The 55,615-nt window shown below is 70.9% G+C and carries 57 protein-coding genes and 1 tRNA gene (2 of these 58 only partly in view); 35 read left to right on the forward strand and 23 right to left on the reverse strand.

Annotated features, from left to right (window positions below; all coding sequences use genetic code 11):
- The 5 genes from ITJ64_RS06965 to ITJ64_RS06985 all read right to left on the reverse strand — a co-directional run.
- Positions 1–14, reverse strand: the 5' end (the start) of a protein-coding gene (locus ITJ64_RS06965) for a PLP-dependent aminotransferase family protein (RefSeq protein WP_194679967.1). Its footprint begins 1,339 nt before the window's first position; 14 of the gene's 1,353 nt are visible here — the first part of the coding sequence; its start codon is at positions 12–14; the stop codon falls past the left edge of the window.
- 90 nt (positions 15–104) lie between these two features.
- Positions 105–428: a thioredoxin gene (gene trxA, locus ITJ64_RS06970; RefSeq protein ID WP_173182105.1), complete on the reverse strand. Its 324-nt coding sequence runs from the start codon at positions 426–428 to the stop codon at positions 105–107.
- A 70-nt stretch (positions 429–498) separates the two neighbouring features.
- A complete protein-coding gene (gene trxB / locus ITJ64_RS06975) occupies positions 499–1,461 on the reverse strand; it encodes a thioredoxin-disulfide reductase (RefSeq protein WP_194679968.1) in 963 nt (320 codons plus the stop codon).
- A gap of 167 nt (positions 1,462–1,628) precedes the next feature.
- Positions 1,629–3,251, reverse strand: a complete 1,623-nt coding sequence (murJ, locus tag ITJ64_RS06980) for a murein biosynthesis integral membrane protein MurJ (RefSeq protein WP_370545071.1) — start codon at positions 3,249–3,251, stop codon at positions 1,629–1,631.
- Positions 3,248–5,395, reverse strand: a complete 2,148-nt coding sequence (locus ITJ64_RS06985; protein WP_194679969.1) for a DUF6049 family protein — start codon at positions 5,393–5,395, stop codon at positions 3,248–3,250. The genes murJ and ITJ64_RS06985 overlap by 4 nt, the downstream gene beginning before the upstream one ends.
- Positions 5,396–5,512: 117 nt before the next feature.
- On the opposite strand from ITJ64_RS06985, the gene ITJ64_RS06990 reads away from it, so the two are divergent.
- Complete coding sequence (locus tag ITJ64_RS06990) at positions 5,513–6,979, forward strand: CCA tRNA nucleotidyltransferase (protein ID WP_194679970.1); 1,467 nt, start codon at positions 5,513–5,515, stop codon at positions 6,977–6,979.
- A 21-nt stretch (positions 6,980–7,000) separates the two neighbouring features.
- Here the strand turns inward: ITJ64_RS06990 and ITJ64_RS06995 are convergent, their stop codons facing one another.
- Together ITJ64_RS06995 and ITJ64_RS07000 are read right to left on the reverse strand one after the other, a co-directional pair.
- Positions 7,001–8,080 carry an inositol-3-phosphate synthase gene (locus ITJ64_RS06995; protein ID WP_194679971.1) on the reverse strand — a complete coding sequence of 360 codons (1,080 nt, stop codon included), beginning with the start codon at positions 8,078–8,080 and terminating at the stop codon, positions 7,001–7,003.
- Between the two features lie 99 nt (positions 8,081–8,179).
- The gene (locus ITJ64_RS07000) at positions 8,180–10,081 is read right to left on the reverse strand and encodes a glycosyltransferase (RefSeq protein ID WP_194679972.1); all 1,902 of its coding nucleotides are present in this window, start codon (positions 10,079–10,081) and stop codon (positions 8,180–8,182) included.
- Positions 10,082–10,260: 179 nt separating this feature from the next.
- On the opposite strand from ITJ64_RS07000, the gene rpsF reads away from it, so the two are divergent.
- From rpsF to dnaB, 5 genes are all read left to right on the forward strand, one after another.
- A complete protein-coding gene (gene rpsF / locus ITJ64_RS07005; RefSeq protein ID WP_216851677.1) occupies positions 10,261–10,632 on the forward strand; it encodes a 30S ribosomal protein S6 in 372 nt (123 codons plus the stop codon).
- Between the two features lie 6 nt (positions 10,633–10,638).
- Positions 10,639–11,172: a single-stranded DNA-binding protein gene (locus ITJ64_RS07010; RefSeq protein WP_194679973.1), complete on the forward strand. Its 534-nt coding sequence runs from the start codon at positions 10,639–10,641 to the stop codon at positions 11,170–11,172.
- Between the two features lie 30 nt (positions 11,173–11,202).
- Entirely contained in the window at positions 11,203–11,466 is a 264-nt protein-coding gene (rpsR, locus tag ITJ64_RS07015; RefSeq protein WP_022895757.1) for a 30S ribosomal protein S18, read from the forward strand.
- A gap of 11 nt (positions 11,467–11,477) precedes the next feature.
- Complete coding sequence (gene rplI / locus ITJ64_RS07020) at positions 11,478–11,930, forward strand: 50S ribosomal protein L9 (RefSeq protein WP_173182113.1); 453 nt, start codon at positions 11,478–11,480, stop codon at positions 11,928–11,930.
- A gap of 394 nt (positions 11,931–12,324) precedes the next feature.
- Positions 12,325–13,698, forward strand: coding sequence for a replicative DNA helicase (gene dnaB, locus ITJ64_RS07025; protein ID WP_194679974.1), 1,374 nt, complete (start codon positions 12,325–12,327; stop codon positions 13,696–13,698).
- A 19-nt stretch (positions 13,699–13,717) separates the two neighbouring features.
- Here dnaB and ITJ64_RS07030 read toward each other — a convergent pair whose 3' ends face one another.
- Both ITJ64_RS07030 and ITJ64_RS07035 read right to left on the reverse strand, forming a co-directional pair.
- Complete coding sequence (locus tag ITJ64_RS07030; RefSeq protein ID WP_194679975.1) at positions 13,718–14,164, reverse strand: hypothetical protein; 447 nt, start codon at positions 14,162–14,164, stop codon at positions 13,718–13,720.
- Positions 14,165–14,251: 87 nt separating this feature from the next.
- Complete coding sequence (locus ITJ64_RS07035) at positions 14,252–14,755, reverse strand: MarR family winged helix-turn-helix transcriptional regulator (RefSeq protein WP_228507724.1); 504 nt, start codon at positions 14,753–14,755, stop codon at positions 14,252–14,254.
- A 74-nt stretch (positions 14,756–14,829) separates the two neighbouring features.
- On the opposite strand from ITJ64_RS07035, the gene ITJ64_RS07040 reads away from it, so the two are divergent.
- From ITJ64_RS07040 to ITJ64_RS07050, 3 genes are read left to right on the forward strand one after another with little or no spacing between them, the layout of a single operon-like run.
- Entirely contained in the window at positions 14,830–16,956 is a 2,127-nt protein-coding gene (locus ITJ64_RS07040) for an MMPL family transporter (protein WP_194679976.1), read from the forward strand.
- Between the two features lie 38 nt (positions 16,957–16,994).
- Positions 16,995–17,585: an HdeD family acid-resistance protein gene (locus ITJ64_RS07045; RefSeq protein ID WP_194679977.1), complete on the forward strand. Its 591-nt coding sequence runs from the start codon at positions 16,995–16,997 to the stop codon at positions 17,583–17,585.
- Positions 17,582–17,833: a hypothetical protein gene (locus ITJ64_RS07050; protein WP_179546883.1), complete on the forward strand. Its 252-nt coding sequence runs from the start codon at positions 17,582–17,584 to the stop codon at positions 17,831–17,833. The genes ITJ64_RS07045 and ITJ64_RS07050 overlap by 4 nt, the downstream gene beginning before the upstream one ends.
- 28 nt (positions 17,834–17,861) lie before the next feature.
- Here the strand turns inward: ITJ64_RS07050 and purB are convergent, their stop codons facing one another.
- The 3 genes from purB to ITJ64_RS07065 are packed head-to-tail and all read right to left on the reverse strand — an operon-like array spanning position 17,862 to position 20,227.
- A complete protein-coding gene (purB, locus tag ITJ64_RS07055) occupies positions 17,862–19,247 on the reverse strand; it encodes an adenylosuccinate lyase (RefSeq protein ID WP_194679978.1) in 1,386 nt (461 codons plus the stop codon).
- Between the two features lie 35 nt (positions 19,248–19,282).
- A complete protein-coding gene (locus tag ITJ64_RS07060) occupies positions 19,283–19,810 on the reverse strand; it encodes a low molecular weight protein-tyrosine-phosphatase (protein ID WP_194679979.1) in 528 nt (175 codons plus the stop codon).
- 12 nt (positions 19,811–19,822) lie between these two features.
- Positions 19,823–20,227, reverse strand: coding sequence for a phage holin family protein (locus ITJ64_RS07065; RefSeq protein WP_194679980.1), 405 nt, complete (start codon positions 20,225–20,227; stop codon positions 19,823–19,825).
- A 61-nt stretch (positions 20,228–20,288) separates the two neighbouring features.
- Here ITJ64_RS07065 and ITJ64_RS07070 point away from each other — a divergent pair, with 61 nt between their 5' ends.
- The 14 genes from ITJ64_RS07070 to ITJ64_RS07135 all read left to right on the forward strand — a co-directional run bounded on the left by ITJ64_RS07070 (position 20,289) and on the right by ITJ64_RS07135 (position 32,092).
- Entirely contained in the window at positions 20,289–20,894 is a 606-nt protein-coding gene (locus tag ITJ64_RS07070) for a GNAT family N-acetyltransferase (protein ID WP_194679981.1), read from the forward strand.
- 22 nt (positions 20,895–20,916) lie between these two features.
- On the forward strand, positions 20,917–22,011 hold the full coding sequence (locus tag ITJ64_RS07075; RefSeq protein WP_194679982.1) for a histidinol-phosphate transaminase: 1,095 nt from the start codon (positions 20,917–20,919) through the stop codon (positions 22,009–22,011).
- Entirely contained in the window at positions 22,008–23,129 is a 1,122-nt protein-coding gene (locus ITJ64_RS07080) for a thiamine pyrophosphate-dependent dehydrogenase E1 component subunit alpha (protein ID WP_194679983.1), read from the forward strand. Before ITJ64_RS07075 ends, ITJ64_RS07080 begins: the two co-directional genes overlap by 4 nt.
- Entirely contained in the window at positions 23,126–24,151 is a 1,026-nt protein-coding gene (locus ITJ64_RS07085) for an alpha-ketoacid dehydrogenase subunit beta (RefSeq protein WP_194679984.1), read from the forward strand. Before ITJ64_RS07080 ends, ITJ64_RS07085 begins: the two co-directional genes overlap by 4 nt.
- A gap of 36 nt (positions 24,152–24,187) precedes the next feature.
- Positions 24,188–25,597, forward strand: a complete 1,410-nt coding sequence (locus ITJ64_RS07090) for a dihydrolipoamide acetyltransferase family protein (RefSeq protein ID WP_194679985.1) — start codon at positions 24,188–24,190, stop codon at positions 25,595–25,597.
- Positions 25,598–25,670: 73 nt separating this feature from the next.
- The gene (locus ITJ64_RS07095; protein WP_194679986.1) at positions 25,671–26,588 is read left to right on the forward strand and encodes a metal ABC transporter solute-binding protein, Zn/Mn family; all 918 of its coding nucleotides are present in this window, start codon (positions 25,671–25,673) and stop codon (positions 26,586–26,588) included.
- Positions 26,589–26,618: 30 nt separating this feature from the next.
- Complete coding sequence (locus ITJ64_RS07100; protein ID WP_370545072.1) at positions 26,619–27,473, forward strand: metal ABC transporter ATP-binding protein; 855 nt, start codon at positions 26,619–26,621, stop codon at positions 27,471–27,473.
- Positions 27,470–28,357, forward strand: coding sequence for a metal ABC transporter permease (locus ITJ64_RS07105; RefSeq protein WP_194679987.1), 888 nt, complete (start codon positions 27,470–27,472; stop codon positions 28,355–28,357). The genes ITJ64_RS07100 and ITJ64_RS07105 overlap by 4 nt, the downstream gene beginning before the upstream one ends.
- Positions 28,354–28,740, forward strand: a complete 387-nt coding sequence (locus ITJ64_RS07110; protein WP_194679988.1) for a transcriptional repressor — start codon at positions 28,354–28,356, stop codon at positions 28,738–28,740. Before ITJ64_RS07105 ends, ITJ64_RS07110 begins: the two co-directional genes overlap by 4 nt.
- A 146-nt stretch (positions 28,741–28,886) precedes the next feature.
- A complete protein-coding gene (gene rpmB, locus ITJ64_RS07115) occupies positions 28,887–29,123 on the forward strand; it encodes a 50S ribosomal protein L28 (RefSeq protein WP_173182131.1) in 237 nt (78 codons plus the stop codon).
- Positions 29,123–29,290 (forward strand): 50S ribosomal protein L33, encoded by a 168-nt coding sequence (gene rpmG, locus ITJ64_RS07120; protein ID WP_022897487.1) that lies wholly within the window; start codon positions 29,123–29,125, stop codon positions 29,288–29,290. Before rpmB ends, rpmG begins: the two co-directional genes overlap by 1 nt.
- Positions 29,291–29,294: 4 nt before the next feature.
- Positions 29,295–29,600: a 30S ribosomal protein S14 gene (gene rpsN / locus ITJ64_RS07125; RefSeq protein ID WP_173182132.1), complete on the forward strand. Its 306-nt coding sequence runs from the start codon at positions 29,295–29,297 to the stop codon at positions 29,598–29,600.
- A gap of 103 nt (positions 29,601–29,703) precedes the next feature.
- Positions 29,704–29,991: an HU family DNA-binding protein gene (locus tag ITJ64_RS07130; RefSeq protein WP_022897485.1), complete on the forward strand. Its 288-nt coding sequence runs from the start codon at positions 29,704–29,706 to the stop codon at positions 29,989–29,991.
- 133 nt (positions 29,992–30,124) lie between these two features.
- Positions 30,125–32,092: a cytochrome c oxidase assembly protein gene (locus tag ITJ64_RS07135; protein ID WP_370545073.1), complete on the forward strand. Its 1,968-nt coding sequence runs from the start codon at positions 30,125–30,127 to the stop codon at positions 32,090–32,092.
- 24 nt (positions 32,093–32,116) lie between these two features.
- Here ITJ64_RS07135 and ITJ64_RS07140 read toward each other — a convergent pair whose 3' ends face one another.
- Positions 32,117–33,148 carry a hypothetical protein gene (locus ITJ64_RS07140; RefSeq protein ID WP_194679989.1) on the reverse strand — a complete coding sequence of 344 codons (1,032 nt, stop codon included), beginning with the start codon at positions 33,146–33,148 and terminating at the stop codon, positions 32,117–32,119.
- 57 nt (positions 33,149–33,205) lie between these two features.
- Here ITJ64_RS07140 and ITJ64_RS07145 point away from each other — a divergent pair, with 57 nt between their 5' ends.
- The 3 genes from ITJ64_RS07145 (at position 33,206) to ITJ64_RS07155 (ending at position 39,562) form a co-directional block, all read left to right on the forward strand.
- Entirely contained in the window at positions 33,206–34,495 is a 1,290-nt protein-coding gene (locus tag ITJ64_RS07145) for an ATP-dependent RecD-like DNA helicase (protein ID WP_194679990.1), read from the forward strand.
- 79 nt (positions 34,496–34,574) lie between these two features.
- Entirely contained in the window at positions 34,575–37,523 is a 2,949-nt protein-coding gene (locus ITJ64_RS07150) for an MMPL family transporter (RefSeq protein WP_194679991.1), read from the forward strand.
- Entirely contained in the window at positions 37,520–39,562 is a 2,043-nt protein-coding gene (locus tag ITJ64_RS07155) for a YhgE/Pip domain-containing protein (RefSeq protein ID WP_194679992.1), read from the forward strand. Before ITJ64_RS07150 ends, ITJ64_RS07155 begins: the two co-directional genes overlap by 4 nt.
- On the opposite strand, the gene ITJ64_RS18855 is transcribed toward ITJ64_RS07155, so the two are convergent.
- From ITJ64_RS18855 to ITJ64_RS07185, 7 genes are all read right to left on the reverse strand, one after another.
- Positions 39,559–40,212 (reverse strand): heme oxygenase (biliverdin-producing), encoded by a 654-nt coding sequence (locus ITJ64_RS18855; RefSeq protein WP_228507726.1) that lies wholly within the window; start codon positions 40,210–40,212, stop codon positions 39,559–39,561. The genes ITJ64_RS07155 and ITJ64_RS18855 overlap by 4 nt on opposite strands.
- Before the next feature lie 75 nt (positions 40,213–40,287).
- Positions 40,288–40,590: a DUF2470 domain-containing protein gene (locus tag ITJ64_RS18860; RefSeq protein WP_228507728.1), complete on the reverse strand. Its 303-nt coding sequence runs from the start codon at positions 40,588–40,590 to the stop codon at positions 40,288–40,290.
- Positions 40,591–40,601: 11 nt separating this feature from the next.
- Positions 40,602–41,282 carry a dienelactone hydrolase family protein gene (locus ITJ64_RS07165; protein WP_194679993.1) on the reverse strand — a complete coding sequence of 227 codons (681 nt, stop codon included), beginning with the start codon at positions 41,280–41,282 and terminating at the stop codon, positions 40,602–40,604.
- A complete protein-coding gene (locus ITJ64_RS07170; protein ID WP_194679994.1) occupies positions 41,282–42,343 on the reverse strand; it encodes an MBL fold metallo-hydrolase in 1,062 nt (353 codons plus the stop codon). Before ITJ64_RS07170 ends, ITJ64_RS07165 begins: the two co-directional genes overlap by 1 nt.
- Complete coding sequence (locus tag ITJ64_RS07175) at positions 42,340–43,308, reverse strand: nucleoside hydrolase (protein WP_370545074.1); 969 nt, start codon at positions 43,306–43,308, stop codon at positions 42,340–42,342. The genes ITJ64_RS07170 and ITJ64_RS07175 overlap by 4 nt, the downstream gene beginning before the upstream one ends.
- Positions 43,309–43,317: 9 nt before the next feature.
- Positions 43,318–43,704: a hypothetical protein gene (locus ITJ64_RS07180; RefSeq protein ID WP_194679995.1), complete on the reverse strand. Its 387-nt coding sequence runs from the start codon at positions 43,702–43,704 to the stop codon at positions 43,318–43,320.
- Positions 43,705–43,726: 22 nt separating this feature from the next.
- Positions 43,727–43,797 (reverse strand) — tRNA-Gly (locus ITJ64_RS07185).
- Positions 43,798–43,843: 46 nt separating this feature from the next.
- Between ITJ64_RS07185 and dcd the strand changes: the two genes are divergently transcribed.
- Entirely contained in the window at positions 43,844–44,449 is a 606-nt protein-coding gene (dcd, locus tag ITJ64_RS07190) for a dCTP deaminase (RefSeq protein WP_194679996.1), read from the forward strand.
- 4 nt (positions 44,450–44,453) lie between these two features.
- On the opposite strand, the gene ITJ64_RS07195 is transcribed toward dcd, so the two are convergent.
- Both ITJ64_RS07195 and idi read right to left on the reverse strand, forming a co-directional pair.
- A complete protein-coding gene (locus tag ITJ64_RS07195; protein ID WP_194679997.1) occupies positions 44,454–45,884 on the reverse strand; it encodes an alanine--tRNA ligase-related protein in 1,431 nt (476 codons plus the stop codon).
- A 65-nt stretch (positions 45,885–45,949) separates the two neighbouring features.
- Positions 45,950–46,483 carry an isopentenyl-diphosphate Delta-isomerase gene (gene idi / locus ITJ64_RS07200; protein ID WP_194679998.1) on the reverse strand — a complete coding sequence of 178 codons (534 nt, stop codon included), beginning with the start codon at positions 46,481–46,483 and terminating at the stop codon, positions 45,950–45,952.
- Positions 46,484–46,528: 45 nt separating this feature from the next.
- Between idi and ITJ64_RS07205 the strand changes: the two genes are divergently transcribed.
- The 8 genes from ITJ64_RS07205 to ITJ64_RS07245 are packed head-to-tail and all read left to right on the forward strand — an operon-like array spanning position 46,529 to position 54,471.
- Entirely contained in the window at positions 46,529–47,599 is a 1,071-nt protein-coding gene (locus ITJ64_RS07205) for a polyprenyl synthetase family protein (protein ID WP_370545076.1), read from the forward strand.
- A gap of 4 nt (positions 47,600–47,603) precedes the next feature.
- Positions 47,604–48,521, forward strand: coding sequence for a squalene/phytoene synthase family protein (locus ITJ64_RS07210; RefSeq protein ID WP_194679999.1), 918 nt, complete (start codon positions 47,604–47,606; stop codon positions 48,519–48,521).
- Positions 48,518–50,254, forward strand: a complete 1,737-nt coding sequence (crtI, locus tag ITJ64_RS18865; protein WP_370545077.1) for a phytoene desaturase family protein — start codon at positions 48,518–48,520, stop codon at positions 50,252–50,254. The genes ITJ64_RS07210 and crtI overlap by 4 nt, the downstream gene beginning before the upstream one ends.
- Positions 50,255–50,266: 12 nt before the next feature.
- Positions 50,267–50,590 (forward strand): lycopene cyclase domain-containing protein, encoded by a 324-nt coding sequence (locus tag ITJ64_RS07225; protein ID WP_194680000.1) that lies wholly within the window; start codon positions 50,267–50,269, stop codon positions 50,588–50,590.
- A complete protein-coding gene (locus tag ITJ64_RS07230) occupies positions 50,587–50,910 on the forward strand; it encodes a lycopene cyclase domain-containing protein (RefSeq protein ID WP_194680001.1) in 324 nt (107 codons plus the stop codon). The genes ITJ64_RS07225 and ITJ64_RS07230 overlap by 4 nt, the downstream gene beginning before the upstream one ends.
- Complete coding sequence (locus tag ITJ64_RS07235; RefSeq protein WP_194680002.1) at positions 50,907–51,767, forward strand: prenyltransferase; 861 nt, start codon at positions 50,907–50,909, stop codon at positions 51,765–51,767. Before ITJ64_RS07230 ends, ITJ64_RS07235 begins: the two co-directional genes overlap by 4 nt.
- A gap of 30 nt (positions 51,768–51,797) precedes the next feature.
- The gene (locus ITJ64_RS07240; protein WP_194680003.1) at positions 51,798–53,114 is read left to right on the forward strand and encodes an SGNH/GDSL hydrolase family protein; all 1,317 of its coding nucleotides are present in this window, start codon (positions 51,798–51,800) and stop codon (positions 53,112–53,114) included.
- 58 nt (positions 53,115–53,172) lie between these two features.
- A complete protein-coding gene (locus ITJ64_RS07245) occupies positions 53,173–54,471 on the forward strand; it encodes an APC family permease (RefSeq protein WP_194680004.1) in 1,299 nt (432 codons plus the stop codon).
- Here the strand turns inward: ITJ64_RS07245 and ITJ64_RS07250 are convergent.
- On the reverse strand, positions 54,431–55,615 hold the end of the coding sequence (locus ITJ64_RS07250) for an excinuclease ABC subunit UvrA (RefSeq protein WP_194680005.1). It continues 1,425 nt past the right edge of the window; the window shows 1,185 of its 2,610 coding nt (coding positions 1,426–2,610); its start codon lies beyond the right edge, outside the window — the gene reads right to left on this strand; the stop codon is at positions 54,431–54,433. The genes ITJ64_RS07245 and ITJ64_RS07250 overlap by 41 nt on opposite strands.

The raw sequence follows: 55,615 nt of genomic DNA on the forward strand, positions 1-55,615 counted from the left end.
GACCGAATTCCCATCGTATGACATGCAAAAGTGGCCCGTCGCGTGAATGCGACGGGCCACTCGGCTGGGACTGGCTACAGCCCGCCCCAGTAAGGGGGACGCGATCAGATGAACGCGGCCAGGTCGGCCTCGAGGGCCGCCTTCGGCTTGGCGCCGATGATGGTCTTGACGACCTCGCCGCCCTTGTAGACCTTGAGCGCCGGGATCGAGGTGATCTGGTACTTCATCGCGGTCTGGGGGTTGTCGTCGACGTTCAGCTTGACGATCTCGATCTTGTCGCCGTGCTCCGCGGCGATCTGGTCGAGGATCGGGGCGACGGCGCGACAGGGGCCGCACCACTCGGCCCAGAAGTCGACGAGGATCGTCTTCTCGGAGTTGATGACGTCGGCCTCGAAGCTGGCGTCGGAGACGGCCTTGGCGTTGGACATGGTTCCTTCTTTCGTGAGGTTCGGATGTGAGGGGTGCGGGCCGCGGTGGGCAGCGAGCACGGATCGGATGCTAGGAGGCGGTGACGAGGTCGCTCGCCTCGGCCTCGGCCTGGTCGAGGGCGGCGAGGAACGCCTCGGCGTCGAGCGCCGCCACGGTTCCGGACGCCGCCGCGGTGACCGCCTGGCGGTAGTGCGGGTCGATGACGTCTCCGGCGGCGAACACGCCGGGCAGGTTGGTCTTCGACGAGCGGCCCTCGACGGCGATGGTTCCCTCGTCGGTCAGGTCGAGCTGGCCGTGCACGAGGTGCACGCGCGGGTCGTTGCCGATCGCGACGAACAGGCCCTGCACCGGCAGCTCCGACGTGGAGCCGTCGACCGTGTTGCGCAGCTGCAGGCCGTCGACGGCGTTCTCACCGGAGATGCCGACGACCTCGGAGTTCCAGACGAACTCGATCTTGTCGTTCGTGAAGGCGCGCTCCTGCATGATCTTCGAGGCGCGCAGCGAGTCCTTGCGGTGCACCACGTAGACCTTCTCGGCGAAGCGGGTGAGGAAGGTCGCCTCCTCCATGGCCGAGTCTCCGCCACCGACGACCGCGATCGTCTTGGTCTTGAAGAAGAAGCCATCGCAGGTGGCGCACCACGAGACGCCGCGGCCGGACAGCCGCTCCTCGTCGTGCAGCCCGAGCTTGCGGTACGCGGATCCGGTCGCGAAGATCAGCGAGCGCGCCTCGAAGGTTCCGCTGTAGCCGGTCTCGACCGACTTGACGTCACCCGTGAGGTGCACGGCGGTGACGTCGTCGAGAACGACCTCGGTGCCGAACTTCTCGGCCTGCTCCTGCAGCTTCAGCATGAGCTCGGGGCCCTGGATGCCCTCGGGGAAGCCGGGGAAGTTCTCGACCTCGGTGGTGTTCATCAGCTCGCCGCCGGCCTCGACGCTCGAGGCGAGGAGGAGGGGCTTGAGGCCCGCTCGGGCGGCGTAGATCGCTGCCGTGAATCCGGCGGGGCCGGAGCCGATGATGATGATCTCGCGCATGTGGTCTGTCTCCTCGGAGGGTGGTCGCGGGCACACCGGAGCGTGCGGCGCTGACCGGTACAACACATCCTATCCGCGCGGTATTCCGCGGGTGCGGGGCGCTGAGCGGGCTCTCAGCAGGGGTGCCTCGTGCGGCCGCAGAAGGGGCAGACAGGGCGAGTGCGCGGTCAGCGCGAGCGCGTCAGCCGCGCCCGCACGGGGCCCAGCGCATCCGCCAGCTCGGGCGATCGCACGAGGGCCAGGGCCCCGAGGTAGACCGCGGGCATGACGACGCCGATCACCGCCATCGAGACGAGCGGGGTGACGTAGCCCGAGGTGAGGAACTCGACCCCGAGGAGCGACTGGATGCCGAGGTAGACGAGCACGCCGGCCCCGGCCGCCGGGATCGCCGCCACGAGGAAGCGAGCGAAGCTGCGGGCGATGCGCCCTCCCCCGGTGCCTCCGAGCCGGCGCCGGATGATCACGGCGGCGGCGATGACCTGCACGCCGGTGGCCAGGGAGAGGGAGACGGCGATGCCGACCGCCACCAGACCGTCCGGCAGCAGCAGGCAGGAGAGCACGAGCACCACGAAGATCGACGCCTGCAGCACCTGCAGGAAGAACGGGGTCTTCGTGTCGCTGAGCGAGTAGAACACCCGCTGCAGCACGAAGAGCACGCTGAACGGCACCAGACCGACGAGGAATCCGATCAGCACGTCGCCCATCGCGACCGCTTGGGCATAGGTCTCGGTGAATATGCTCGCAAAGGGATATGCCGCGACGATCAGCACGATGGTGCCCAGCACCATGAACAGCAGGGTGATGCGCAGCGCCGAGGAGACGTCCCGCCGGAGGTCGGCCGTCTCGCCGCGGTTCGCGTGCCCGCTCATCTTCGTGAAGTAGGCGGTGACGAGCGACACCGTGATCAGCGAGTGCGGCAGCATGAAGATCAGCCAGGCGTTCTGCAGGGCGAACACCGAGGCCCCGTCGCCCGAGGCGGTGGCGGCGACGGCGGTCTCGACCAGCCCGGCGGCCTGGCTGACGAGCAGCATGCCGAAGGTCCAGCCCGCCAGCTTGCCGGCCGCGCCGAGACCGACGCCGCGCCAGGCGAAGTCGGGGCGGTAGCGGATGCCCGCCCGCCGCCAGAACAGGAACAGCACCAGCGCCTGGGCCGCCACGGCGGCGGTGGTCGACCCGCCGAGCAGCGCGATCTTGTCGGGCCCCCAGTCGGTGACGAGCCGCTCGCCCTCGGGGTCGAGCCCGAAGAGCAGCATGAAGGCGACGAGCCCCAGGATCGAGACGATGTTGTTGACCACGGGCGCCCAGGTGAACGGGCCGAAGACGCCCTTGGCGTTCAGCACCTCGCCGAGCACGGTGTAGAGCCCGTAGAAGAAGATCTGCGGCAGGCACCAGTAGGCGAAGGCGATGCCGAGGGCCCGCTGCTCGCCGCTCCAGGTCGGCGCCGAGATGGTCACCAGCACCGGCGCGAGAATGGTCGCGGCCAGGGTGGTGCCGGCGAGGATGACCATCGAGATCGTGAGCAGCTTGTTGATGTAGCCGCGGCCGCCGTCCTGGTGCAGCATCGCCCGCACGATCTGCGGAACCAGCACGGCCGAGAGCGTGCCGCCCGCGATGATCGCGTAGATGTTGTTCGGCAGCTGGTTGGCGATCGCGAAGGCGTCACCGCTCGCACTGTTCACCACGCCGATGGTCTGAGCCAGGATGATCGCCCGGACGAAGCCCATGATGCGGGAGACGATCGTGCCCGACGCGAGGAACGCGCTGGCGCGGCCGATGCTGGTCGGGCTCACGAGGTCCCCTCCGCTGAAGCCCGCCGCTCCTTGCGCCGCCGCAGGATGTTCCGCGCCAGCCCGCCGCCGAACAGCAGCACCAGCGCCACCACGAAGATCACGGTGCCCCAGGTCTCCCAGTCGGCGCTCACGTTCACCGCGACCGGCGACGGGTTCGCGATCAGCACCCCGCTCGCGCTTGTGAGCTGGAAGCTCAGCACGACCGAGCCGTTCGCGACGGCGGTCACCGGGATCTGGGCGCTCTTCCGCGAGTTCGCCTCCACGACCACGCCGACGTCGTTCTGGTCGATCAGCAGGCGTCCGTTCGACGCCGTGACGTGCACGATGACCGATACGGGGTAGGGCAGCTCGTTGCTGATGGTCAAGGGCAGCGGCGCCGAGCTCGACAGCAGGTTGATGTCGGAGCCCTCGACGATCTGCACGCCCTTCAGCGTGGTCGCGGTCTCCTCGTTGAAGGCGTCGGTCGCCACGCTCCAGCCGCCCTCGTTCGCGACCCAGGCGTTCGACAGCAGCGTGAGCAGGTCGGCGCGGTGCCGGCCCGAGAGCAGCTGGGGGTTCGACAGCACCGAGGAGTAGGAGTCGATCTGCTGGCCACCGAGCAGGAGATTGGCGATGCGGGTGACACGCTCGTCGGGCTGAGGGGCGTCGACGAGCGACACCGTCTGGGTGGGGGTGCGCTGCACGAGTTCCGAGAACGACCCCGGGGCACTCCACGGCAGCGCCTGCACGGTCGAGACGACCTGGTCGATGCTGTTCAGGTTCATCGCGGCCCGATCGAGCACCGCCAGCACGGGAGTGGGGTCCTCCGGGGTGCCGCCCCCGGTCTCGGCCGCCAGGGCGAGGGCCGCCGCGAGCTCGCCGACCGCCTGCCCGCGTGCGGTGTCGGTCGACGCGGCCACCGCATCCTGAACAGCCTGCGAGACGGCGTGGTCGGCGGCGAACACCGTCTGCGACCCCGTCGTCGCCACCGCCTGCAGGGCTTCGCCCGCGTCGCCCGAGGCGGGGGTCAGCTGCTGCGAGTCGATGATGCTGGCCGAGTAGCCGGAGGCGGAGAGGAAGGGCAGGTCGGCCGCGGTCACCGAGCCGGCGCGCGGCCAGGCGATGGTCGTCGAGGCGTAGTCCCAGTCGGTGAGCTGCTCGAGCGTCGGCACCGTGGGCGCTGCCGGCGTGGGCGAGGCGCTCGGGGTCGGCGCAGGAGAGGTCGGTGTGGCGGTCGGCTCGATCAGCGGGTCGACGTCGGTGAAGTCGGCCGGATCGAGCGCGTAGTCGAACGAGGTGGGCTGCAGGGCCGAGGTGGCGCCGGCCTGGCGCTCGCCCGAGAGGTCGGAGTCGCCGTAGCTGAGCGGGATGACCGGGTTCGACGCCGACTCGAGCCGCTCGAGCCAGGCGACGGCCGACTCGGGAGCGGTGGAGCCGAGCGCTCGGATGGAGACGATGATGCGCGGGTCGACGGCGATCGTCACCGGCCGGCCGATCACCGAGTCGAGCTCGCGGGTGAGCACGCCGGTGTCGTTCGTGAAGGCGTCCAGCGCGGCGGGCTGGATGAGGCCGGTCGAGCTGGCGACCGAGGTGATCGGGGCGATCACCGTGACGTCGGCGCGCGCCGAGATGCCGTCGTCGACGACCACCGTGCCGCGCGCCGAGACCGCGTCGCCGCCGGCACCGTCGAGGGTGGCCACCAGACCGTGGGCTCCACCGAGTCCCCCGGGCAGCTGGGCGGCGGGCACCGTGATCGACACCGTTCCGCCACCGCTCGGCGCCGGTGCGGTGGCCAGGGCGACGAGCGATCCGGCCTCGCCGCCGTCGAGCCAGCTGCTGAGCGAGGAGGAGCTGCGCAGGGCGCTGTCGTCGAGGGCGAGCGAGATCGTGCCGCCCGAGGAGGGACCGCTCACCTCGACGGTCACCGTGAGGTCGGCTCCCGGGGCTACGACACCGCTGCCCGAGGCGGCGAGGGCGAGCGTCACCGGCGACGCGGAGTCGTCCGAGGTCGTCGTCGGCACCGGTGCGGGGGCGCTGGAGGAGGGGGTGGGCGGAGGCGTTGTGGCGGCCGCTCCGAACGGGGTCGCGAACACGGCACCGGCGATCAGCGCGCTGGCTGCGATCGCGGGCGCAACTCGTTTCAGTCGACGCGCAGGTGATGTCATAGGCCGTGACGGGCGCGCTCGGTGGCACCCGCATCCGTAGACCCGATTCTAGGAGGATCGGCCTGGGAGATCGGGGAACCGCCGGGGTCGGGCGGGGCGCGCGGCTAAAATGGCTCGGTGCAGTCCGTTCAGCAGTCCCTGGAATTCCTCGCGACGCTCGCGGGCGAGGGCCCCGTGGCGAAGCTCGCCGCCGCCTTCAGTGCCGCCGGGCACGAGCTCGCCCTCGTCGGAGGGCCGGTTCGCGACGCGTTCCTCGGCCGGCCGATCACCGACCTCGACTTCACGACGGATGCGCGTCCCGACGAGATCCTCGCGATCGTGACCCCCATCTCGCAGGCCCAGTGGGACGTCGGTCGCGCCTTCGGCACCATCGCCGCCCGGATCGACGGTGAGAGCGTCGAGATCACCACCTACCGCTCCGACGAGTACGACCACACGACCCGCAAGCCCGCCGTGGAGTTCGGCGACTCGCTCGAGGGCGATCTGCTGCGCCGCGACTTCACGGTGAACGCCATGGCGCTCCGGCTGCCGTCGCTCACCCTGATCGACCCCTCGGGCGGCATGGAGGACCTGATCGCGGGAGTGCTGCGCACGCCGGGGGCCCCCGAGGTCTCGTTCGGCGACGACCCGCTGCGCATGCTGCGCGCCATCCGCTTCACCGCCCAGCTCGGCTTCACGGTGGCCGTCGACACGGCCGTGGCGATCACCGAGATGAAGGACTCGATCGGCATCGTCTCGATCGAGCGGGTCAACGACGAGCTCTCGAAGCTGCTGAAGACGGATGCGCCCCGGCGTGGCGTCGAGCTGCTGGTCGAGAGCGGCCTCGCCGAGATCGTGCTCCCCGAGGTGCCGGCGCTCCAGCTCGAGAGCGACGAGCACCACCACCACAAGGACGTCTACCAGCACAGCCTCACCGTGCTCGACCAGGCCATCGACCTCGAGAAGTCGCGCGGGAAGCTCTCCTCCCCCGACCTCGTCGTGCGCCTCGCGGCGCTGCTGCACGACATCGGCAAGCCGGCGACGAAGCGCAACGAGCCGGGCGGGCAGGTGTCGTTCCACCACCACGACGTGGTCGGGGCGAAGCTCGCGCGCAAGCGGCTGCGGGCGCTGCGCTTCGACAACGACACCATCGCCGCGGTGTCGCGCCTGATCGAGCTGCACCTGCGCTTCTTCGGCTACACCGACGGGGCGTGGACCGACTCCGCCGTGCGCCGCTACGTGCGGGATGCGGGCGACCAGCTCGAGCGCCTGCACATCCTGACCCGCGCCGACGTGACCACGCGCAACCGCCGCAAGGCCGACCAGCTGGCCTTCGCCTACGACGACCTCGAGGACCGCATCGCGACGCTCGCCGCGCAGGAGGAGATCGACTCGGTGCGACCGGATCTCGACGGGGAGCAGATCATGCGCATCCTGAACCTGAAGCCGGGGCGCGAGGTGGGCGAGGCTCGGGCGTTCCTGCTCGAGCTGCGGCTCGACGAGGGCCCCCTCGGTGAGGAGGAGGCCACCCGTCGGTTGCAGACGTGGTGGCACGCTGGAGCTAGGGGGATTGCATCGCAATCCCGCGACGCCAGTGCTGACTGAGCTGCGCTCAGTCAGTTCCGGCTAGGCGGCAGGCGTGTTCTTCGCGATGAACGCCTCGAGCTCGGTGCGCGCCACGTCGTCGGGCATCTGCACCGGCGGCGACTTCATGAAGTAGGCGGCGGCGGGCTCGACCGGGCCGCCGAGGCCGGCGTCGAGCGCCACCTTCGCGGCGCGCACGGCGTCGATGATGACGCCGGCCGAGTTGGGCGAGTCCCACACCTCGAGCTTGTACTCCAGGCTCATGGGGGCGCCGCCGAACCCGTGGCCCTCGAGGCGCACGAAAGCGAACTTGCGGTCGTCGAGCCACGGCACGTGGTCGCTCGGGCCGATGTGCACGTCACCGGCGGGCAGGTCGATGTCGATGTTCGAGGTGACCGACTGCGTCTTCGAGATCTTCTTCGAGTTCAGGCGTCGGCGCTCGAGCATGTTCTTGAAGTCCATGTTGCCGCCGACGTTCAGCTGGTACGTGTGGTCGAGCTGGATGCCCCGGCTCTCCAGCAGGCGGGCGAGCACGCGGTGCGTGATGGTCGCGCCGACCTGGCTCTTGATGTCGTCGCCGACGATCGGCAGCCCGGCCTCGACGAACTTCGCGGCCCACTCGGGGTCGGAGGCGATGAACACGGGGATGGCGTTCACGAAGCCCACCCCGGCGTCGAGAGCGGCCTGCGCGTAGAACTTCGCGGCCTCCTCCGAGCCCACGGGCAGGTAGCAGACGAGCACGTCGGCGCCCGATTCGCGCAGGGCGCCCACGACGTCGACGGGCGTGGCTTCCGACTCGTCGATCATCTCGACGTAGTACTCGCCGAGCCCGTCGAGGGTCGGGCCGCGCTGCACGGTCACGCCGGTGGGTGCGACGTCGGCGAACTTCAGCGTGTTGTTCTCGCTCGCCCAGATGGCGTCGGCCAGATCGGCGCCCACCTTGGCCGCGTCGACGTCGAAGGCCGCCACGAACTCGATGTCGCCCACGTGGTACTGGCCGAACCGCACGTGCATCAGGCCGGGCACCGACTCGGTCTCGTCAGCGTCCTTGTAGTACGTCACCCCCTGGATCAGAGAGTTCGCGCAGTTACCGACGCCCGCGATCGCGACCTTGATGCTCATTCCGTCAGCCCTTTTCCGTTGTGTCAAAACTCCACGATCCTATGCCTGATCAGCTGAGTGACGGATGCGCGGGGCCCGGCAGCGCACCGGGGCCGCCCTTCAGCCGGCGAACCGGTACCGCTCCACGTCGGCGACGTCGTGGGTCTGAGCGCCGCTCAGCGTGAAGCGCGGCGGATCCCCGGCGACGGTGAGCTGCGTCGCGTGGGCGGCCATCGCGGCCACCTTGCGGCGGAGCGGCTCGCCCTGCAGCGGGACGACGACGTCGGCGACCACCGACCCGTCCACCCGGGGTTCGACGATCGCGAAGAACGGCACCCCGTAGTGGCGCGCGATCTCGCGTGCGGCGTCGTGCATGCGCACATGGTCCGGATGCCCGTACCCGCCCAGCCCGTCGTAGCTGACGACGCTCGTCGGCGCTCCCCCGGCCAGTCGTTCGACGCCGCCGATCACGGCGCCGACGACCGTCTCGAGCGGGGCCAGGCTCAGCGCCGCAGCGGGAGCGTCGTCGGCGGCCCGGGCGAAGCCGTCGTCGCCCCACTCCATGCCCGAATCGGAATACGCGCCGAGGAAGCTCTGCGGCACTCCCCCGAGCTCGTGCAGCGCGCGCGCCAGTTCCTGCTCGCGGTGCGGAGCCAGCTCCGGTGTGCCCTCGAGATGGTGCAGCTCGCCCGGCACGACCTCACCGCGCTCGCCGCGGGTGCCGGTGAGGATCACCGGGTGCCGGCCGGCGGCGACGAGGGCGGCGAGGGTGCCTCCGGTCGAGATGGACTCGTCGTCGGGGTGCGCGTGCAGGAAGACGGGGCGCTCGCCGAAGACGGCGGTCGGGTCGGGCTCGAGCGCGGCGACCTCGGCAAGCAGCTCGGTGGCGGCAGCCTCCCAGTCCCGTGCCCGGCCGTGCTGCAGCGCTGTCGCCCCGAGCCTCTCGAGCCCCGCCTCGTCCGCCAGCAGTCGCCCCAGCACCTCGGCCCAGTCCTCGGGCCGCCGGCTGCCGACGTGCACACCGCTGACGCCGTCGGGCACCGACTCGGCCAGTCCGCCCGTCCCCGAGGTCACCACCGGCGTTCCGCTCGCCGCGGCCTCCAGCGCGACCAGCCCGAAGGTCTCGGAGTGGGAGGGGACGAGCAGGAGGGTCGCCTCGCGCAGCAGCGCCGCCGCCTCTGCTCGGGTCTGAGGAGGAAGGAACTGCACGTCGTCGTCGAGCCCGAGCTCGTGCACCCGACGGTGCAGCGCGGCGGCGTAGTCGTCGTGACCGGGGCTCGTGCCGCCCGCGATCACGAGGCGCGGGCGGGGCTCCGGGAGCAGCGCGAGCGCCTCCACCGCCAGATCGACGCCCTTCAGCGGCTGGATGCGCGCCAGCACGAGCAGGGTGGGGCGGGCGGCGGGGGCCGCTGCCGCGGGGTGGAAGAGGGCGGTGTCCGCACCCGGCGCGAGCACGCGCACCCGCTCGCCGGGTGGGGCGTACGCGTCGAGCACGGCCGCGCGCTCGGCGGCGCTCAGGGCGAGGGTGAGCTCGGAGGCGTGCACGAGCATCCGCTCTGCTGCCACGCGCGACGCGGGCTCGGGTCGATCGCCGGGCGCGAGATGCGCGTTCTTCAGCGCCGCGACGGTGTGCAGGCTCTGCACGTGCGGCACGCCCCACTCCTCGGCGACAGGCAGCGCCGCGGCGCCCGAGAGCCAGTAGTGGGAGTGCACGAGGTCGAAGGGCTCGAGCTCGCGCATCCGCTCGCCGAACTCGCCGAGGTGCGCCGGCAGCTCGCCCTTGGCGACGGATGCGCGGGGCCCCGCCTCGAGGAAGCGCACGAGCGTGCCCCCCACCGTTCTGCCCTCGGTCTCGTCGGCCGAGCGGGCCCGGGTGAGCAGCTCGACGTCGTGGCCGGCGGCGGTCAGGGCGTCGGCGAGGCCCACCAGCACCACGTTCATGCCGCCCGCGTCGCCCGTGCCCGGGGCGTCGAGCGGGGAGGTGTGCAGGGAGACGAGGGCGATGCGGCGGGGTTCAGGCACGCTTCGACCCTGACACAGGAGCGCTCGGAAGGGTGCTTCTGGTAGGATGTGGAAGTTGTCCTGTGCCCAGTGGAACTCTCCACGCGGGTGCGAGACAGATGCATAACCCTCCTGTCACAGAGATTCTGTGGCCGTTCTAGTCCGAAGGAGGTGGGTTTGTGACGCATCAGTACGAACTCATGGTCATCCTCGATCCCGAGATCGACGAGCGCACCGTGGCACCGAGCCTCGACAAGTTCCTCAACGTCATCCGCACGGATGGTGGCACCGTGGACAAGGTCGACATCTGGGGCCGCCGTCGCCTGGCCTACGAGATCAACAAGAAGTCCGAAGGCATCTACGCCGTCGTCAACCTGACCGCGTCGGCCGACGCGACCAAGGAGCTCGACCGTCAGCTGAAGCTGTCCGAGGCCGTCATGCGCACCAAGGTGCTGCGGGCCGAAGAGGGCATGGCCCAGGTCGCCGCCGCGTCGAAGCTGGCCGCAGAGAAGGCCGCCCGCAAGGCTGCCGCTCCCGCGAAGCCCGCCGTCAAGGCCGAGGCCGGCGAGTAGTCCGTCATGGCCGGCGAAACCGTCATCACCGTGGTGGGCAACCTCACCGCCGATCCTGAGCTGCGCTACACGCAGAACGGGCTCGCGGTCGCGAACTTCACGATCGCCTCGACGCCTCGCACCTTCGACCGCGCGTCGAACGACTGGAAGGACGGCGAAGCGCTGTTCCTCCGCGCGTCGGTCTGGCGTGAGTTCGCCGAGCACGTCGCCGGGTCGCTCACGAAGGGCAGCCGTGTCGTCGCGACCGGTCGTCTGCGTCAGCGCTCCTACGAGACGAAAGAGGGCGAGAAGCGCACCTCGATCGAGCTCGAGGTCGACGAGATCGGTCCCTCGCTCCGCTACGCCACCGCCCAGGTGACCCGTGCCTCCAGCGGCGGTGCCGGTGGCGGCGGCGGGAGCTTCAACGGCGGCGGTCAGCGCGGCGGCCAGTCGGCCGTCGAGGAGCCCTGGGCGGCCAGTGCCCCCGCGTCCGGCAACGGCGGCGGCGGCAACGACGTCTGGAACACTCCCGGCAGCTACGCCGACGACACCCCCTTCTAAACTTCTCTTCTTTCAGAACAGGAAACAACCATGGCTGGAAAGTCAAGCGGCGATCGCCGCAAGCCGCTCCGCGGCGCCAAGGGCGCGAAGAACGCGGCCCCGGCGAAGTCCATCCGCGTCGGAGTCATCGACTACAAGGACGTCGCGACCCTTCGCAAGTTCATCTCGGAGCGTGGAAAGATCCGCGCCCGCCGTATCACGGGTGTCTCCGTCCAGGAGCAGCGCCTCATCGCCCGTGCCGTCAAGAACGCCCGCGAGATGGCACTTCTGCCCTACGCCGGCTCAGGCCGTTAAGGAGCAGCAGCATGTCGAAACTCATTCTCACCCACGAGGTGACCGGACTCGGTTCGGCCGGCGACGTCGTCGAGGTCAAGAACGGCTTCGCCCGTAACTACCTCATCCCCAAGGGCTTCGCGGTGTCGTGGAGCCGTGGCGGCGAGAAGCAGGTCGAGCAGATCAAGGCTGCCCGCTCCGCTCGCGAGCTCGCCACCATCGAAGAGGCGCAGCACCTCAAGCAGTCGCTCGAGAACGCCGTCGTCAAGCTCACCGTCAAGGCGGGCCAGGGCGGACGTCTGTTCGGCTCGGTGAAGACCTCCGACATCGCCGACGCGGTGCAGGAGGCCGGCATCGGCTCGCTCGACAAGCGCAAGATCGAGATCCCGAACGCCATCAAGGCGACCGGAAACCACGAGGCGACCGTGCGTCTGCGCGACGACCTCTCGGCGACGATCTCGCTCCAGGTGGTCGCGGCCAAGTAGCCGTCCCCTGAAGGGGTGTCAGGTGCCGAAAGGCTCTGGCACCCCTTTTCCATGCCCGGATTCTCCCCACATCTGTACACAGGAACAGGCCCTCAGGCCAAGGTTCAACCGGTGGTCGAGGGATGTGCGGACCCACACTCTGTGGAATCTACAAATACCTGGTCAGAGTCACTTTTGATCTCAGGATGCACAATCTCTCCACAGGAGAGTGCACACCTTCTGCACACGAGCGTCGGCGTTTCGCGCAGATCCTCCACAGAGTTATCCACAGGCCGGTTTGATTGTGGACAGTGCCCGTTCGTAGTCTGGGCCGGCGCCCCTCACCACCGCCGATGTCGGTGGCGGGCGCTAGAAGTGAACAGAGCCGCCCCCGGCGGCAGAAGCGGAGCAGACCTTGTCGATCGCCCATCTCGGTCTCGCGGGTGAAGAGCGCCAGGGCGCACCCCGTGCCGGCGACCGCACCCCGCCCCACGACCTGCTCGCCGAGCAGAGCGCGCTCGGCGGAATGCTGCTGTCCAAGGACGCGGTGGCCGACGTGGTCGAGGTCATGCGTGCCGTCGACTTCTACATCCCCAAGCACGAGGTCATCTTCGAGGCGATCCTCAACCTCTACTCGCACGGCGAGCCCACCGACGTCATCGCGGTCACCGACGAGCTCACGAAGAGCGGCGAGCTGAGCCGGGCCGGTGGCGCCGACTACCTACACACGCTCACCGGTCTGGTGCCCACGGCCGCGAACGCCGGCTACTACGCCCAGATCGTCTCCGAGAAGGCCGTGCTGCGCCGGCTCGTCGAGGCGGGCACCCGCATCGTGCAGATGGGCTACGCCAGCGAGGGCGAGGTCACCGACCTGGTCAACAACGCCCAGGCCGAGGTCTACGCGGTCAACGGCGGTGTCGAGGCCGAAGACTACGTGCCGCTCACCGTCGCGGTCACGGCGGCCATCGACGAGATCGAGGCGGCCGCGGGCAAAGACGGCTCGATGACCGGTGTGCCCACCGGCTTCGCCGACCTCGACAACCTCACCAACGGCTTCCACCCCGGCCAGATGATCATCGTCGCGGCCCGCCCCGCGCTCGGAAAGTCGACGCTCGCGCTCGACTTCTGCCGGGCCGCCTCGATCAAGAACGACATGCCGTCGATCTTCTTCTCGCTCGAGATGGGTCGCTCCGAGATCGCCATGCGTCTGCTCTCGGCCGAGGCCTCGGTGCCCCTGCAGAGCATGCGCAAGGGCCGCATCGAGGGCCGGGACTGGACTACTCTGGCCTCCACCCGCGGTCGCATCAACGACGCGCCGTTCTACATCGACGACAGCCCGAACATGACCCTCGTCGAGATCCGCGCCAAGTGCCGGCGCCTCAAGCAGAAGGTGGGCCTCAAGCTGGTCGTCATCGACTACCTGCAGCTGATGACGAGCGGCAAGAAGGTCGAGAGCCGCCAGCAGGAGGTCTCGGAGTTCTCCCGTGCCCTCAAGCTGATGGCCAAGGAGCTCCAGGTGCCGGTCATCGCGCTCTCCCAGCTCAACCGTGGCCCCGAGCAGCGCGCCGACAAGAAGCCGGCCATCTCCGACCTCCGCGAATCCGGCTCGCTGGAGCAGGACGCCGACATGGTGATCCTCCTGCACCGCGAGGGCGCCTACGAAAAAGACAACCCCCGCGCCGGCGAGGCCGACTTCATCGTCGCCAAGCACCGCAACGGCCCCACCGCCACCATCACGGTCGGCTTCCACGGCCACTTCTCCCGTTTCGCGGACATGCCCCCCGCCTAGCCGATCGGCGCTCGGCCGGTCAGGCCGAGAAGGGGAGCTGCTGGGTCTGCGAGATGAGGGTGGGGTAGCCGGGGACGGTCGCCGCGATGCGGACGGCCGAGTAGTTCTGGGTGATGCCCGAGGGGATGGTCGAGGAGAAGGTGCCGTCGGCGCGGGTCGAGGGGCGGAAGACCGCGACCCAGGCGTCGGTGCCACGCGGAATGCCCTCGATGTCGAACGACTGCTGCAGCGGCGTGCCGTCGGGGCCGAGGAGTTCGACGAAGACGTAGCCCGAGTCACCGGATCCGGTGAAGGAGACGTAGAGCGTCGGCTTCGGGTCGGGCGTCGAGGCGGCGGCCGCGGGGGCCGCGACGGCGGCGAGCACCACGGGGGCCGCCCAGGCGCTGTGCAGCACGGCGCGGCGGGAAGGGCCTGCGGGAGTGGGGCCCGGCGAGGGGGTGGGCGGGTTCGGGTCGGTTCGGGTCACCTGTCCACGCTAGACAGGCTCGAAGGGTGAGCAGGTGCCCCGACGACGCCCGGTAGCGGACATGTCCGCAAGAGGGCGCCGGGCGGCCTACGGGGCGGCGACGGCCGCGCGGTAGACGGACGCGACGCGGTCGAGGAAGGTCGAGACGACCGCGCGGTCCTCCTCCGACATGTCCTCGACGATGGCGGCGACGCCGAGGATGACGGGCAGCAGCTCCTGCACCGTGCGATCGACGGAGGCTCGCGCGGGCACCACGACGATCTTGCGCCGGTCGCGCTCGTGCGGGTGCCGCTCAGCGTGCCCGAGGGCCACCAGGCGGTCGACCACGAGGGTGGACGCCGCGGTCGAGACCTTCAGGCGCGTGGCGAGCTCGCTCGGCGTGAGGGGCCCGTCCTGGATGAGGTGCTCCATCGCGGTGAGGTCGGTCTGGTTCACCGTGAGCACGCTGCCCAGCCGCCGCTCGAAGGCCCGCGAGAGGGCGTCGACGTCGCGCAGCTGCTGGGAGATCGGGGAGACGACGGGCATCCCGCTGTCGGGCAGCTCGTCGCGCGACCACGGCATGGCGCTCGAGGAGTTGCGGGCATCAGTCATGACTGACATGCTAATCCCATATGTAGCTAAGCTGCTTAGCAATAAAGGATCTTTCAGGTCGAAGAGGAGACATCATGCGCGGCATCGCCCGATTCGTCAGCGGCCGGGGCACGGCCTGGGTCACGCTGGCCCTGACCGCGATCGCCGTGGCGCTGCTGTTCGCGCTGCTCCCCCAGGGCGAGAGCGATGCGTTCCCGCCCTCCGGCCTCCCCGACTCGAGCGAGGCCGCCCAGGTGTCGGCGCTGCTCGAGCAGTTCCCCGACGCCGACACCACTGCCGGCATCGTCGTCTACTCGCGGGGCGGCGACGCGCTCACCGACGTCGACCGCACCGCGATCACCGAGGCGGCCGGCCGGCTCGCCGAGGGCTCCCTCGCCCCGCAGGCGGTCGTGCCCCAGTTCAGCGACGACGGCACCGCCGCGCTCGTGGCCGTTCCCCTCGAAGCGGATGCCGACGCCGACGTCGGGGCGATCGCCGACGAGCTCCGCGCCGACGCCGACCCGGGTGTCGACGGCCTCACCGCCCTGCTCACGGGCCCCGTCGGCTTCCAGGCCGACATCTCCAACGCGTTCGCCGGAGCCGACTTCCGCCTGCTGCTCGTCACCGTGCTGGTGGTCGCATTCCTGCTCATCGTCACCTACCGCAGCCCCGTGCTCTGGATCGTGCCGCTCGCGGTCGTGGGCCTCGCCGACGGGCTCGCCCGGGTCGTCGTGACCGCCCTGGCCGAGCCCCTGGGCATCACCATCGACGCGTCGATCGGGGGCATCCTCTCAGTGCTGGTGTTCGGCGCCGGCACGAACTACGCCCTGCTGCTCGTCGCCCGCTACCGGGAGGAGCTCACCCGGGTCGAGAACCGGCACGCCGCGATGCTGACCGCCTGGCGGAGCGCGGGCCCCGCCATCGCGGCGAGCGGCGGAACCGTGGCGCTCAGCCTGCTCACCCTGCTGCTGGCGCAGCTCTCGGGCAACCGCGCCCTGGGCTTCGCCTGCGCGGTCGGCGTGGCCATCGCGATCCTGTTCGCCCTGCTCGTGCTGCCGGCGGCCCTCGTCGTCTGCGGCCGCGGCCTGTTCTGGCCGTTCGTGCCCCGCGTGCAGAGCGAGGCCGACGCGGCGGCCCATCCGCGGAAGCCCGGCGTCTGGATGCGCCTCGGCCGCGGCGTCGCGAAGCGCCCCGCCGTCGTGGCGATCGTCGCCGTGCTCGGCATCGGCGTGCTCTCGCTCGGCCTGATCGGGGTGCAGGTCGGACTCTCCCAGACCGACCAGCTGATCGGCGAGCCCGACTCGGTGAAGGCCCAGACCGTGATCGACGAGTCGTTCAACGCGGGCCTGACCGGGCAGACGGTCGTGCTGACCCCGGATGCGGTGGTCACCGACGCGAGCGAGCTCGCCGAGGGCGTGGCCGGAGTCGAGTCGGTGCGCCCCGGCGAGAGCGCCGCCGGCGTGACCCGGCTCGACGTGACCCTCGACGCCGAGCCGGAGAGCGACGCGGCCTTCGCCACGATCAGCGCGCTCCGCAGCGCCTATGCCGACGCCGGAGGCGAGCTGGCCGACACCCTCGTGGGCGGCAACGACGCCACGGCGCTCGACACGAACACGGCCTCGGAGGCCGACCAGGCGCTGATCATCCCGCTGATCCTGGCGATCGTCTTCGTCATCCTCGCCCTGCTGCTGCGCTCGCTGGTGGCTCCCGTGCTCCTGATCGCCAGCGTGCTGGCCACGTTCTTCGCGAGCCTCGGCGCCTCGAACGTGCTGTTCCAGAACCTGCTCGGGTTCCCGGCGTTCGACTCCAACGTGGTGCTGTTCGCGTTCCTCTTCCTGGTGGCGCTCGGCGTGGACTACAACATCTTCCTCACCACGCGGGCCCGGGAGGAGGCCGGGCAGCACGGCACCCGCGAGGGGATGATCCGGGCGCTCAGCAGCACCGGCGGCGTGATCACCAGTGCGGGCATCCTGCTCGCCGCCGTCTTCGCCGTGCTGGGGGTGCTGCCCGTGGTCGCGTTGACCCAGATCGGAGTGATCGTCTGCATCGGCGTGCTGCTGGACACCCTCGTGGTGCGCACGGTGCTCGTGCCGGCGCTCGTCTTCCTGACCGGCGACCGGTTCTGGTGGCCCTCGAAGCCGGCAGCGGCGGTCGCGCAGGCTCGGCACGTCGGGCAGGAGCGGCACGCCGGGCACGACCGGCACTCAGCCGCGGCGAAATAGACTGGGGTCATCCCTACCGTCGAAACGAGGCATCCGGAGTGACCGAGACCCGCCGCAGCACCGAGCGATCGCCCTACTGGGGCGTTCCGGTGGCCCGGGCGATCCCGTTCATCGTGACCGCCCTCGTCATCACCTTCAGCCCGAACCACTCGGCGCAGGTCGGGCTCCTCGCCTACGGGGTGCTGGCCGTCGTCACGGGGCTCATCGTCGCCGTGCTGTCGTGGCGCACCATCGAGGTGAAGTCGACCCGGGTGGTCTTCCTCGTGCAGGGTGTCGCGAGCGTGCTGTTCGGCGCTCTGGCGCTCGGCTTCAACGCCGGCGGCCTCGGCTTCCTGCTGTTCTGCGCCACGATGAACTCCGCCATCGGCGGCTTCCTCGAGCTCTACGCGGGCCTGAAGGCGGGCAAGAACCCGGCCGGCCGCGACTGGGCGGTCGTCGGCGGGCTCACCGTGGTGTTCGCGCTCGTGCTGATCTTCTTCCCCACCGACCCGGTCTTCGCGGTCGGGATGCTCGGGGCCTACTCCGCCGTCATCGGCCTGTTCCTCGTGATCGGCGGTCTGTCGCTGCGCTGGGGAACCCACGCCTCCGTCACCGCCACCGGGCCTGAACCCACCAGAAGGGCATCGTGAACCAACCAACGAGGCGCGACCGGCTGAAGCCGGCCGAGCTGATCGTCCTGTCCGCCATCCTCTCGGCCTTCGTCGGGCTGGTGGTGCTGATGGTCTCGCGCGAGTTCCTGCTGGCGGGCATCTTCTTCGGTGTCGCCTTCATCGTCGTGCTCGTGGTGATGGCGATGCTGTCGCTCTCGATCAAGCCGAACGACCGCGAGCAGCACGAGATCGACGGCGACGAGCCGCAGGGCCCGGCCGGCCACTAGGCACGACCGGGCATCCGCGAGCCGTGCCCTAGTCGAGGATGTGGTCGACCAGCGCCGACGCGAGCCCCGTGTAGCCCGCCGGGGTCAGCGCCACGAGCCGCGCCTTGGCCTCGGCCTCGATGTCGAGGCCCTCGACGAACGCCACCAGCTCGGCCTGGCCGATGCGGCGCCCACGGGTGAGCTCCTTCAGCAGCGCGTAGGGGTCGCTGATCTGCGACCGTCCCTCGGTGATCTCGGCGCGCACGACGGTCTGGATCGCCTCGCCGAGCACCTCCCAGTTCTCGTCGAGGTCGCGGGCCAGCGCATCCCGGTTCAGCGAGATCTGGCCGAGGCCGCCGAGGATGTTGTCGAGCGCGAGCAACGAGTGCCCGAGGGCCACGCCGATGTTGCGCTGGGTGGTGCTGTCGGTGAGGTCGCGCTGCAGCCGCGAGGTGACGAGGGTCGCCGCGAGCGAGTCGAGCAGCGCGCTGGAGAGCTCGAGGTTCGCCTCGGCGTTCTCGAAGCGGATCGGGTTCACCTTGTGCGGCATGGTCGAGGAGCCCGTGGCGCCCGCGACCGGGATCTGGGTGAAGTAGCCGATGGAGATGTAGGTCCAGACATCGGTGCACAGGTTGTGCAGGATGCGGTTGGCGTGGCTGATGCGGTTGTAGAGCTCGGCCTGCCAGTCGTGCGACTCGATCTGGGTGGTCAGCGGGTTCCAGACGAGGCCGAGCGAGGTGACGAACTCGCGTGAGATGCGCTGCCAGTCGGCGGAGGGATCGGCGACCAGGTCGGCGGCGAAGGTACCGGTGGCGCCGCTGAACTTGCCGAGGAACTCGGTGTCCTCGATCTGCGCCTTCACCCGCTCGAGGCGGTGCACGGTGACGGCGAGCTCCTTGCCCATGGTGGTGGGCGTCGCGGGCTGGCCGTGGGTGTGCGCCAGCATCGGCTCGTCGCGGTAGAGCACCGCCTGGCGGCGCAGCTCGGCGATCACGCGCTCGAAGGCCGGCAGCCAGACGCCCTCGACGGCGTCGCGGATGGTCAGGGCGTAGCTGAGGTTGTTGATGTCCTCGCTGGTGCAGCCGAAGTGGGTGAGCTCGGCGATGTCGTTCAGCTCGAGCTCGGCGAGCTTCTCGCGCACGAAGTACTCGACCGCCTTGACGTCGTGCCGCGTCGTCGCCTCGAGCTCGGCGATGCGGTCGATGTCGGCCTGGCCGAAGTCGTCGACGACGGCGCGCAGCTCGGTGACGAGCTGCGGCTCGAGGGGGGTGGCCCCGAACATCCGGTGCTCGGTGAGGAAGAGCAGCCAGTCGATCTCGACCCGCACGCGGGCGCGGTTGAGGCCGGCTTCGGAGAGGAACTCGCCGAGCTCGGTGACGGCGGGGCGGTAGCGGCCGTCGAGCGGGCTGATCGGCTGAGGGGGCAGAGGGGGCATGGCGGGGCGGGGGCTTTCCGTGAGGAGGGCGGGGTTCAGGATGCGGCCGGCTGGCGGAACGCGGGCTCGAGCTGCCGGAACAGCGCCCGGTCGGCGTGCTCGATCATCGCGAGCACCGAGTCGAACATGGCGGCGTCGGAGTAGTAGGGGTCGGGCACGTCGGTGCGGCCGGCGTAGTCGGCGTCGAAGGAGAGCAGCAGCCGAACCTTCTGGCGGTCCTCCTCGGTGCGGGCCCAGGAGCGCAGCACGCGCTCGTGGCTGCGGTCGAGCGCGACGACGAGGTCGTGCGAGTCGAACCAGGCGGGGTCGAACTGGCGGGCGCGGTGCGTGCTGCCGTCGTAGCCGCGGCTCTTCAGCGAGGCGACCGTGCGGGGGTCGGCGTGCTCACCGACGTGCCACTCCCCCGTTCCGGCCGAGGTGACGACGACGCGGCCGGAGAGCCCGGCCTTCTCGACCAGGTCGCGCAGCACGATCTCGGCCATCGGGGAGCGGCAGATGTTGCCGGTGCAGACCATGCAGATGCGGAAGGCGGCCTCGGGGGGATCTTCGGGCTCGCGCGACATGCCCTTAGTCTCTCATCGGCGGTCGCGGCGGCCCGCGAGGGGCCGGAGGATCGCGCCGATGATCGCGGACAGGATGGCCAGCACCAGGGCGCCGAGCACGGTCCACCAGAAGCCGGCCAGGGTGAGGCCGAAGCCGAACAGGCCGGTGAACACCGAGGTGAGCCAGAGCAGCAGCGCGTTCACGAAGAACGAGATGATGCCGAGCGTGAGGATGTAGAGCGGGAAGGCCACGACCCGGATGATGCTGCCGATGATGCCGTTCACGATGCCGAACACCAGCGCCACCAGCAGGTAGCTGATGATGGTCTCGACGGTTCCGCCGTCGCCGATCGGGTCGATCTTCACCCCGGCGACGATCAGGGTGGTGAGCCACAGGGCGATCGCGTTGACGACCAGGGAGACCAGGAATCTGCGCATGACCCCCACTATCCCAGAACGGCCCGTCGCGCGGAACGGCTGCGTGGTGCAGAGTCGAGGCATGGTGAACCTGCCCTGGCAGCCGGCCCACCCGATCCTGACCGGCCGCCTCGCCCTGCGCCCCCATCGCGCGGGCGACCTCGACGACCTCCTGCGCTACCACTCCGACCCCGAGGTGGTGCGCTACATCCCCTGGCCCGTGCGCACACGCGAGCAGACCGAGGCGGCGCTCGACTCGCGCACCCGCCAGGGCGCGGTGACCGAGGAGGGGCAGTGGCTGGTGCTCGCGATCCAGCTGCGCGACGACGTCGGGCTGAGCGAGGGCGGCCGGGTGATCGGCGAGGTGCTCCTGAAGTTCGACAGCGAGGCGGATGCCCGGGGCGAGCTCGGCTACGCCATCGCCCGTGACGCCGAGGGGCACGGCTATGCCACCGAGGCCGCCCGGGCCGTTCTCGACCTGGCCTTCACCGGCTTCGGCCTGCACCGCGTGATCGCCCGCCTCGATGCCCGGAACCGGGCATCCGCCGCCCTGCTGGAGCGGCTCGGGATGCGTCGGGAGGCCCTCTTCATCGAGGACGAGCACTTCAAAGGGGAGTGGACAGACACCCTCGTCTACGCGCTGCTGGAGCATGAGTACCGCCCGGAGCATATTCCCGAGGCGGGATGAGCCCGCGAACTACACTGGACGGATGACCTCCGGCTCCGAAGCAGCCCCCGCCGTTCCGGTGAGGATGCGCCCCGAGATCCTCGCGCTGCCCGCGTACCGCCAGGGCCAGGCCGCGCCGACCGGGTTCAAGCTGTCGTCGAACGAGAACCCGTACGACCCGCTGCCCGGTGTGCTCGAGGCCGTCGACCGCGCCACCCGGCAGCTGCACCGCTACCCGAACGCCGCCGCCCCCGAGATCACGGCCCGCCTGGCCGAGGAGTGGGGCGTCGAACCCGACGAGGTGATCGTGGCGGCCGGATCGGTGGCGCTGCTGATGCAGTTCACGATGGCGGCCGCCGGCCACGGCGACGAGGTCGTCTTCTCCTGGCGCTCGTTCGAGGTCTACCCGTGGATGACGGTGCTGCCCGGCGCCACTGCGGTGCCGGTGCCGAACACCCCCGACCACCGTCACGACCTCGTCGCGATGGCCGCCGCGATCACCGACCGCACGCGGCTCGTGCTGGTCTGCAGCCCGAACAACCCGACCTCCAGCGCCGTCACGAAGGCCGAGTTCGAGGCCTTCATGGCGTCGGTGCCCGCCGACCTGCTGGTCATCCTCGACGAGGCCTACGCGGAGTTCGTCACCGACCCCGAGGCGGTGAACGGCCGGGCGCTGGTGCGCCGCTACCCGAACCTCGTCGTGCTGCGCACCTTCTCCAAGGCCTACGGCCTGGCCGGCCTCCGCATCGGCTACGGCATCGGCCGGCCCGAGGTGCTGGCTCCGGCCCGCACGACGATCGTGCCGCTGAGTCTCACCGACCACGCCCAGGTGGCCGCCCTCGCCTCGCTCGACCGCGGCGACGAGCTGCGCGAGCGGGTCGCGAACATCGCGGTGCGACGGGACGCCGTGTACGAGGCCCTGCTCGAGCAGGGCTGGACGGGCATCCCGAAGCCGCACGGCAACTTCGTCTGGTTCCCGGTGGGCGAGCGCACCCCCGAGGTGCTCGAGGTGTTCCGCCGGCACGGCATCATCGCCCGTGGCTACTTGCCCGACGGCGTCCGACTGACGATCGGCGAGGAGGAGAGCGTGCAGAACGTGCTCTCCGCCGCCGACGAGATAGCGAGGATCCTCCGATGACCGAGACCCCGACGGTGCAGTTCCTCTCGGTCGAGGGCGAGTTCGCCCCGACCGAGTCGGCCGAGGAGTACCGCTCCTACCTCGATCGCCTGAGCGAGACCGACCTGCAGGAGTTCTACCGGAAGATGGTGGTGGTGCGCCGCTTCGACGGCGAGGCCACGAACCTGCAGCGGCAGGGCCAGATGGCGCTCTGGGTGCCGAGCCACGGCCAGGAGGGCGCCCAGGTCGGCTCCGCCTACGCCGCCCGCCCGCACGACCACCTCTTCCCGAGTTACCGCGAGCACGCGGTCGGCCTGGTGCGCGGCATCGACATGCTTGCGATCGTCGAGCTGCTGCGCGGCAACACGCACGGCGGCTGGGACCCGGCCGACCCGACGAACGGCAACTTCCACGGCTACTGCCTGGTGATCGGCTCGCACTCGCTGCACGCCACCGGCTACGCCATGGGCCTCCAGCGCGACGGTCTGGTGGGCACGGGCGACCCCGAGGTCGACGCGGCCGTGCTCTGCTACTTCGGCGACGGCGCCACCTCGCAGGGCGACGTGAGCGAGGCCTTCGTGTTCTCGGCCTCGAGCCAGACGCCGAACGTGTTCTTCCTGCAGAACAACCAGTGGGCCATCTCGGTGCCGGTGAGCGTGCAGTCGCGCGTGCCGCTGTACCTGCGCTCCCGCGGCTTCGGTGTGCCGAGCGTGCAGATCGACGGCAACGACGTGCTCGCGAGCTACGCGGTGACCGCGAAGGCGCTCGACGACGCCCGCGGCGGCGGCGGCCCCCAGTTCATCGAGGCGCTGACCTACCGCATCGGGGCGCACACCACCTCCGACGACCCCACGAAGTACCGCGAGAACGCCGAGCAGGAGTTCTGGGTGAAGCGCGACCCGATCGTGCGCTTCGAGAAGTACCTCCGCTCGCTCGGCGAGGGCGACGCCTTCTTCGACGGCGTGAAGGCCGAGGCCGACGACTTCGCGGCCGACATCCGGGCCCGCACGCTGGTGCTCGAGGCCCCGCCGATCGGCACCATGTTCGACCACGTGTACTCGGAGCCGCATCCGGTGATGACCGAGCAGAAGCTGTGGCTCGAGCGCTACGAGTCGTCGTTCCAGGAGGAGCAGGCATGACCACCGTGAACCCGTCGAACCCCACGACCGCAGCCGCCGCCCCCGAGGTGCAGGAGCTGCCGATGGCGAAGGCGCTGAACCTCGGCCTCGCCAAGGCGCTCGCCGACGATCCCAAGGTGCTGCTGATGGGCGAGGACATCGGCCGTCTCGGCGGCGTCTTCCGCGTCACCGAGGGCCTGCAGGCGCAGTTCGGCGCCGATCGCGTCGTCGACACCCCGCTGGCCGAGTCGGGCATCATCGGCACGGCCATCGGCCTCGCCATGCGCGGCTACCGGCCGGTCTGCGAGATCCAGTTCGACGGCTTCATCTGGCCGGGCTTCGACCAGATCACCAGCCAGCTCGCCAAGCTGACCAACCGCGGCGGCGGCGCCTTCTCGATGCCCGTGGTCATCCGGGTGCCCTACGGCGGGCACATCGGTGCCGTCGAGCACCACCAGGAGAGCCCCGAGGCGTACTTCGCGCACACCGCCGGCCTCCGCGTGGTCAGCCCGTCGACGCCGAACGACGCCTACTGGATGATGCAGGAGGCGATCCGCTCGAACGACCCGGTGATGTTCTTCGAGCCCAAGAGCCGCTACTGGCCCAAGGGCCCGGTCGACTTCACCGGATCGGCCGCCCCGCTGCACGCCAGCCGGGTCGTGCGCGTCGGCACCGACGTGACCGTGCTCGCCCACGGCGCCATGGTCAGCGTGCTGATGCAGGCCGCCGAGATCGCCGACGCCGAGGGCATCAGCCTCGAGGTCATCGACCTGCGCTCGATCAGCCCGATCGACTACGGGCCCATCGTCGACTCGGTCACCAAGACCGGCCGCCTCGTGGTGGCGCAGGAGGCCTCGGGCTTCGTCAGCGTCGGCTCCGAGATCGCCGCGACCGTCGCCGAGCGCGCCTTCTACTCGCTGCAGGCCCCGGTGCTGCGGGTGGCGGGCTTCGACACCCCCTTCCCGCCCGCGAAGCTCGAGACCGTCTTCCTGCCCGACGCCGACCGCGTCATGGAAGCCGTCGACCGCGTGATGGCCTACTAGGCCACCCGCATCCGACCAGGTACGTCAGGAGAACCCATGTCGTCGCAGTTCAACCTCCCCGATGTCGGCGAGGGCCTCACCGAGGCCGAGATCGTCTCGTGGAAGGTCGCCCCGGGCGACACCGTCACGGTGAACCAGGTGATCGTCGAGATCGAGACCGCCAAGTCGCTCGTCGAGCTCCCCTCGCCGTTCGCGGGCACCGTCGAGAGCGTGCTGGTCGAGGAGGGCACGACCGTCGAGGTCGGCACGCCCATCATCACGGTGTCGTCGGGGGCAACGCCCCCGTCGGGCTCGGCGGCGCCGGTTCAGGATGCTCCGGCAGCCCCCATCCGCGTCGTTCCCGCGGCCGACCTCACCGAGACCGAGTCGATGGTGGCCACCGCCGAGCGCACCGCCACGGCCGAGCGCACCGCCTCCGCGGAGGAGAAGCCCGGAGCCGTGCTCGTCGGCTACGGCATCAAGGGCCACGTCGCCAGCCGCCGCTCCTCGCGCCGCAGCACGAGCGCCATCCCGGCGATCGGCGAGACCCCCGAGGGCGCCCGGCCCACCGAGCGGGTCGCCCGCGTGCAGCAGCCGATCCCGGGGCTCCCCGTGATCGCGAAGCCGCCCATCCGCAAGCTCGCGAAAGACCTCGGCGTCGACCTCAACGAGGTCACGCCCACCGGGCTGATCGGCGACATCACGCGCGACGACGTCGTGCGGCACGCCGAGCAGGCGAAGGTGTTCCACAACATCGAGACGCCGCAGTGGGCGCCCGAGCGGGAGGAGCGCATCCCCGTGAAGGGCATGCGCAAGCAGATCGCGAAGGCGATGGTGGCGAGCGCGTTCACGGCGCCGCACGTGAGCCTGTTCGTCGACGTCGACGCCACCCGCACGATGGACTACGTCAAGCGGCTGAAGGCCTCCGCCGACTTCACGGGCGTCAAGATCTCGCCCCTCCTGATCATGGCGAAGGCCATCATCTGGGCGGTGCAGCGCAACCCGATGGTCAACTCGGCGTTCACCGAGAAGGAGATCATCGTGCGCAACTACGTGAACCTCGGCATCGCCGCGGCCACGCCGCGCGGCCTGATCGTGCCGAACATCAAGGACGCGCAGGACATGTCGATGCGCACCCTCGCCGAGTCGCTCGAGCAGCTCACGCTGACCGCCCGCGAGGGGCGCACCTCCCCCGCCGACATGGCCGACGGCACCATCACCATCACGAACATCGGCGTCTTCGGCATGGACACGGGCACCCCCATCCTGAACCCGGGCGAGGTCGGGATCGTGGCCCTCGGCACCATCAAGCAGCGCCCCTGGGTCGTCGACGGCGAGGTGCGCCCGCGCTTCGTCACCACCGTGGGTGCGAGCTTCGACCACCGCGTGGTCGACGGCGACGTGGCCAGCCGTTTCGTGGCCGACGTGGCCTCGATCCTCGAGGAGCCGGCGCTGCTGCTCGACTGACCCGGTGCGCTGCGCCGCCTGCTGCACCGCGTGCTGATTTGCTATTGATAATCACTATCAATAGTCTGGTCGCGTGACCTCCCGACTCCTTCCTGTCCTCGCGTCCTCCGCGGTGCTCGCCCTCGGCCTGGCCGGATGCTCGTCCGGCTCGTCGGCCGACACCACCGCCGCACCCTCCGACGGCATCAGCATCGTCGCCTCCACCAACGTCTACGGCAGCATCGCCGAGGCCGTGGCCGGCGACGCCGCCACGGTGACGTCGATCATCGACAGCCCCGACAAAGACCCGCACGAGTACCAGGCCGACGGCCAGAACCAGCTCTCGCTCTCGAAGGCGCAGCTCGTGATCGAGAACGGCGGCGGCTACGACGACTTCATCGACACGATGCTCTCGGCCGCCGACAACTCCGGCGCCACGGTGCTGAACGTCACCGACATCTCGGGCTACGACACCGAGCCGGCGGAGGGCGAGTTCAACGAGCACCTCTGGTACGACTTCCCCACGATGCAGAAGCTGGTCGATCAGCTGGTCACCGAGCTGAGCGCGCTCGACGAGGGAAGCGCATCCGACTTCTCGGCCAACGGCGAGAAGCTCAAGGATCAGCTGACGACCCTCGAAAGCGGCGAGGCCGAGCTCGCCTCGGCCCATCAGGGCGCCGGGGTGGCGATCACCGAGCCCGTGCCGCTGTACCTGCTCGACGCCGCCGGGCTCGACAACAAGACGCCCGACGAGTTCAGCGAGGCCATCGAGGAGGACACCGACGTGCCGCCCCTGGTGCTGAACGAGACCCTCGCACTGTTCGACGACAAGAGCGTCGACGTGCTGGTCTACAACGCGCAGACCGGCGGCCCGCAGACCGATGCGGTGCTCGAGGCCGCGGAGAAGAACGGCATCCCCGCGGTGCCGGTCACCGAGACCCTCCCCGACGGTGTCGACTACGTCGAGTGGATGACGGCGAACCTGAAGGCGGTGTCCGACGCCCTCGGCTAGGCCCCGCGCCCGCGGCAGTAGGGTGTCAAGGTGACCGACCCGGTGCTGACCCTGCGCGACGCGAGCCTCGCGTTCGGGCCCCGCACCCTCTGGTCGGGGCTCGATCTCGACGTGCAGCCGGGCGAGTTCATCGCGGTGCTCGGCTCGAACGGTTCGGGCAAGTCCAGCCTGCTCAAGGTCATCCTCGGACAGCAGCGGCTGAGCGGTGGCTCGGTGTCGTTCCTCGGGGCACCCGGCAAGCGCGGCGACCGCCGAATCGGCTACGTGCCGCAGCAGAAGCTCGCCGACGACGGCACCCCGCTGCGCGCCCGCGACCTCGTGGCCCTCGGGCTGTCGGGACACCGCTGGGGCGTGCCGCTGCCCTCGGCCGCCCGTCGCCGCGAGGTGGACGCCCTGCTGGAGGCCGTCGGGGCCACGGACTACGCGAACGTCGGCGTCGGCACCCTCTCGGGCGGCGAGCAGCAGCGCGTGCGGATCGGCCAGGCGCTCGCCGGGGAGCCCCGGCTGCTGCTCTGCGACGAGCCACTGCTCTCGCTCGACCTCACGCACCAGCGCGCGGTCAGCGAGCTGATCGATCGGCAGCGGCGCGAGCGCGACTTCGGGGTGCTCTTCGTCACCCACGACATCAACCCGATCCTCGACATGGTCGACCGGGTGCTGTACCTGGCCGGCGGCGGCTTCCGGATCGGGACGCCGGAGGAGGTGCTGCGCTCGGAGGTGCTGAGCGAGCTCTACGGCTCGCGGGTCGACGTGATCCGCACGCACGGACGGGTGATCGTCGTCGGTACGCCCGACGGGGCCCACGGGCATCCGGACGACCAGCTCGCCCACCACGACGACCACGACCACCGGCCCTCCCCCGGGCTGCTGGGAGGGCTGCCGTGAACGGCGACATCTGGTCGGAGGTCTTCAACTTCGCGAACTACGGCGAGCTCGTGGTGCTGCTGCGCAACTCGATCATCGCGGGCGCCGTGCTCGGGATCGTGGGCGGCCTGATCGGCGTCTTCGTGATGTCGCGCGACATGGCGTTCGCCGTGCACGGCATCAGCGAGCTCTCGTTCGCCGGAGCCGCGGCGGGGCTGCTGTTCGGCATTGGGGTCGTGGAGGGCTCGATCATCGGGTCGCTGATCGCCTCGCTGATCATCGGGCTGCTCGGCTCACGGGCTCGCGACCGCAACTCGATCATCGCGGTTCTGATGCCGTTCGGGCTGGGGCTCGGCATCCTCTGCCTCTCGCTCTACCCCGGCAGGTCGGCGAACAAGTTCGGGCTGCTCACCGGGCAGATCGTGGCGGTCGACGACCCGCGGCTGAACTCGCTGATCGCCATCTCGATCGTGGTCGTGCTCGGGCTGCTGCTCGTCTGGCGACCGCTCACCTTCGCCAGCGCCGACGCCGACGTGGCCTCGGCGCGGGGCGTGCCGGTGCGCGGGCTGTCGATCGTCTTCATGCTGCTGCTCGGGCTCGCCGTCGCGGTCTCGGTGCAGATCGTCGGCTCGCTGCTGGTGCTCTCGATCCTCGTCACACCGGCCGCCGCCGCGCTGCGGCTGTCGTCGTCGCCCGTCGTGGTGCCGCTGCTCAGCACCCTGTTCGCCGTGCTCTCGCTGGTGGGCGGGATCATGCTCGCACTCGGCGCCTCCGTGCCGATCAGCCCCTACGTCACGACGATCTCGTTCACGATCTACCTGATCTGCCGCCTGGTGTCCTGGCGGCGCCGACGTCGGGGCCTGTCGGGGCGGGTACCGTTGACGACGAGGACGGTGATGCAGTGAAGAGGAACACCTGGCAGCGCGAAGCGGTGCGCAGCGCCCTGGGAACCCAGATGGGCTTCGTCAGCGCGCAGAGCCTGCACTCCTCGTTGAAGAACTCGGGCTCGCAGATCGGTCTTGCGACCGTCTACCGGGCGCTCTCCGATCTCGCCCAGGAGGGCGAGGCCGACTCGCTGCAGTCGCCCGAGGGCGAGGCGCTCTACCGCGCCTGCTCGCTGGCGCACCACCACCACCTGATCTGCCGCAGCTGCGGTCTCACGGTCGAGATCGAGGCCGACGAGGTCGAGTCGTGGGCGCAGCGCACGGCGACCCTGCACGGCTTCAGCCGGCCCGAGCACGTCGTCGACATCTTCGGCTTCTGCTCGGCCTGCGTGCCCACCCCCTGACCGCTTCCCGCGCCCGGCGGGCGATGGTGTAAGCTAGCGAGGTTGGGTGGAATCCTCCGCCCTCTGCGGGCCCGTCATGAGTCGGGCCTGTCGACAAGTCATCTTGGGTGAGACGCTCGTCTCACGGTAACCAAATGGAGGAAGCAATGGCAGCAGTCTGCCAGGTGACAGGAGCCGTTCCCGGCTTCGGTCACAACATCTCGCACTCGCACCGGCGAACGAATCGCCGCTTCGACCCGAACGTGCAGAAGAAGAAGTACTACGTGCCCTCGCTTCGCCGTAACGTCACGCTGACCCTGTCGGCGAAGGGCATCAAGGTCATCGATGCTCGTGGAATCGAGTCGGTCGTCAAGGACCTCCTCGCTCGTGGGGAGAAGATCTAATGGCAAAGCAGCAGGACGTCCGTCCCATCATCAAGCTCCGCTCGACGGCGGGCACCGGTTACACCTACGTGACCAAGAAGAACCGTCGCAACGACCCCGACCGTCTCGTGCTGAAGAAGTACGACCCGGTCATCCGTAAGCACGTCGACTTCCGAGAGGAGCGGTAAACACATGGCTAAGAAGAGCAAGATCGCCAAGAACGAGCAGCGCAAGGTCATCGTGGAGCGGTACGCCGCGAAGCGCCTCGAGCTGAAGAAGGCCCTCGTCAGCCCCACGTCCACCGACGAGGAGCGCGAGACCGCCCGCCTGGGGCTGCAGAAGCTCCCCCGCAACGCCTCGCCGATCCGCGTGCGCAACCGCGACGCCGTCGACGGCCGTCCCCGCGGAAACCTCTCCAAGTTCGGCATCAGCCGTGTCCGCTTCCGCGACATGGCTCACCGGGGCGAATTGCCGGGCATTACGAAGTCCAGCTGGTAAATTACCCACGGTCGTACCGACCAACCGAACTGGCCCTGTGGCCGGGACCGTTCCACTGAAAAAGCTACCCAGGTAGCGAAGAGGTCCGAGGAGGACACCTTAAATGGCTGACAAGTCACTCAACAAGACCGAGCTCGTCGCAGCCGTCGCCGCCGCTTCCGGCCAGACGCAGGCTTCCGTCAACGAGGTGCTCGACGCTCTCTTCTCGACGCTGGCCGACTCGGTCGCCTCGGGCACCAAGGTCACGATCCCGGGCTGGCTCGCCGTCGAGCGCACCTCGCGCGCCGCTCGCACCGGCCGCAACCCGCAGACCGGCGCCACCATCGAGATCCCGGCCGGTCACTCGGTCAAGATCTCGGCCGGTTCGAAGCTGAAGGCTGCTGCCAAGTAGTCGCTTCACCACCAGCTCAGAAGGGCGACGGCTTCGGCCGTCGCCCTTCCGCTGTTAACGGCCCTGCTGGCAACGGCCCCGCGGTTGCCGCCGTTCCGGCAAAGGCCCAGGCCGACGCGCGTACAGTGGACGGGTGCTGAGAGTCGTCCGCGTATCAGGCCCCGCCGTGCTGGTGGTGGCCGCCTTCGCGGCCCTGCTGATCGCCCTCGCCATCGGCGGCGGCGCCGCACCGCAGCTGCTCGAGGATCCCGGGCCCGTCGTGCGCTTCGGGCTGCCGATCACCTCGACGCTCGTCAACATCTCGGCCGCCGGCATGATCGGGGCCATCGGCCTGGTCGTCTTCGCCCTCCCGCCGTCGAGCCCGGCCTGGGGACGTGCCCTCGACGTCGCCGCCGCATCCGCCGGGCTGTTCACCGTCGCGGCGGCGCTGACCGGCTTCTTCAGCTACCTCAGCGTGACCGCCCGCGCCCTCAGCTTCGACGACGCCTTCAGCCAGGGCCTCGGGCAGTTCCTCACCCAGATCGAGCTCGGCCAGGCCTGGCTGCAGACCACGCTGCTCGGAGCCGTCGTCACCGTGCTCTGCTTCGCGGTGCGCAACCACACGGCGCTGGTGTTCGTCGGCCTGCTCGCCGTCGTCTGCCTGGTGCCGATGGCCCAGCAGGGCCATGCCGCGGGGGTCGACGGCCACGACGCCGCCATCACGGCGCTCGGCCTGCACCTCATCTTCGCCGCCGCCTGGCTCGGCGGGCTCGTCGTCATCGTGCTGCTCAGCCGCCAGCTCACCACCCCGGTGCTCGTCGACGTCGTCGCGCGCTACTCCACGGTGGCCATCGTCTGCTTCATCGTGGTGGCCGCGTCGGGCTACGTGAGCGCCGAGCTGCGGGTCGGGTCGCTCGACCGGCTCCTGACGCCGTACGGAGTGCTGGTGCTGGTCAAGGTGGGTGCGCTGCTCGCGCTCGGCCTGATCGGCGCCCTGCACCGCCGCTACGTCATCGGCAAGCTCGGCACCACCGAGCGTCGGCGGCACTTCTGGTGGCTCGTCGTCGCCGAGCTCGGCTTCATGGGCATCGCCACCGGCTTCGCCGCCGCCCTCGCCCGCACCGCCACCCCGGTGCCGCAGGAGGTGCCCGAGACCCAGACCGCCGCGCAGATCCTGAGCGGTGAGAAGCTGCCGCCCGAGCTGACGGTCACCAATTTTCTCACCCAGTGGAACTTCGACCTGATCTGGGTGCTCGTCTGCGCCTTCGCGATCTTCTTCTACATCGCGGGCGTGCTGCGCCTGCGCCGCCGCGGCGACCGCTGGCCCTGGTACCGCACGGTGCTCTGGATCGCGGGCATCCTGCTGCTGTTCTACGTCACCAACGGCGGCCTGAACGTCTACGAGAAGTTCCTGTTCAGCGTGCACATGTTCGGGCACATGACGCTGAGCATGATGGTGCCGCTGCTGCTCGTGCCGGCCGCCCCCGTGACCCTCGTGCTGCGCGCCGTGAAGAAGCGCACCGACGGCAGCCGGGGCGTGCGCGAGTGGGTGCTGCTCGCGGTGCACTCCAAGGTCGCCACGGTCATCGCCAATCCGGTCGTGGCCGGCGTGCTGTTCGCCACCAGCCTCGTCACCTTCTACTACACCCCGCTGTTCCGCTGGGCCACCGAGAACCACTTCGGTCACGAGTGGATGATCGTGCACTTCCTGATCGTCGGCTACCTCTTCGTGCAGGCCCTGATCGGCGTCGACCCGGTGCCGTACAAGCTGCCCTACCCGTTCCGGCTGCTGCTGCTGCTCGGCACCATGGCGTTCCACGCCTTCTTCGGCCTCGCGCTGATGGAGGGCACCGGCCTCCTGCTCGCCGACTGGTTCGGCGCCACCGGTCGCGACTGGGGCCCGAGCGCGCTGCAGGACCAGCAGAACGGCGGCGGCATCGCCTGGAGCATCGGCGAGATCCCGACGTTCACCCTCGCCCTGATCGTCGCGATCCAGTGGAGCCGCGTCGACAAGAAGGAGACGAAGCGGCGCGACCGCAACGCCGACCGCACGAACGAGGCCGAGCTCGGCGAGTACAACGCGATGCTCGAGCGCCTGGCCGAGAAGGACACGGCCCGCTAGAGCGCCGCGCCGCGCGCCGCCTGCTCAGCCGCGCGGCGCGAACTGGATGGCGCCGTCGGGCTCGATGTTCAGCGCGAAGGTCACGTCGTAGGGGATCGAGCGGTCGATCGTGGTGACCGTGCCGTCGAACAGCGAGCGGATGTCCACCCGCACGTGCGCGCTCCCCGACGCCGTGGGCACCACCCAGCTGTCCTGCCCGGCGATGATCGTCAGCGCGGGGAAGGTCTCGATCGACCAGTCGGGCTCGGAGACGATCCGGTCGTCGACCTCCAGCCCGAAGGGGCAGCCGGGCGGGTAGAGCAGCGTCTCGGTGGCGCAGTCGGCCAGGAAGTCGTGCACCGTCGTCTGCACCTCGTCGAGGAAGCGCGTGGTGGGCTGCACGTCGACGATGGCGCTCACCGAGCTGCCGGTGCTGGTGGCGACGAGCTTCGAGGGGTACGCGCCGAGGTAGTGCGAGGTGTGGCCGAGCACCGTGAGGCTCGGCACCAGCAGGTCGTAGCTGCGGTTCGCCCGGAACGCGCCCGCATCGCCCGCCGGTACCTGCACGGTGCCGGCGGTGAAGGTGCTGGCGTGCGAGACGGTGACCTCAGCCCGCGCGGTCGGCGAGCGCAGGAACTCCCACTCGGGGAAGACGAGCCAGCTGCTGCCGGTCTGCACGACATCGAACTCGGTCTGGCCCTCGACCTGCTGCTCGCCCGTTCCGGTGAGCGTGTAGGAGTAGACGATGCGGTGACGGCCGGGGATGATCTCGGTGTCGCTGACCTCGCTGATGCCCGTGATGCCGCCGAGCGCATCCGGGGTCACCAGGGCCGCCTCGCCGGTGCCGGCCTCGTCGCCGCTCGTCAGCGCCACCCCGGGGGTCGCCAGCGCGCCGGGCACGTCGTGGTCGGCGAGCGCCTCGAGGTAGACCCGCACGAAGCTGCTGGCGCTGAACAGCTCACGGTTCAGGATGCCCACGGCCGACACGAGGGCGGCGATCGTGAGCACGAACAGACCCACCCAGATCACGATCGATCGGTGCAGGGCCTCGCGCCCGTCCACACCTCCCGCATCCATGTGCACAGTTTAGGCGGGCGCCGGGAGACCGCCCCGGGCGGCGGGTAGATTGGAGGGATGGCCAGGCCCACCCTCTCCGCCGAGCAGCAGCGCGTCTACGAGCTGATCGAGGGCACCCGCAAGCACGTCTTCGTCACCGGCCGGGCCGGCACGGGCAAGTCGACCCTGCTGAACCACCTCTCCTCCACCACCGAGAAGCAGCTCGTCATCTCGGCCCCCACCGGGGTCGCCGCCCTGAACGTCGGCGGTCAGACCATCCACTCGCTCTTCCGGCTGCCGATCGGGGTCGTCGCCGACAGCGAGATCGAGCAGAACGCCGAGGTGCGCAAGCTGCTGAACACCATCGACACCCTCGTGATCGACGAGGTCTCGATGGTGAACGCCGATCTGATGGATGCGATGGACCGGTCGCTCCGGCAGGCGCGAGGGCGCCGGTCGGAGCCGTTCGGCGGCGTGCAGGTCGTGCTCTTCGGCGACCCCTACCAGCTGGCCCCCGTGCCGGGAGACGGCGAGGAGCGCGCCTACTTCGCCGACCACTACCGCTCGATGTGGTTCTTCGACGCCAAGGTGTGGGACGAGACGGAGCTCGAGATCGTCGAGCTGACCGAGATCCACCGCCAGCACGACGACGAGTTCAAGCACATGCTGAACGCCGTGCGCTTCGGCATGGTCACGAAGGAGATCGCCGACGTGCTGAACGGAACGGGCGCCCGCTCCCCCGCACCCGACTCGGCCATCACCCTGGCCACCCGCAACGACGCCGTCAACCGCATCAACCAGACGGCACTCGGCCGGCTGCCGGGCCGGGTGCTCAGCGCCAAGGCCGAGATCAGCGGCGACTTCGGCGGCCGGGCCTACCCGGCCGACCTCAACCTCGAGCTCAAGGTGGGCGCGCAGGTGATGTTCCTGCGCAACGACGCCGACCAGCGCTGGGTGAACGGCACGGTCGGCACCGTCACCAAGATCGCCTCCACCGTGTGGGTCGAGGTCGACGGCGAGGTGCACGAGGTCGACCCCGTGGCCTGGGAGAAGCACCGCTACTCCTACGCACCCGAGTCGAAGAAGCTCAGCAAGGAGGTGATCGGCGAGTTCACGCAGTTCCCGCTGCGCCTGGCCTGGGCGGTCACCATCCACAAGTCGCAGGGCCAGACCTACGACGAGGCGGTCGTCGACCTCGGCGCCCGCGTGTTCAGCCCGGGCCAGACCTACGTGGCGCTCTCGCGGCTCACCTCGCTCGAGGGGCTCTACCTCACCCGGCCGCTGCGGCCCTCCGACATCATCGTCGATCCTGCCGTGCAGGCGTTCATGCGCCGCCGTCGCGACGAGGCCGCCGCCGCGCGCGCCTGACCCGCCCCCCTTACTGGGGCAGGGCCCGGCCCGGCACGGGCGAGGGAGCGCCGATAGCCTTGCGGCGAGGGGGTTCACCATGGCAACTGTGCTGTATCGCATCGGCCGGTTCGCCGCACGACGGAGCATCGTCGTGATCGTGGGCTGGATCGTGCTGCTCGTGCTCATCGTCGGCGGCGGACAGCTGCTGCAGAAGTCCTTCGCCTCGGCGTTCGAGATCCCGGGCACCGAGTCGCAGACGGCGATCGATATGCTCGACCAGCGCTTCCCCCAGGCCGCGGGCGGTTCGGTGCGGGTCATCTTCGAGGTGCCGGCGGGGTCGAGCATCCAGGACTTCGAGTCGCAGATCGCGGCCGCGGACGCCGCCATGGCGACCTCCCCCGACGTGGTCGGGGTCAGCGGTCCGTTCGACGACGGCGTCACCGGCCAGGTCTCCGACTCCGGCGACTACGCCGGCCGGCTGGCCTTCAGCACGGTGCAGCTGAAGGTGGCGAGCTCCGACTTCACGGCGGCCGATGCGACGGCGCTGAAGGCGGCTGCCGAGACGGCTGCGACAGGCGGGATGACCGTCGCGTACTCGGGCCTCACCGACGCCGCCACGGCCGCTGCCGACACCGAGCTGATCGGCCTCGCCGTCGCCTTCGTGGTGCTGCTGATCACCTTCGGCTCGCTGCTCGCGGCCGGGATGCCGCTGGTGACGGCCGTGATCGGGGTCGCCGTCGCCTACTCGCTGATCGTGCTCTCGACCGCCTTCGCCGACGTCTCCTCGACCGCTCCCCTGCTCGCGACGATGCTCGGCCTCGCGGTGGGCATCGACTACGCCCTGTTCATCGTCTCGCGGCACCGGGCCCAGCTCATCCGGGGGATGGATCCGAAGGAGTCCGCGGCCGTCGCCACCTCCACGGCGGGCAGCGCGGTGGTGTTCGCCGGGCTCACCGTCGTGATCGCGCTGCTCGGCCTCGCGGTGGTGCAGATCCCCTTCCTGACGGTGATGGGGCTCGGCGCCGCGGTGGCGGTGGTCGTGGCGGTGCTCGTGGCGCTCACGCTGCTGCCGGCCATCCTGGGCCTGTTCGGGCGGCGGCTGGTGCCCAAGCCCACCTCGCGCTCGGCGAAGCGGGAGCTCGCGGCCGAGGGCACGCACCGCACCCTCGGGGCGCGCTGGGTCGCGATCGTCACGGCGAAACCGGTGATCACCGTCGCGGTCGTGGTGATCGGTCTCGTGATCGTCGCGCTGCCCGTCGGCTCGATGCGGCTGACGCTTCCGGATGCGGGCTACAACCCCGAGGGCTCGGTCTCGCGCACCGGCTACGACCTGCTGAACGACGGTTTCGGGCCCGGGTTCAACGGGCCACTGCTCGTGACGGCCGACGTCTCGACCGTCGCGGCGGCCGAGCTGGGCGACGCGATCAGCGCGTTCGAGAACCGGTTCAGCGGGCTCGACGACGTGCAGGCGGTGAGCCAGGTGGTGCCGAACGCCACGGCCGACATGCTCATCGTCTCGATCACGCCCGAATCGGCGCCCGACAGCGCCGCCACCCAGAACCTGGTGCAGAGCATCCGCTCGGACGAGCCGGCGTTCGCCGAGGCCAACGGCTTCGGCTACCGGGTGACCGGCCAGACCGCCCTCGGCATCGACGTCTCCGACCGGCTGCAGAGCGCTCTGGTGCCCTACGGCATCGTCGTGGTGGGCCTGTGCATCATCCTGCTCACCATCGTGTTCCGCTCGCTCGCCGTGCCCGTCACGGCCACCATCGGCTACCTGCTGTCGGTGTTCGCGTCGTTCGGCATCGTCACCGCCGTGTTCGAGTGGGGCTGGCTCGCCGACGTGCTCGGCGTCGCGAAGGTCGGGCCGGTGATCAGCTTCTTCCCGATCCTGCTGATGGCCGTGCTGTTCGGGCTGGCGATGGACTACCAGGTGTTCCTGGTCTCCCGGATGCGCGAGGAGTTCGTCAAGACGGGCGACCCGCACACCGCGGTGCGGCACGGCTTCATCGGCGCCGCGCGCGTCGTGACCGCCGCGGCGCTGATCATGTTCGCGGTCTTCGCCTCGTTCGTGCCGGGCGGCGGAGCGGTGCTGCAGCCGATCGCGCTGGGACTCGCGGCCGGCGTGTTCATCGACGCCTTCCTCGTGCGCATGACCTTCATCCCCGCGGTGATGATCCTGCTCGGTCGCTGGGGCTGGGCGCTGCCCGCGTGGCTCGGGCGCATCCTGCCGAACGTCGACCTCGAGGGCGAGGGCGTGCGCGAGCTGCTCGCCGCCACCGAGTGGCGGCCCCTCGACGAGGCCGGGAGGCCCTACGCCGTGGCCGCCTCGGGCGCCGTCGTGACCGGGGCGGGAGCCGCGCCCTTCGAGCTGAGCGCCGAGGCGGGCGAGCTCGTGCTCGTCACGGGGGCGTCGTCGACGCATCCCGAGGCGGTGGTGGCCGCGTTCGCGGGGCGCCAGGAGCTGCGGGGCGGGCACCTGCGGGTGCTCGACCAGCCGCTGCCGTTCCACGCGGCGGCGCTGCGGCGGAGTTCGGTGCTGGTGCGGCGGCCCGTCGAGGGATCGCCCGGCGATCCGGCCGGGGCGCTGCCGTCCGGAGCCCCCGGGGTGCTCACCCTGCTCGAGCGCGAGCTCGGGGCCGAGCTCGACGAGCTCTGGGGCGCGCCGGTCGCCGAGGAGTGGCTGCGGAGCCTCGCGGTGGCGACCGCGACCCGGGCGCGGCTCGTGGCGATCGACGCCACGGGCATCCCGACCCCGCTGCTGCAGCGGGCGCTCGCCGTGCTGCACGACGCCCTGCCGCTCGCCGCGACCCTCGCCGTGGCGCACCACGGGGCGCGCCTCGAGCTGAGCGGCCGCAGCGTGCGGGTGCTCGAGCTCTCCCCCGCGCCCGTCGGGCTCGAGCTGACGGCGCACCTGCCGGCCAAGGAGCTCGCCGCCCCGGCGGCGCCCGCCGCGCTCGAGGCCGACCCGGCCGACCCGGCCGACACCGCCGACGACCCGGCCGCCCCCACCGACAGCACCCCCCGAGAAGAAGTGACCGCATGACGAGCCTCCGATCCCTCGCGCGCCGCGGCGACACCGCGCCCGTCTCCCCGCTCGGGCGCCGCATCGCCATCGGCCTCGCCGTGCTCACGCCGCTGCTGATCGCAGGCGTGGCCGTCAGCGCGTTCCAGAGCCCGGCGGACGCCGACACGGGCTCGACCGCCGCCGGGTCGGCCGCGAGCACCGCGCCCCTGCTGCCCGCCGCCGTGGTGAACGAGGACGAGTACGTCGACGTCACGGCAGCGGACGGGACGACGTCGAAGGCGGTGTTCAGCAAGCTGCTGACCACCGACCTCACCGACGGCACCTCGGGCACGGGCTTCAGCTGGACCCTCACCGACGCGAAGACCGCCTCGGCCGGTCTGGCGTCGGGCGACTACGCCGCCGTCGTGACGATCCCCTCCGACTTCAGTGCGTCGTTCCAGTCGGTCGGCACCGCCACCCCGGCGCAGTCGACGCTGCAGGTGCAGACCAACGCCGGCAGCAGCTACGCGACCCAGCTGCTCGCGAACGCCCTCTCGACCGACCTCCAGGCGGCCGTCTCCCGGCAGATCACCTCGGGCTACGTCACGAAGTCGCTCGACGCCTTCGGCGACGTGCGCACGAGTCTGTCGCAGGCGGCGGGCGGTGCGACCCAGATCGCCGGCTACGTCGACCAGGCCGGCACCGGGGCCGACCAGCTCGCCGGCGGCCTGACGAAGGCGGTCGACGAGGGAGCGGCGCCGCTCACCACGGGCATGCAGCAGCTGTCCTCGGGGCTCGGCACGCTGTCCACCGTCATCGCACCCCTGCCTCAGGTGGCGGACGGCTTCGCCGAGGCCTCCTCCGGCATCTCGAGCGGCATCTCGTTCCTGAAGACCGTGCTCGACACGGAGACGGCCGCGAGCTACGCCATCGACGACCGCCAGAAGGCGCTCGAAGCCGACATCGCCGCCCTGAGCGCCGACGTGCCCACCCTGACGCCCGAGCAGACCCAGGCCCGGCTCGCACAGCTGCAGGAGACGGCGGCCGGGATCCGGGTCTCGTCGTTCACCGTCACGCTCGCGCTGGGTGCCGACGCCCTGGGCGTCGGGGAGCTCGAGAAGTACTCCACCGAGCTCAGCGAGGCCCAGTCGGCCTTCGCCGCCGCGACCCCCCTGCTGACGACGGGCATCTCCGGAGCCGCCGGTGCCTCGTCCCAGCTGGCCACGGGCATGGAGTCGCTGACCGGCGGCCTCCGCGACGCCGCGAAGGGCGCCTCCGACCTCGGCGGCAGCCTGCACCAGCTCAGCACCGCCCCGGAAGAGCTGGCGACCGGCCTGCAGAAGGGCTCGGACGCCATCCCGGCGTACACCGACGACCAGAAGGCGCAGCTGGCGACCGTCGTCACCCAGCCCATCCTCACGGCGCAGTCGAGCACGGGGGTCGCCCCCTCCCCCGCCGGTGCGATCGCCGCCGTGGTCATCCCGCTGGCGCTCTGGCTCGGCGCGTTCGCGGTCTACCTCCTGCTCGCACCCTTCACGCGCCGGGCGCTCGACTCCACCGCGTCGACCCTCCGGGTCGTCGTCTCCGCACTCGTGCCCGCGGCCGTGCTCGGTCTCGTGCAGGCGGCGGTCGTGGCCGTGGTGCTGTTCGCGGTGGGGGCCGACCCCGCCCGCCTCGCCGGGAGCATCCTGTTCTCGCTGCTGATGTCGCTCGTGTTCGTCACCCTCCACCAGGGGCTGATCGCGCTGCTCGGCCAGACGGGGCGGGTGCTCTCGATCGCCCTGCTGGCGGTGCAGGTGGCGGCTGCGGCCGTGATCATCCCGACCGGGTTGAGCTCGTCGCTCTACACCGGCCTGGCGTCGCTGCTGCCCCTGACGAACGCCATCACCGGGCTGCAGGCGCTGCTCTCCGGCGGGTCGCTCGACACGGTGCTCGGTGCCGCGGCGGCGCTCGCCGTGTTCGGGCTGATCGGACTCGCCCTCAGCCTGGTGGCCGCCTCGCGGCAGCGCTCGCGCGACGTCGTCGTGGTGACGGCCCCGCCGGCCCTCGCGGCCGGGCGCCGCACCGCGACCGCCTAGGCGACCTGCGTGGCCTTGGCCTGGGCCAGGTCGAGGAAGAGCTCGGTGTTGAACCGGTAGGCGACCAGCACCTCGTCGATCACCCGCTCGCGCTCCGCCGCGTCCCAGTCGACCGCGTCGAGCTGGGTGCGGTAGGTCTCCTTGAACTCCTTCGGCTTCGCGATGTCGCCGAAGAGGTAGAAGCCGACGCCGTTGGTCTCGAAGCCGAACTGGCGCTGCATCAGGGTGCGGATGATCTGACCGCCCGAGAGGTCGCCGAGGTAGCGCGTGTAGTGGTGGGCGATGAAGCCGCCGTTCCACGTGGCGGCGACCTCGTCGATGCGCCGCACGTAGCGGGCGGTGGTCGGCAGGGGCACGATCTGCTCGCGCCAGTCGTCGCCGATCAGGAAGCGCAGGTCTTCGACGATCGCGGGCAGCCGGGTGAGCTTGGGCGAGATGAACGACGCGGCCACGGGGTCGTTCTTCATGCGGTCGGCCGCGGCCTCGAGCGCCTCGTAGATGAAGAAGTGCTGGGCCACCAGCGCGATGTAGTCGTCGCGCGAGCCCTTGCCGCTCATCAGGTCGGTCATGAAGCCGGCGCCCTCGCTGTCGGAATGTCCGGTCCAGGTGCGCTCGCGAAGCGCCTGCGAGAAGGGGATCACTGCAGCCATGCGTTCAGTCCAAGCCGTCGGAGGTTAGGTGTGCCTAACTCTAGCGGAGGGACCCCTGCCGAGGTCCAGTGATGTTCAGGAATGCGCGCGGGGTTCGACGCCCAGCACGGCGCAGGCCTCGTCGTAGAGCGCCACGATCTCCCGGCGCACCTCCCCGCGCTCGGTGATCGCCCCGGCGGGCCAGGCGACGGATGCGCGGTGCACGCCGCGCGCGGTGGTGACGTCCCACACTCCCCCGTCTCCGTCGAGACCGACCATCTCGGCCGCCTCGGCACTCGGGTCGACGAAGGCGCGTGCGATCAGGACGTTGTCGTCGGTGTGGTCGCCGTTCATGTGGCGGAGGATCGCCTCGACGACCTCGGGAGCGAATGCGGTCATGCTCCGGAACGCTAGTCCAGCAGCTGGGCCTGAAGGAAATAAGTGCTCCGCGCGAAGGCGAGCGCGGCGGCGTTGCGGTCCACGAGCGGCAGCACGGTCGCGTTCGCGAACCCCGCCGAGGTTCCGGCGTAGCTGTGCTGGGTCACCGGCGTGCCGTGCTCCTTGAGGCGGCTGACGAAGCCGTCGACGTCCACTCCGCCGGCCCACGCCGTGTTCTCGGCGCGGTGCAGCAGCACGGGCGCGGGGATGACGCCGCCCTCGTCGTCACCGAGCAGCGCGTGGTAGGCCACCACCGCATCCGCCGACCCGCGCTGGGCCAGCCGCAGTGCGTAGCGACCGCCGAGGCCCAGGCCGATGAGGCCGACCCGGGCGCGGTCGGCGGGCGAGTCGGCCTCGGTGCCCGGGCCGTCGGGCGTGCGGGCGAGCGCCACGGCGTCGTCGAGCGTGGCGAGGGCGAAGCCCGGGTCCAGCCGCCCCTCGAGCTCGGCGGCGCCGTCGGCCTCGATCGTCGCGACGCCGTCGAACAGGTCGGGCACGACCACGAAGAAGCCCTGACCGGCGAGGGCACGGGCGTAGGCCTCGAGGTAGGGCAGGCGGCCGTAGGCGTCGTGCACGATCACGACGGCGGGGTTCCCGGCCTCGCCGAACTGCAGCGGCCAGCCGGGCGAGGGGATGTCGATGAACGCCGGCATCAGCCGACTCCCTTCTCGTCGGCGAGGCGGAGGTGGGCCACGTGCATCGCGGTCTGCGCGAGTGCCGAGAAGCGGTGGAACGGCCGGAGGTTCGCCCAGCCCGCCGACCAGCGCACCCCCTCCGCGACCTGCCAGACCGAGGCACCCGAGCTCTGCCCGAGCAGCTCGGCGACCTCGGCCGAGCGGGCCAGATGGTGCTCGCGGGTGTCCCGCACGCGCGCGGTCAGCCCGGTGAAACGAAAGCCGTGACCCGGCAGGACCTCGAACATGCCGTCAACGGCATACGACTGACCGGACTCCAGCTGCTCCAGTCGGTCGAGGGAGGCCAACTGGTCTCCGATAGCATCCTCGACCGGTCCGCCGAGGCCGATCCCGCCGTAGATCGAGGGCAGCAGGTGGTCGCCGGTGAACACGAGCCGCTCGTCCCGGTCGACGAGGGCGATGTGCCCCGGCGTGTGCCCGGGGGTGTCGAGCACCTCGAGCCGCCGACCGGGGATGTCCAGCACGTCCCCGTCGGAGACCAGGCGGTCGGCCGAGGAACGGGCCGCCGTCACCTCGATCGACATCGGCTCGAGCTCCGCCCGGCGTCCGGCCGGCACCCCCCAGCTGATCAGCCGCGCGGTCGCCGCACCCGGGGTCTGCCGGTCGCGGGCGTCGGCGAGCCTCTCGATGGCGGCCTGCTCGCGCTCGTGCAGCACGATGACGGCGCCGACTCGGTCGCGGAGGTGGTCGGCGAGCCCGAGGTGATCGCGGTGCAGGTGGGTCGAGACGGTGCTGCGCACGTCGGTGATCGAGCGTCCCAGCGAGTCGAGCGCGTTCTCGAGGCGGGCCCGGTTCTCGTCGGAGTCCCACCCCGGATCGATCACGTGCACCCCGCCCGCCGTGTCGAGCACCAGGTAGCTCAGCGTGTAGCGGGGCGAGTGCGTCGAACCGAGCGCCTGGGGGAGCACGTGCAGCCCGTCCCGCACCCGGGCGAGGGGAGGAAGACCCTCCCCCGACGTCTCGGCGCGGAACTCGTCCTCGCTGACCGCCTCGACCCCCGCCACGGGTGTGCCGCTCACGGCAGCCGGCTGATCGTCTCGAGGAACAGCCGGGCGAAGCGCTCGACGTCGACATCGAGGGCGACGTCGATCGGATGCGCGGCCGAACCGCCCCCGGCGTGCACCGTGTCCTCGCCCACCCGCCGGCGCCGGTCGACCACGGTCTGCCCCCGGCTCTCGCCGCCGAGCTCCACCCGCACCGGATGGCGCTCCACCCGCAGGGCATCCGGATCGACCAGGGCGCAGAGCGCTCCCGCGTCGCCGATGTGCCCGCCGAACGCGGCCGGGTCGGTGGCGTCGTCCGACTCGGGGTCGGCCATCTGGAAGTGCAGCAGCGCTCCGGCCAGCCGCTCCGACGCGGACGACGACGCGAGCAGGGCCCGCGCGGCCGGCTCGTCGATGGTCACCTGATTGAACACGTCGAGCCCGTACATGAACGCGGGCACCCCCGACGAGAGCACCACGGCCGCGGCCTCGGGATCGTGCCAGACGTTGAACTCGGCCACCGCGGTCGCGTTGCCGCCGGAGGCGGAGCCGCCCATGAACAGGATGCGCTCGATCTTCGGGGCGACCTCCGGGTGCAGGCGGAGCAGCAGGGCGAGGTTGGTCTGCGGGGCGAGCGCGACGATCGTGACGGGGTGATCGGAGGCCAGCAGGAGGTCGCGGGCGAGATCGACGGCGTGGCGCGCATCCGGAACCCGCGTCGAGACCGGGAGACCCAGGTCGCCGAGACCGTCGGTGCCGTGCACGTGCGAGGCCCGCGGCGGCTCGATCAGGGGCCGGAGCGCCCCGGCGGCCACCGGGAGCTCGGGAGCGCCGGCGATGTCGAGCACGGTCAGCGTGTTGGCGACGACGTTCTCGAGCGAGGTGTTGCCGGCCACGCAGGTGATGCCGACGAGCTCGATGTCGGGATGCGCGACCGCGAAGAGCACGGCCAGGGCGTCGTCGACGCCGGTGTCGACGTCGAGCAGTACACGGTGGGCCACGGCCCCAATCTAGCGCGGGGTGCGCGTGGACCAGAGAGCCCACGCCACGAGCACGGGCTGGAAGACGAGGCGCACCGCGCGCTTGCGGTCGGTGTCGAGGCCGAAGGCGCTGCGACCGTGCAGCCACTGCGAGACGTTGCCCGGGAAGATCGCGGTGAAGAACAGCGCCGCGAGGGTGCCGACGGCCTTCTCGTGCCGGGGGAGTGCGACGAGCGCGGTGCCGAGGGCGATCTCGGCGATGCCCGAGGCGAGCACCACGGTGTCGGTGTCGACCGGCACGAACTCGGGCACCTGGGCCTGGAAGTCGCGGCGGGCGAAGGTGAGGTGGCTGGTGCCGGCGAAGACGAGAGCCGAGCCGAGGGCGACGCGGGCGATGGTGCGGAAGGGGAAGGCCATGGAGCAATGATGCTCCGTTCGGAGCGGATGACGGGAATCGAACCCGCGCTATCAGCTTGGGAAGCTGAAGTTCTGCCATTGAACTACATCCGCGCATCCGCCACGGCGGGCGAACGCGTCAAGTCTATACACTGACTGCGTGCTCCTCTCCGACCGCGACATCCGAACCCAGATCCGCGAGAACCGGGTCAGCCTCGAGCCCTTCGATCCGGCCATGGTGCAGCCCTCCTCGGTCGACGTGCGGCTCGACCGGTACTTCCGGCTGTTCGACAACCACAAGTACCCCTTCATCGACCCCGCGGCCGACCAGCCCGAGCTGACCCGCCTGATCGAGGCGAAGCCCGACGAGCCGTTCATCCTGCACCCGGGGGAGTTCGTGCTGGGCGCGACCTACGAGCGCGTCAGCCTGCCCGACGATCTCGCGGCGCGCCTCGAGGGCAAGAGCTCGCTCGGTCGACTGGGCCTTCTGACCCACTCCACCGCGGGCTTCATCGACCCCGGCTTCTCGGGGCACGTCACCCTCGAGCTGAGCAACGTGGCGACGCTGCCGATCAAGCTCTGGCCGGGCATGAAGATCGGTCAGCTGTGCTTCTTCCAGCTCTCCAGCCCCGCCGAGCGTCCCTACGGCTCGACCGAGTACAGCTCGCGCTACCAGGGGCAGCGCGGGCCGACGGCCTCGCGCTCGCACCTGAACTTCCACCGCACCGACGTCTCGACCCTGACCGAGGGGTCGGCGGGGGAGTAGGGCCCTACTTCGCGGCGCCGCCCGGCAGGCCGGCCGCGCCGAGCCGCGTCGCGCCGCGCGAGCGCGCCCGCTGCTCCTCGAGCGCCTCGGCGAACGACGCCTCCCAGTCCTCGGCCACGTCGATGCCGAGGCGTCGCGCCTCCTCGACCGAGAGCTCCTTCGGGAAGCCGTGGGTGTCGGAGAGCCGGAACACCTCGGTGCCGGTCAGCGTCTGGCCCCCGTAGAGCGCGAGCGCGGCGAGTCCGCCCTCCAGCGTGCGGCGGAAGGCGTTCTCCTCCTTGACCAGCACGGCCACGACCTCGTCGCGGGAGGCCGCGACCTCGGGGTAGTCGGCCGCGTAGAGGTCGGCGATGACCGGCACGATCTCGCCGAAGAAGTTCTCGCTCAGGCCGAGCGACAGGGCGAGGCGGATGGCGCGGCGCAGCAGCCGGCGCATCACGTAGCCCTGCTCCTTGTTCGAGGGGCGCACGCCGTCGACCGCGAGGAAGGTCGCTCCGCGCAGGTGATCGGCGATGATGCGCATCGCGGCTGTCTCGTCGTCGTAGGAGCGGCCGGTGAGCTCCTCGAGCTTCTGCACGATGGGCCAGAGCAGCGAGATGCGGAACACGTCGTCCGAGCCGAGCGAGGCCGCGGCGATGCGCTCCAGGCCGCCGCCGAAGTCGACGTTGCGCTTCGCGAGCTCCTCGAAGGAGCCGTCGGCCAGCCGCTGGTACTGCATGAAGACCTGGTTGCCGATCTCCATGAACTGGCCGCCGTCGCTCGCCGGGTGGGCGAGGCCGTAGGAGGGGTCCTGCTTGTCGGCGCCGAAGTCGTAGAAGACCTCGCTGTCGGGGCCGCAGGGGTCGCCGATGGGCGTCGCCTCGAGCGAGCCGCCGCGCGACCACCAGTTCTCGCCGCCGTCGTAGAAGAAGATGCGCTCGCCGGGCTTCACGCCGCGGGCGTCGCCGTCGGCCTGCGAGCCGATCTCGGCGATCCCGTTCGAGACGCCCTTCTCGGCGAAGACCTGCGCCCAGATCGACGCGGCCTCGTCGTCGCGCGGGATGCCGTTCGCCTGGTCGCCGATGAAGCAGGTGACGTAGATGTTCTCGGGGTCCAGGCCCACGATCTCGGTCAGGAACGCGTAGAACTGCCGGATCTGCGTCTCCTTGAAGTAGTCGCCGAGCGACCAGTTGCCGAGCATCTCGAAGAAGGTGGTGTGGCGGTTGTCGCCGACGTCGTCGATGTCCTGGGCGCGCACGCAGGGCTGGGAGTCGACCAGGCGGTTGCCGGCGGGGTGCGGCTCGCCGAGCAGGTAGGGCAGCAGGGACTGCATGCCGCTGCCGTTGAAGAGCGTGCTGGTGTCGCCGCGCGGCACGAGAGGTGCCCGCTCGATCACCGTGTGCCCGTTCTTCTCGAGGAAGGCGAGGTAGGAGTTGCGGATCTCGTGGGCGTCCATGGCATCAGCTTCGCACAGCGCCGCCGCCCGCGGGGGTCGCCGGGACCCCCCAGCCCGGGGGCGTCTCAGCGGGTCGGCAGGGCCTGCAGCTGCGGCAGCTGGAGGGTCAGCCACGGGCTGAACGCCCACGGTGTCAGCTCGACCGCGGTGCCGAGCTCCGAGGCGTCGGCCCAGTGCCACTCGGCGACCTCGTCGGGGTTCGGATGCACGGCCGACGCGGCCCGCGCCGTGAAGACGGGGCAGATCTCGTTCTCCACGATGCCCGAGGCGTCGATCGCGAGGTAGCGGAAGTCGGGCAGCGCCAGCTCGAGGGCCGTGAGCTCGAGACCGAGCTCCTTCTCGGCCCGCCGCACCACCGCATCCGTCATCGACTCGCCCGGGGCGGGGTGGCCGCAGAAGGAGTTCGTCCAGACACCCGGCCAGGTCAGCTTGCCGAGCGCCCGCCGGGTGACCAGGATGCGCCCCTCCTCGTCGAAGACGTGGCAGGAGAAGGCGAGATGCAGCGGCGTGTGCTCGGTGTGCACCGCGCTCTTGTCGGCCACGCCGATGGGAGCGCCGTCGTCGGAGAGCAGGACGACCTGTTCGATCACTCGGGTCATTTCGCTATTCTCCTTTATTACCAGGCAGACATGTAATGTTGAGCCGTGGACACGCACGATCTGGTCGCGGTGTCGGAACGCCGGCAGCAGCACGTCGAACGGGTTCTGACGTCGTTCTTCAGCGACTCCCTCTATCGTGCCAGGGCACTCGGTGAACCGTACGCGGCGCTCTGGGAGACCCTCGAGCGCAACGCCTCCGGCGGCAAGCTGTTCCGGCCCCGCATGGTGATGGCGGCCTACGAGGCCCTCGGCGGCACCGACCTCGACGCGGCGGCCCATGTCGGGGCGTCCTTCGAGCTGCTGCACACCGCCCTGATCGTGCACGACGACGTGATCGACCGTGACTTCGTGCGGCGCGGCGGTCCCAACGTCTCGGGCAGCTACCGCGACATCGCCACGACGGCGGGCATCCCGCTGCCGACCGCCGAGCACCGCGGCATGTCCGTCGCCGTGATCGCGGGCGATCTCGCGCTGTTCAACAGCTACCGGCTGCTCGACCGCTCCGGCGCCGAGGGAGTGGTGCGCACGCGACTGCACGACATCCTCGACGAGGCGATGTTCGTCTCGGCCGCCGGCGAGCTCTACGACGTCGACTTCTCCATCCGCGCCGAGCCGCCGACGGTCGACGAGATCGTCGACATGGAGCGGCTGAAGACGGCGGGCTACTCCTTCGAGGGCCCCCTGCAGGCGGGCGCCGTGCTGGCGGGCGCCTCCGGTGAGGCCGTCGACGCACTCGGGATGTTCGGCCGCAGCATCGGCATCGCCTACCAGATCGTCGACGACCTGCTCGGCGTCTTCGGCGACGAGAGCGACACCGGCAAGACGACGATCGGCGACCTGCGGGAGGGCAAGCGAACCGTGCTGCTCGCCCACGCCGTGACCCAGCCGGGCTGGGAGGCGGTCGCTCCGCTCTTCGGCTCGCCCGAGCTCACCGCCGAGGGCGCCGACCGCATCCGGGCCGTGCTCGAGGAGGGCGGATCGCGCCGCTTCGCCGAGGCGCTCGCCCGCGACTTCGCCAACCGGGCCTGGGAGGCGCTCGTCACCGACGCGCTGCCCGAGACCGTCCGCCAGGAGTTCCAGCCCGTGGTCGCCTCGGTGCTGGGGCGGGTACGCTGAGGCCATGACCGGGCCGAGCCTCTACGACCAGGTCGCCATGGAGACCGCTTCGGTGGTCATCCGTCGCTACTCCACCTCCTTCGGACTGGCCTCGCGCCTGCTCGCGCCGGCCGTGCGCCAGGACATCGAGAACATCTACGCCCTCGTGCGCCTCGCCGACGAGGTGGTCGACGGGGTCGCGGCCTCGGCCGAGCTGAGCGCCGCCGAGATCACCGAGCGGCTCGACGCCCTCGAGCGCGAGACCTGCAGTGCGCTGCGCTGCGGCTACAGCACCAACCTGGTCGTGCACGCCTTCGTGCTGACCGCCCGCCGCACCGGCTTCGGCGACGAGCTCACGACCCCGTTCTTCCGCTCGATGCGCGCCGACATCTCAGCCAGCCGGCACACGCCCGAGTCGTTCGCCGACTACGTCTACGGATCGGCCGAGGTGGTGGGCCTGATGTGCCTGGCCGCCTTCCTCCACGGCGAGCGGGTGACACCCGCGCAGCACACGGTGCTGGTCGACGGCGGACGCCACCTGGGCGCGGCCTTCCAGAAGATCAACTTCCTGCGCGACCTCGCCGCCGACTTCGGTGCGCTCGGTCGCAGCTACTTCCCGGGCATCGACGTGACCACCTTCACCGAGGCCGAGAAGATCCGCATCATCGCCGACATCGACGACGACCTGCGCATCGCCCGGGCGAGCCTGCCGGGGCTGCCGGCGAGCAGCCGCCGCGCGGTCGCGCTCGCGCAGAGCCTGTTCGAGGAGCTCACCGACCGGCTGCGCGCGACGCCGGCCGAGGTGCTGGCGACCTCGCGCATCCGCGTGCCCAACCCGGTGAAGGCGCGGCTCGCGCTCTCGGCGGCGGTGGGGCGACTGCCCCGCGAACGGAACGCGACCACCACGGCCCGAGCGGCCACCGAGGGAGACACGACCAAGTGACGGCGAAGACAGCACTCGTGATCGGCGGCGGCATCAGCGGACTCGCGAGCGCCGCGCTGCTGGCCCGTGACGGCTACACGGTGACCCTGCTCGAGAAGAACGACGAGCTGGGCGGCCGGGCGGGCACCTGGGAGAAGGACGGCTTCCACTTCGAGACCGGCCCCTCCTGGTACCTGATGCCCGAGGTGTTCGACCACTTCTTCAAGCTCTTCGGCACCACCGCCGAGGCCGAGCTCGAGCTGGTCAAGCTCGACCCCGGCTACCGCGTGTACTTCGAGGGCGAGGAGGAGGCGATCGACCTGCAGGCCGACCGCGCCAAGAACCTCGAGCTGTTCGAGTCGCTCGAGCCCGGAGCGGGCGTGCGCATGGCCGGCTACCTCGACTCGGCCCAGCAGACCTACGAGCTGGCCAAGGAGTACTTCCTCTACTCCACGTTCGAGAAGCTCGGCCCCGTCTTCACCGCGAAGCCCGTGCTGAAGCGCCTGCCGCGCCTGCTGCGGCTGCTGACCGAGCCGCTGAACTCCTTCGCCGGCCGCACGGTGAAGGATCCGCGGCTCGTGCAGGTGCTCGGCTACCCGGCCGTCTTCCTCGGCAGCTCGCCGTATGCCGCTCCGAGCATGTATCACCTGATGAGCCACCTCGACCTCGACGAGGGCGTGCTGTACCCGCAGGGCGGCATCACGACGGTGATCGCCGCGATCGAGCGGATCGCCCGCGCCGAGGGCGTCGAGATCGTCACCGGCGCCGACGTGAAGCGCATCGTCACCGCGGTCGACGGGGCCGCGGCCGACGTGCCGCAGCCGGTCGACGCCTTCGACTACGAGACCACGATGTACGACACCGACGTGATCGACCGCGATCAGCTCGCCCGCCTGCTGGCCGGCGAGGAGCCGGGCGGCGAGCCCGCCCGCGAGGGCGACGCCGAGGAGAAGGCCCCGGCCGCCGGCCGCCCGCACGTCGGCGGCGTGCACTACACCGACCGGGAGGGCCGCGCCCACTCGCTCGAGGCCGACGTGGTCGTCTCGACCGCCGACCTCTGGCACACCGAGACCAGCCTGCTGCTGCCCGAGCTGCAGACCTACCCCGAGTCGTACTGGGAGAAGCGCACGGCCGGCCCCAGCGCCCTGCTCGTGCTGCTCGGCGTGAAGGGCGAGCTGCCCGAGCTCGAGCACCACACCCTGTTCTTCACGAAGGACTGGAAGTCGAACTTCAGCAAGATCTTCGACGACCTCGAGGTGCCCGACCCGGCATCGCTCTACGTCTGCAAGCCCAGCGCCACCGACCCCGGTGTCGCGCCCGAAGGCCACGAGAACCTCTTCGTGCTGGTGCCGCTGCCGCCCGACCCGTCGATCGGCAAGGGCGGCGTCGACGGTGCCGGCGACCCCCGCATCGAGGAGCTCGCCGACGCCGTGATCGAGCAGATCGCCACCTGGGCGGGCGTGCCCGACCTCGCCGAGCGCGTCGTCGTGCGCCGCACCATCGGTCCGGCCGACTTCCTCGAGACCCTCAACGCCTGGCGCGGCACCGCCCTCGGCCCCGCGCACACGCTGCGCCAGAGCGCCATGTTCCGCTCGCGCAACGTCAGCACCAAGGTCGACGGCCTCTACTACGCCGGCGGGTCGACGACGCCCGGCATCGGCCTGCCGATGTGCCTGATCAGCGCCGAGCTGGTGCTGAAGCGCCTGCACGGCGACACCACGACGACGGCTCTGCCCGAGCCGCTCGCGCTCTAGGGCGCGCCCGGCATGGGCATCCTGTACCTCGCCGCCCTGCTGGTGTCGCTCACCGGCATGGTCGTGCTCGACCGGCGGTTCCGGCTGTTCTTCTTCGACCGGCCCGGCCGGGCCGCGATCGTGCTCGTGGTCGGCGTGCTGTTCTTCGTCGTGTGGGACCTGTTCGGCATCGGCCTCGGCATCTTCTTCCGCGGCGAGACGTCGTTCATGACCGGGCTGCAGGTGGCGCCCGAGCTGCCGGTCGAGGAGCTGTTCTTCCTCACCCTGCTCTGCTACCTGACGATGAACGTGTTCCGGGGGGCGCAGCTCCTGCTCGAGCGGCGGAGGACGGCATGACCTACTGGGCCTTGAACGCCGTGTTCCTCGCCGTGGTGGCGGTCGTGGCGGTGCTCGCCGCCGTGGTGGTCCGGCGCGCGCATCCGGATGCCCGCCGCGGCCTTCTGGGCGTGTTCGGTCTCACGGCCGGCCTGCTGCTCGTGCTCACCGCGCTGTTCGACAACGTGATGATCGCGATCGGCCTCGTGGGCTACGACGAAGGACGCATCTCGGGCGCCTTCATCGGCATCGCACCGCTCGAGGACTTCGCCTACGCGCTCGCCGCCGCCGTGCTGCTGCCCTCGCTCTGGCTGCTGCTCGGCACGAGGAGCCGCGCATGATCCGCCAGCTGCTCGTCTCGTCGCGCCCGCTCTCGTGGGTGAACACCGCGTTCCCGTTCGCGGCCGGCTACCTGATGACCACGCGCGAGGTCGACCTCGTGTTCGTGCTCGGCACGATCTACTTCCTCATCCCGTACAACCTCGCGATGTACGGCATCAACGACGTCTTCGACTACGAGTCCGACCTGCGGAACCCGCGGAAGGGCGGGGTCGAGGGCGCGGTGCTCGACCGGTCGCTGCACAAGGTCACGCTCTGGGCCGTGGTGATCACGAACGTCCCGTTCCTCGTGTACCTCGTGGCGGTGGGGTCGCCGCTGTCGTGGCTGGTGCTCGCGATCAGCGTGTTCGCCGTGATCGCGTACAGCATGAAGGGTCTGCGCTTCAAGGAGCGGCCCTTCCTCGACTCGCTCACCTCGTCGACGCACTTCGTCAGCCCGCTGGTCTACGGCCTCGTGCTGGCGGGGGCGGTGTTCACCCCGGCGCTCTGGGCGGTGCTCGGCGCCTTCTTCCTCTGGGGAGTGGCGAGCCATGCCTTCGGGGCGGTTCAGGACATCGTGGCCGACCGCGAGGGCGGCATCTCCTCGATCGCCACCGTCATCGGCGGGCGGGCGACCGTGCGGTTCGCCTTCGCCTGCTACGTGCTCGCGGGGCTGCTGCTGCTGGCCTCGGAGTGGCCGGGCCCGATCGCCGCGGTGCTCGCTCTGCCCTACGCGCTGAGCGTCGTGCCGTACTGGTCGGTGCGCGACGAGGATGCGGAGACCGCCAACCGGGGCTGGAAGCGGTTCCTCTGGTTCAACTTCCTCAGCGGCTTCGTGGTGACGATGCTCCTGATCTGGACCTGGGTGCTGCGTCCGTAGGCGCCGGCGGGTTCTGCCTACACTTCTGGGATGGAACGCAGACCGGTCGCCGAGCGCCGGCCGCGGCTGCTGATCGGCATCGCCGCGGCCTCCGCCGCCCTCGCGCTGGTGGCCACGGGCGTCTCGGTCTGGGCGGTGGCCTCCGAGCCGGCGCCCGAGCCCACCCTCGTCGCCGAGGGGCCCGGGCCATCGGGGCTGACGCTGCAGCGCCAGGCCGGGAGCCCGGAGCGCACCGTCGACTACAGCTTCGGCCACACCATCGACCACGTCGTGCCGAGCCCGTCCGCGCGCCTGGACGCGAGCATGCGGGTGCCGTTCGAGCTGGGCGCCGACGCGACGGCGTTCCGCATCCACCTGCGCAACTGGCAGTTCAACACCGAGGAGGTGTTCACCGACCCCGTGACGATCACCGGCATGGCGGTGGGGGAGCAGCTGGCGGCGCCCATCGGGGCGGGCGGAGCATCCGTCACCGGGTTGACCGGCCAGTTCGACGGCACGCCCGTGGAGGTCTCGGCCACGGTCAACCTCGCGGCGGAGGGAATCGTCACCGACTGGATCGAGCCCGACCGGTTCGCGCTCGAGGCGCACACGGGCTACCTGCTCGGGCTCGGCTTCACGACCCCGGCCGGGGCGACGCTCGCCACGACCCCGGGCGTCTCGTGGCTCGACACCGGCGGGGCCTCCGGGCGCTTCGCCGCGGCCGGCGCGGTGGGGCAGCCGGTGTCGCTCGGCTACTTCGACGTCTGGATCGAGTACCGGGTCGATCCCGACGTGCCGGTGCTGGTGAGCGTCGGGCACTCGCTCAACGCGCCCGGCAGCTACGACGAGGCCGCCTCGCCCACCCGGGGCCAGGCCACCGCCTGGCCGCAGCAGTGGGCACTGTCGAACGACGCGGCCGCCGTGACCTTCGCGTCGCCGGGGGCGCAGACGCCCGTGTTCGCGCCCGCCTCCGCGAAGTGGCAGGAGTACGGCGAGCTCGACCCCGACGTCGTCACGATCTGGACGGCCTCGAACGACATCGCCCACGGGCGGCCGCTGGCCGACATCCAGCGCGACTGGTCGGCGATCGTGTCGACGGTGAAGCGATTGTGGCCGGATGCCCGGGTGTACGCGATGACGGAGCCGCCCCGCGATCTCGGCCCCGCCGAGGAGCAGACGCGGCTCGACTGGAACGCGTGGCTCGGGCTCGTGCCGCCCGGCATCGACCGCGTGATCGACGCGGACTACGCCCTGCGCGACCCTCTGCAGCCCTCGCTGCTGCGGCCCGACGTGGACGCGGACGGCATCCACTTCTCGGCGCGCGGCCACTCGATCATCGCGGGCCTGGTGCCGGTGCCGCGCCTCTGACGGGGCATGGGCGCGGGGTCGCCGTCGGGCGTTCACGGGGGCCGGGTAGGGTGCGGGCGTGACCGCCTCCGCACCGCTCGCCCGACGCCTGGGGCTCGGCGACGCCGTCGTGATCGGGCTGGCCGCCATGATCGGCGCCGGTATCTTCTCGGCGCTCGCCCCCGCCGCGGGCGCCGCCGGGCCGCTGCTGCTCGTCGCCCTGCTCGTGGCCGCCGTGGTGGCCTACGCCAACGCGAGCTCCTCGGCCCAGCTCGCCGCGCAGTACCCCTCGGCCGGCGGCACCTACGTCTACGGGCGCGAGCGGCTGGGGGAGTGGTGGGGCTTCGCCGCCGGCTGGTGCTTCGTGATCGGCAAGACCGCGAGCTGCGCCGCCATGGCGCTCGCCTTCGCCGCGTACGCCGTGCCGCCCGCCTGGCAGCAGCCGGTGGCGGCGCTCGCCGTGGCGGCGCTGGTCGCGGTCAACTCCTTCGGCATCACCCGCACCGCGCGGCTGGCTCGGGTGCTCGTGGTGGCGGTGATCGCCGTGCTGGTGCTGGTGGCCGTGTCGGGGCTCGCCGGGAGCGTGGGCGGTGACGGCGGCGTCGTCGAGGCGTCGGGGGCGGGCGACCCGGCCGCCGCGCCCGGCCTCTACGGCGTGCTGCAGGGTGCGGGGCTGCTCTTCTTCGCCTTCGCCGGGTACGCGCGCATCGCCACCCTCGGGGAGGAGGTGCGCGACCCGGCGCGCACCATCCCGCGCGCGATCGCCCTCGCCTTCGGCATCGCGCTCGTGCTCTACGCCGTGATCGCCGCGGTCGCCCTCGGGGCGCTCGGGTCGGCCGGACTGGCGGGTCAGGCGGATCCGCTCGTGGCCGTGGTGCGCGCGAACGGGTGGGACTGGGCGGCGCCGGTCGTGCGCGTCGGCGCCGCGCTCGCGTGCCTCGGGGCTCTGCTCGCGCTGGTGGCGGGGGTGGGCCGCACCGCGCTGGCGATGGCGCGCGAGGGCGACCTGCCGCGGGGGCTCGCGGCCGTGCATCCGCTGTACCGGGTGCCTCGGCGGGCCGAGCTCGTGCTGGGCGCGGTGGTGGTGCTGATCGTGCTGACGGTCGACCTGCGCGGGGCGATCGGCTTCTCGTCGTTCGGGGTGCTGCTCTACTACTTCGTCGCGAATGCGGCGGCGTTCACCCAGGCTCCGGATGCGCGGCGGTACCCGCGCGCCCTCCAGGTGCTCGGCGCGGTGGGCTGCGTGCTGCTCGTTCTGACGCTGCCCGTGCCCTCGGTCGTCGCGGGGGCCGCGGTGGTCGTGCTGGGGCTCGGCGGGCGGCTCGTGGTGCGGGCGGTCAGTCGCCGGGAAGGGCGGCCGCGAGGAACGGCGCCGTGACGCTCCCCTCCGCCCGGGCGACCTCGCGCGGCGTGCCCTCGGCCATCACCTCGCCGCCGGCGTCCCCGGCACCCGGGCCGAGGTCGATCACCCAGTCGGCCTGCGCCACCACCCGCATGTCGTGCTCCACCATGATCACCGTGTTGCCGCCGTCGACCAGCCGCTGCAGATGCTCCAGCAGGCGGTCGGTGTCGGCGGGATGCAGCCCCGACGTCGGCTCGTCGAGCAGGTACAGCGTGTCTCCGCGCTGCACCCGCCGGAGCTCGGACGCGAGCTTCACGCGCTGCGCCTCGCCGCCCGAGAGCTCGGTGGCCGGCTGCCCGAGGGCGACGTAGCCGAGCCCCACGTCGAGCAGGGCGTCCAGGTGGCGCACCGCCTCGGCGTCTCCCGCGAACAGCTCGCGGGCTTGGCTGACACTGAGCCCGAGCACCTCGGCGATCGTCGCGCCCTCGAACCGGATCTCGAGCGTCTCGTCGTTGTACCGCGCGCCGTGGCAGGTGCTGCAGGGCGCGTGCACCGTGGGCAGGAAGAGCAGCTCGACCTCCATGGTGCCCTCCCCCTTGCACGTCGGGCACCGGCCGCTCGGCAGGTTGAACGAGAAGCGGCTCGCGGCGTAGCGCCGCCTCTTCGCCTCCGGGGTCGCCGCGAACAGGGTGCGGATGCGATCGAACAGCCCCGTGTACGTCGCCACGTTCGACCGCGGCGTGCGGCCGATCGGCTTCTGGCTGACCTGCACGATGCGCCGCAGCCGATCCGCCGGCCCGGAGGCGCGCCCCGCGGTGGCGACGGGGGAGGGGGTGAGCAGGAGCGCGTCGGCGGCCGGATCCTCGACCGTTGTCTCGGTGCCGGAGTCCCGCTCGTCGACCTCGCTGGACAGGCTCGCGCGCAGCAGCTCGGGCACCGCCTGGTTCACGAGCGTCGACTTGCCCGACCCCGAGACCCCCGTCACCGCCGTCAGGCAGCCGAGCGGGAACGACACCGACAGCCCCGCGATGTTGTTCCGGGTCACGTCAGTGAACTCCATTCGGGTGCCCGTGTCGCGACCGGCGGATGCCCGGGCCGGCGCTCCGGCCGAGCCGGCGCCCTCGGCGAAGAGGTACCGGCGCGTGACCGACTCGTCCACGTCGCGGAGCCCCTCGAGCCC

Source organism: Herbiconiux sp. VKM Ac-1786 (assembly GCF_015350805.1).
Classification (GTDB): Bacteria; Actinomycetota; Actinomycetes; order Actinomycetales; family Microbacteriaceae; genus Herbiconiux.

Excerpts from the sequence above, each read along its gene's own strand:
- ITJ64_RS07090 (WP_194679985.1), top strand. The coding sequence starts at position 24,188 with ATGTCGTCGCAGTTCAACCTCCCCGATGTCGGCGAGGGCCTCACCGAG.
- ITJ64_RS07210 (WP_194679999.1), top strand. The coding sequence starts at position 47,604 with ATGACCGGGCCGAGCCTCTACGACCAGGTCGCCATGGAGACCGCTTCG.
- ITJ64_RS07150 (WP_194679991.1), top strand. The coding sequence starts at position 34,575 with ATGGCAACTGTGCTGTATCGCATCGGCCGGTTCGCCGCACGACGGAGC.
- trxA (WP_173182105.1), bottom strand. The coding sequence starts at position 428 with ATGTCCAACGCCAAGGCCGTCTCCGACGCCAGCTTCGAGGCCGACGTC.
- purB (WP_194679978.1), bottom strand. The coding sequence starts at position 19,247 with ATGCCCCCTCTGCCCCCTCAGCCGATCAGCCCGCTCGACGGCCGCTAC.
- ITJ64_RS07085 (WP_194679984.1), top strand. The coding sequence starts at position 23,126 with ATGACCACCGTGAACCCGTCGAACCCCACGACCGCAGCCGCCGCCCCC.
- ITJ64_RS07195 (WP_194679997.1), bottom strand. The coding sequence starts at position 45,884 with ATGGACGCCCACGAGATCCGCAACTCCTACCTCGCCTTCCTCGAGAAG.
- rpsF (WP_216851677.1), top strand. The coding sequence starts at position 10,261 with ATGGTCATCCTCGATCCCGAGATCGACGAGCGCACCGTGGCACCGAGC.
- ITJ64_RS07130 (WP_022897485.1), top strand. The coding sequence starts at position 29,704 with ATGGCTGACAAGTCACTCAACAAGACCGAGCTCGTCGCAGCCGTCGCC.
- ITJ64_RS07035 (WP_228507724.1), bottom strand. The coding sequence starts at position 14,755 with ATGACTGATGCCCGCAACTCCTCGAGCGCCATGCCGTGGTCGCGCGAC.
- rpsN (WP_173182132.1), top strand. The coding sequence starts at position 29,295 with ATGGCTAAGAAGAGCAAGATCGCCAAGAACGAGCAGCGCAAGGTCATC.
- ITJ64_RS07140 (WP_194679989.1), bottom strand. The coding sequence starts at position 33,148 with ATGGATGCGGGAGGTGTGGACGGGCGCGAGGCCCTGCACCGATCGATC.
- rplI (WP_173182113.1), top strand. The coding sequence starts at position 11,478 with ATGTCGAAACTCATTCTCACCCACGAGGTGACCGGACTCGGTTCGGCC.
- ITJ64_RS07165 (WP_194679993.1), bottom strand. The coding sequence starts at position 41,282 with ATGCCGGCGTTCATCGACATCCCCTCGCCCGGCTGGCCGCTGCAGTTC.
- ITJ64_RS07235 (WP_194680002.1), top strand. The coding sequence starts at position 50,907 with ATGATCCGCCAGCTGCTCGTCTCGTCGCGCCCGCTCTCGTGGGTGAAC.
- ITJ64_RS07240 (WP_194680003.1), top strand. The coding sequence starts at position 51,798 with ATGGAACGCAGACCGGTCGCCGAGCGCCGGCCGCGGCTGCTGATCGGC.
- idi (WP_194679998.1), bottom strand. The coding sequence starts at position 46,483 with ATGACCCGAGTGATCGAACAGGTCGTCCTGCTCTCCGACGACGGCGCT.
- rpmB (WP_173182131.1), top strand. The coding sequence starts at position 28,887 with ATGGCAGCAGTCTGCCAGGTGACAGGAGCCGTTCCCGGCTTCGGTCAC.
- ITJ64_RS07010 (WP_194679973.1), top strand. The coding sequence starts at position 10,639 with ATGGCCGGCGAAACCGTCATCACCGTGGTGGGCAACCTCACCGCCGAT.
- ITJ64_RS18860 (WP_228507728.1), bottom strand. The coding sequence starts at position 40,590 with ATGACCGCATTCGCTCCCGAGGTCGTCGAGGCGATCCTCCGCCACATG.
- ITJ64_RS07060 (WP_194679979.1), bottom strand. The coding sequence starts at position 19,810 with ATGTCGCGCGAGCCCGAAGATCCCCCCGAGGCCGCCTTCCGCATCTGC.
- ITJ64_RS07065 (WP_194679980.1), bottom strand. The coding sequence starts at position 20,227 with ATGCGCAGATTCCTGGTCTCCCTGGTCGTCAACGCGATCGCCCTGTGG.
- ITJ64_RS07145 (WP_194679990.1), top strand. The coding sequence starts at position 33,206 with ATGGCCAGGCCCACCCTCTCCGCCGAGCAGCAGCGCGTCTACGAGCTG.
- ITJ64_RS07230 (WP_194680001.1), top strand. The coding sequence starts at position 50,587 with ATGACCTACTGGGCCTTGAACGCCGTGTTCCTCGCCGTGGTGGCGGTC.
- ITJ64_RS06985 (WP_194679969.1), bottom strand. The coding sequence starts at position 5,395 with ATGACATCACCTGCGCGTCGACTGAAACGAGTTGCGCCCGCGATCGCA.
- ITJ64_RS07075 (WP_194679982.1), top strand. The coding sequence starts at position 20,917 with ATGACCTCCGGCTCCGAAGCAGCCCCCGCCGTTCCGGTGAGGATGCGC.
- rpmG (WP_022897487.1), top strand. The coding sequence starts at position 29,123 with ATGGCAAAGCAGCAGGACGTCCGTCCCATCATCAAGCTCCGCTCGACG.
- ITJ64_RS18855 (WP_228507726.1), bottom strand. The coding sequence starts at position 40,212 with ATGGCTGCAGTGATCCCCTTCTCGCAGGCGCTTCGCGAGCGCACCTGG.
- ITJ64_RS07040 (WP_194679976.1), top strand. The coding sequence starts at position 14,830 with ATGCGCGGCATCGCCCGATTCGTCAGCGGCCGGGGCACGGCCTGGGTC.
- rpsR (WP_022895757.1), top strand. The coding sequence starts at position 11,203 with ATGGCTGGAAAGTCAAGCGGCGATCGCCGCAAGCCGCTCCGCGGCGCC.
- ITJ64_RS07070 (WP_194679981.1), top strand. The coding sequence starts at position 20,289 with ATGGTGAACCTGCCCTGGCAGCCGGCCCACCCGATCCTGACCGGCCGC.
- ITJ64_RS07080 (WP_194679983.1), top strand. The coding sequence starts at position 22,008 with ATGACCGAGACCCCGACGGTGCAGTTCCTCTCGGTCGAGGGCGAGTTC.
- ITJ64_RS07225 (WP_194680000.1), top strand. The coding sequence starts at position 50,267 with ATGGGCATCCTGTACCTCGCCGCCCTGCTGGTGTCGCTCACCGGCATG.
- trxB (WP_194679968.1), bottom strand. The coding sequence starts at position 1,461 with ATGCGCGAGATCATCATCATCGGCTCCGGCCCCGCCGGATTCACGGCA.
- ITJ64_RS07155 (WP_194679992.1), top strand. The coding sequence starts at position 37,520 with ATGACGAGCCTCCGATCCCTCGCGCGCCGCGGCGACACCGCGCCCGTC.
- ITJ64_RS06995 (WP_194679971.1), bottom strand. The coding sequence starts at position 8,080 with ATGAGCATCAAGGTCGCGATCGCGGGCGTCGGTAACTGCGCGAACTCT.
- ITJ64_RS07180 (WP_194679995.1), bottom strand. The coding sequence starts at position 43,704 with ATGGCCTTCCCCTTCCGCACCATCGCCCGCGTCGCCCTCGGCTCGGCT.